Source organism: Leptospira congkakensis (assembly GCF_004770265.1).
Lineage (GTDB): Bacteria > Spirochaetota > Leptospiria > Leptospirales > Leptospiraceae > Leptospira_A > Leptospira_A congkakensis.
Map to the genome: position 1 here is coordinate 230,685 of NZ_RQGQ01000016.1, position 57,671 is coordinate 288,355.

The 57,671-nt window shown below is 38.8% G+C and carries 51 protein-coding genes (2 of these 51 cut by a window edge); 26 read left to right on the forward strand and 25 right to left on the reverse strand.

The window, feature by feature from the left end; translation table 11 throughout:
- The 6 genes from EHQ70_RS11465 to EHQ70_RS11490 all read left to right on the forward strand — a co-directional run.
- Positions 1-1,086: the 3' portion of a toprim domain-containing protein gene (locus tag EHQ70_RS11465; RefSeq protein ID WP_135586513.1), read on the forward strand. Its footprint begins 1,041 nt before the window's first position; only the last 1,086 of its 2,127 coding nucleotides appear in the window; its start codon lies beyond the left edge, outside the window; the stop codon is at positions 1,084-1,086.
- 398 nt (positions 1,087-1,484) lie between these two features.
- Positions 1,485-3,134, forward strand: coding sequence for a serine hydrolase domain-containing protein (locus EHQ70_RS11470; protein WP_244288316.1), 1,650 nt, complete (start codon positions 1,485-1,487; stop codon positions 3,132-3,134).
- A 228-nt stretch (positions 3,135-3,362) separates the two neighbouring features.
- Positions 3,363-3,866: a DUF3015 domain-containing protein gene (locus tag EHQ70_RS11475; RefSeq protein ID WP_135586517.1), complete on the forward strand. Its 504-nt coding sequence runs from the start codon at positions 3,363-3,365 to the stop codon at positions 3,864-3,866.
- A gap of 16 nt (positions 3,867-3,882) precedes the next feature.
- Positions 3,883-4,368 carry a DUF3015 family protein gene (locus tag EHQ70_RS11480; RefSeq protein ID WP_135586519.1) on the forward strand — a complete coding sequence of 162 codons (486 nt, stop codon included), beginning with the start codon at positions 3,883-3,885 and terminating at the stop codon, positions 4,366-4,368.
- 42 nt (positions 4,369-4,410) lie between these two features.
- The gene (locus EHQ70_RS11485) at positions 4,411-6,396 is read left to right on the forward strand and encodes an Lnb N-terminal periplasmic domain-containing protein (RefSeq protein WP_135586521.1); all 1,986 of its coding nucleotides are present in this window, start codon (positions 4,411-4,413) and stop codon (positions 6,394-6,396) included.
- Complete coding sequence (locus EHQ70_RS11490; RefSeq protein WP_135586523.1) at positions 6,359-7,201, forward strand: alpha/beta hydrolase; 843 nt, start codon at positions 6,359-6,361, stop codon at positions 7,199-7,201. Before EHQ70_RS11485 ends, EHQ70_RS11490 begins: the two co-directional genes overlap by 38 nt.
- Here the strand turns inward: EHQ70_RS11490 and EHQ70_RS11495 are convergent.
- The 4 genes from EHQ70_RS11495 to EHQ70_RS11510 are packed head-to-tail and all read right to left on the reverse strand — an operon-like array spanning position 7,178 to position 10,234.
- Positions 7,178-7,696 (reverse strand): hypothetical protein, encoded by a 519-nt coding sequence (locus tag EHQ70_RS11495; RefSeq protein ID WP_135586525.1) that lies wholly within the window; start codon positions 7,694-7,696, stop codon positions 7,178-7,180. The two genes, EHQ70_RS11490 and EHQ70_RS11495, sit on opposite strands and share 24 nt — an antisense overlap.
- 6 nt (positions 7,697-7,702) lie before the next feature.
- A complete protein-coding gene (locus EHQ70_RS11500; protein WP_135586527.1) occupies positions 7,703-9,034 on the reverse strand; it encodes a DUF445 family protein in 1,332 nt (443 codons plus the stop codon).
- Position 9,035: 1 nt separating this feature from the next.
- The gene (locus tag EHQ70_RS11505; protein WP_135586529.1) at positions 9,036-9,809 is read right to left on the reverse strand and encodes an SDR family NAD(P)-dependent oxidoreductase; all 774 of its coding nucleotides are present in this window, start codon (positions 9,807-9,809) and stop codon (positions 9,036-9,038) included.
- Positions 9,806-10,234 (reverse strand): GNAT family N-acetyltransferase, encoded by a 429-nt coding sequence (locus EHQ70_RS11510; RefSeq protein WP_135586530.1) that lies wholly within the window; start codon positions 10,232-10,234, stop codon positions 9,806-9,808. The genes EHQ70_RS11505 and EHQ70_RS11510 overlap by 4 nt, the downstream gene beginning before the upstream one ends.
- 50 nt (positions 10,235-10,284) lie before the next feature.
- Between EHQ70_RS11510 and EHQ70_RS11515 the strand changes: the two genes are divergently transcribed.
- Complete coding sequence (locus EHQ70_RS11515) at positions 10,285-11,202, forward strand: tetratricopeptide repeat protein (RefSeq protein WP_135586532.1); 918 nt, start codon at positions 10,285-10,287, stop codon at positions 11,200-11,202.
- Positions 11,203-11,213: 11 nt separating this feature from the next.
- On the forward strand, positions 11,214-12,140 hold the full coding sequence (gene dprA, locus EHQ70_RS11520) for a DNA-processing protein DprA (RefSeq protein WP_135586534.1): 927 nt from the start codon (positions 11,214-11,216) through the stop codon (positions 12,138-12,140).
- Here dprA and EHQ70_RS11525 read toward each other — a convergent pair.
- Positions 12,130-13,164, reverse strand: a complete 1,035-nt coding sequence (locus EHQ70_RS11525; protein WP_135586536.1) for a sodium:calcium antiporter — start codon at positions 13,162-13,164, stop codon at positions 12,130-12,132. The two genes, dprA and EHQ70_RS11525, sit on opposite strands and share 11 nt — an antisense overlap.
- On the opposite strand from EHQ70_RS11525, the gene EHQ70_RS11530 reads away from it, so the two are divergent.
- On the forward strand, positions 13,163-13,804 hold the full coding sequence (locus EHQ70_RS11530) for a hypothetical protein (protein WP_135586538.1): 642 nt from the start codon (positions 13,163-13,165) through the stop codon (positions 13,802-13,804). The genes EHQ70_RS11525 and EHQ70_RS11530 overlap by 2 nt on opposite strands.
- Before the next feature lie 63 nt (positions 13,805-13,867).
- On the opposite strand, the gene EHQ70_RS11535 is transcribed toward EHQ70_RS11530, so the two are convergent.
- Genes EHQ70_RS11535 through EHQ70_RS11545 form a run of 3 tightly spaced genes read right to left on the reverse strand, consistent with a single transcriptional unit; the run spans position 13,868 to position 19,770 of the window.
- Positions 13,868-16,132: an arginine/lysine/ornithine decarboxylase gene (locus tag EHQ70_RS11535; RefSeq protein WP_135586540.1), complete on the reverse strand. Its 2,265-nt coding sequence runs from the start codon at positions 16,130-16,132 to the stop codon at positions 13,868-13,870.
- Positions 16,133-16,180: 48 nt separating this feature from the next.
- Entirely contained in the window at positions 16,181-18,499 is a 2,319-nt protein-coding gene (locus tag EHQ70_RS11540; RefSeq protein ID WP_135586542.1) for a hypothetical protein, read from the reverse strand.
- On the reverse strand, positions 18,496-19,770 hold the full coding sequence (locus tag EHQ70_RS11545; protein ID WP_135587195.1) for a valine--pyruvate transaminase: 1,275 nt from the start codon (positions 19,768-19,770) through the stop codon (positions 18,496-18,498). The genes EHQ70_RS11540 and EHQ70_RS11545 overlap by 4 nt, the downstream gene beginning before the upstream one ends.
- Positions 19,771-19,903: 133 nt before the next feature.
- Here EHQ70_RS11545 and EHQ70_RS11550 point away from each other — a divergent pair, with 133 nt between their 5' ends.
- Together EHQ70_RS11550 and EHQ70_RS11555 are read left to right on the forward strand one after the other, a co-directional pair.
- Entirely contained in the window at positions 19,904-20,998 is a 1,095-nt protein-coding gene (locus EHQ70_RS11550) for a DegT/DnrJ/EryC1/StrS family aminotransferase (protein WP_135586544.1), read from the forward strand.
- A 108-nt stretch (positions 20,999-21,106) separates the two neighbouring features.
- Positions 21,107-22,150, forward strand: a complete 1,044-nt coding sequence (locus tag EHQ70_RS11555) for a hypothetical protein (RefSeq protein WP_135586547.1) — start codon at positions 21,107-21,109, stop codon at positions 22,148-22,150.
- Between the two features lie 22 nt (positions 22,151-22,172).
- On the opposite strand, the gene EHQ70_RS11560 is transcribed toward EHQ70_RS11555, so the two are convergent.
- Positions 22,173-22,961 (reverse strand): NADase-type glycan-binding domain-containing protein, encoded by a 789-nt coding sequence (locus EHQ70_RS11560; RefSeq protein ID WP_135586549.1) that lies wholly within the window; start codon positions 22,959-22,961, stop codon positions 22,173-22,175.
- A gap of 50 nt (positions 22,962-23,011) precedes the next feature.
- Between EHQ70_RS11560 and cutA the strand changes: the two genes are divergently transcribed.
- The gene (cutA, locus tag EHQ70_RS11565; RefSeq protein ID WP_135586551.1) at positions 23,012-23,332 is read left to right on the forward strand and encodes a divalent-cation tolerance protein CutA; all 321 of its coding nucleotides are present in this window, start codon (positions 23,012-23,014) and stop codon (positions 23,330-23,332) included.
- Here cutA and EHQ70_RS11570 read toward each other — a convergent pair.
- Complete coding sequence (locus EHQ70_RS11570; protein ID WP_135586553.1) at positions 23,305-24,042, reverse strand: glutathione S-transferase N-terminal domain-containing protein; 738 nt, start codon at positions 24,040-24,042, stop codon at positions 23,305-23,307. The genes cutA and EHQ70_RS11570 overlap by 28 nt on opposite strands.
- 101 nt (positions 24,043-24,143) lie before the next feature.
- Here EHQ70_RS11570 and EHQ70_RS11575 point away from each other — a divergent pair, with 101 nt between their 5' ends.
- The 3 genes from EHQ70_RS11575 to EHQ70_RS11585 all read left to right on the forward strand — a co-directional run bounded on the left by EHQ70_RS11575 (position 24,144) and on the right by EHQ70_RS11585 (position 27,087).
- Positions 24,144-25,349 (forward strand): M23 family metallopeptidase, encoded by a 1,206-nt coding sequence (locus EHQ70_RS11575; RefSeq protein ID WP_135586555.1) that lies wholly within the window; start codon positions 24,144-24,146, stop codon positions 25,347-25,349.
- Positions 25,346-26,551 carry a M23 family metallopeptidase gene (locus EHQ70_RS11580; RefSeq protein WP_244288317.1) on the forward strand — a complete coding sequence of 402 codons (1,206 nt, stop codon included), beginning with the start codon at positions 25,346-25,348 and terminating at the stop codon, positions 26,549-26,551. The genes EHQ70_RS11575 and EHQ70_RS11580 overlap by 4 nt, the downstream gene beginning before the upstream one ends.
- Positions 26,552-26,706: 155 nt before the next feature.
- Positions 26,707-27,087 carry a DUF2237 family protein gene (locus tag EHQ70_RS11585; RefSeq protein ID WP_135586557.1) on the forward strand — a complete coding sequence of 127 codons (381 nt, stop codon included), beginning with the start codon at positions 26,707-26,709 and terminating at the stop codon, positions 27,085-27,087.
- On the opposite strand, the gene EHQ70_RS11590 is transcribed toward EHQ70_RS11585, so the two are convergent.
- Both EHQ70_RS11590 and EHQ70_RS11595 read right to left on the reverse strand, forming a co-directional pair.
- A complete protein-coding gene (locus EHQ70_RS11590) occupies positions 27,084-28,337 on the reverse strand; it encodes a phospholipase C/P1 nuclease family protein (RefSeq protein ID WP_135586558.1) in 1,254 nt (417 codons plus the stop codon). The genes EHQ70_RS11585 and EHQ70_RS11590 overlap by 4 nt on opposite strands.
- 5 nt (positions 28,338-28,342) lie before the next feature.
- The gene (locus tag EHQ70_RS11595) at positions 28,343-29,185 is read right to left on the reverse strand and encodes an SH3 domain-containing protein (protein ID WP_135586559.1); all 843 of its coding nucleotides are present in this window, start codon (positions 29,183-29,185) and stop codon (positions 28,343-28,345) included.
- A 119-nt stretch (positions 29,186-29,304) separates the two neighbouring features.
- On the opposite strand from EHQ70_RS11595, the gene EHQ70_RS11600 reads away from it, so the two are divergent.
- On the forward strand, positions 29,305-30,171 hold the full coding sequence (locus EHQ70_RS11600; protein ID WP_135586560.1) for a hypothetical protein: 867 nt from the start codon (positions 29,305-29,307) through the stop codon (positions 30,169-30,171).
- A 114-nt stretch (positions 30,172-30,285) separates the two neighbouring features.
- Here EHQ70_RS11600 and EHQ70_RS11605 read toward each other — a convergent pair whose 3' ends face one another.
- The 3 genes from EHQ70_RS11605 to ilvC all read right to left on the reverse strand — a co-directional run bounded on the left by EHQ70_RS11605 (position 30,286) and on the right by ilvC (position 33,602).
- Positions 30,286-30,942 carry an HD domain-containing protein gene (locus tag EHQ70_RS11605; protein WP_135586562.1) on the reverse strand — a complete coding sequence of 219 codons (657 nt, stop codon included), beginning with the start codon at positions 30,940-30,942 and terminating at the stop codon, positions 30,286-30,288.
- Positions 30,943-31,229: 287 nt separating this feature from the next.
- Positions 31,230-32,549 carry a thiolase family protein gene (locus EHQ70_RS11610; RefSeq protein WP_135586564.1) on the reverse strand — a complete coding sequence of 440 codons (1,320 nt, stop codon included), beginning with the start codon at positions 32,547-32,549 and terminating at the stop codon, positions 31,230-31,232.
- 51 nt (positions 32,550-32,600) lie between these two features.
- Complete coding sequence (gene ilvC / locus EHQ70_RS11615) at positions 32,601-33,602, reverse strand: ketol-acid reductoisomerase (protein WP_015682044.1); 1,002 nt, start codon at positions 33,600-33,602, stop codon at positions 32,601-32,603.
- Positions 33,603-33,842: 240 nt separating this feature from the next.
- Here ilvC and EHQ70_RS11620 point away from each other — a divergent pair, with 240 nt between their 5' ends.
- The 4 genes from EHQ70_RS11620 (at position 33,843) to EHQ70_RS11635 (ending at position 36,034) form a co-directional block, all read left to right on the forward strand.
- Positions 33,843-34,250: a hypothetical protein gene (locus tag EHQ70_RS11620; RefSeq protein WP_135586566.1), complete on the forward strand. Its 408-nt coding sequence runs from the start codon at positions 33,843-33,845 to the stop codon at positions 34,248-34,250.
- A gap of 3 nt (positions 34,251-34,253) precedes the next feature.
- Positions 34,254-34,802, forward strand: coding sequence for a hypothetical protein (locus EHQ70_RS11625; protein WP_135586568.1), 549 nt, complete (start codon positions 34,254-34,256; stop codon positions 34,800-34,802).
- Positions 34,803-34,809: 7 nt separating this feature from the next.
- Positions 34,810-35,484, forward strand: a complete 675-nt coding sequence (locus EHQ70_RS11630) for a hypothetical protein (RefSeq protein WP_135586570.1) — start codon at positions 34,810-34,812, stop codon at positions 35,482-35,484.
- A 70-nt stretch (positions 35,485-35,554) separates the two neighbouring features.
- The gene (locus tag EHQ70_RS11635) at positions 35,555-36,034 is read left to right on the forward strand and encodes a hypothetical protein (RefSeq protein WP_244288319.1); all 480 of its coding nucleotides are present in this window, start codon (positions 35,555-35,557) and stop codon (positions 36,032-36,034) included.
- Positions 36,035-36,052: 18 nt separating this feature from the next.
- On the opposite strand, the gene EHQ70_RS11640 is transcribed toward EHQ70_RS11635, so the two are convergent.
- A complete protein-coding gene (locus EHQ70_RS11640) occupies positions 36,053-37,813 on the reverse strand; it encodes a PP2C family protein-serine/threonine phosphatase (protein ID WP_135586572.1) in 1,761 nt (586 codons plus the stop codon).
- Complete coding sequence (locus EHQ70_RS11645) at positions 37,810-39,687, reverse strand: ABC-F family ATP-binding cassette domain-containing protein (RefSeq protein WP_135586574.1); 1,878 nt, start codon at positions 39,685-39,687, stop codon at positions 37,810-37,812. The genes EHQ70_RS11640 and EHQ70_RS11645 overlap by 4 nt, the downstream gene beginning before the upstream one ends.
- 143 nt (positions 39,688-39,830) lie before the next feature.
- Between EHQ70_RS11645 and epsC the strand changes: the two genes are divergently transcribed.
- Positions 39,831-40,697, forward strand: coding sequence for a serine O-acetyltransferase EpsC (gene epsC, locus EHQ70_RS11650; protein WP_135586575.1), 867 nt, complete (start codon positions 39,831-39,833; stop codon positions 40,695-40,697).
- Between the two features lie 7 nt (positions 40,698-40,704).
- Here epsC and EHQ70_RS11655 read toward each other — a convergent pair whose 3' ends face one another.
- From EHQ70_RS11655 to EHQ70_RS11665, 3 genes are all read right to left on the reverse strand, one after another.
- A complete protein-coding gene (locus EHQ70_RS11655; RefSeq protein ID WP_135586577.1) occupies positions 40,705-42,228 on the reverse strand; it encodes a family 2A encapsulin nanocompartment cargo protein cysteine desulfurase in 1,524 nt (507 codons plus the stop codon).
- Positions 42,215-43,150, reverse strand: coding sequence for a family 2A encapsulin nanocompartment shell protein (locus EHQ70_RS11660; RefSeq protein WP_135586579.1), 936 nt, complete (start codon positions 43,148-43,150; stop codon positions 42,215-42,217). Before EHQ70_RS11660 ends, EHQ70_RS11655 begins: the two co-directional genes overlap by 14 nt.
- Positions 43,151-43,288: 138 nt before the next feature.
- Entirely contained in the window at positions 43,289-46,783 is a 3,495-nt protein-coding gene (locus tag EHQ70_RS11665) for a PAS domain-containing protein (protein WP_135586581.1), read from the reverse strand.
- A gap of 56 nt (positions 46,784-46,839) precedes the next feature.
- Between EHQ70_RS11665 and EHQ70_RS11670 the strand changes: the two genes are divergently transcribed.
- From EHQ70_RS11670 to EHQ70_RS11685, 4 genes are all read left to right on the forward strand, one after another.
- Positions 46,840-49,449, forward strand: a complete 2,610-nt coding sequence (locus EHQ70_RS11670; RefSeq protein WP_135586583.1) for a hypothetical protein — start codon at positions 46,840-46,842, stop codon at positions 49,447-49,449.
- A gap of 172 nt (positions 49,450-49,621) precedes the next feature.
- Positions 49,622-50,992, forward strand: a complete 1,371-nt coding sequence (locus tag EHQ70_RS11675; RefSeq protein ID WP_135586585.1) for a hemolysin family protein — start codon at positions 49,622-49,624, stop codon at positions 50,990-50,992.
- Complete coding sequence (locus tag EHQ70_RS11680; protein ID WP_135586587.1) at positions 50,993-51,523, forward strand: phosphopantothenoylcysteine decarboxylase; 531 nt, start codon at positions 50,993-50,995, stop codon at positions 51,521-51,523.
- A complete protein-coding gene (locus tag EHQ70_RS11685) occupies positions 51,520-52,197 on the forward strand; it encodes a phosphopantothenoylcysteine decarboxylase domain-containing protein (RefSeq protein WP_135586589.1) in 678 nt (225 codons plus the stop codon). Before EHQ70_RS11680 ends, EHQ70_RS11685 begins: the two co-directional genes overlap by 4 nt.
- Here EHQ70_RS11685 and EHQ70_RS11690 read toward each other — a convergent pair.
- The gene (locus tag EHQ70_RS11690) at positions 52,183-52,539 is read right to left on the reverse strand and encodes a DMT family protein (RefSeq protein WP_135586591.1); all 357 of its coding nucleotides are present in this window, start codon (positions 52,537-52,539) and stop codon (positions 52,183-52,185) included. The genes EHQ70_RS11685 and EHQ70_RS11690 overlap by 15 nt on opposite strands.
- Before the next feature lie 98 nt (positions 52,540-52,637).
- The gene (locus EHQ70_RS11695) at positions 52,638-53,393 is read right to left on the reverse strand and encodes an SIR2 family NAD-dependent protein deacylase (protein ID WP_135586593.1); all 756 of its coding nucleotides are present in this window, start codon (positions 53,391-53,393) and stop codon (positions 52,638-52,640) included.
- Between the two features lie 74 nt (positions 53,394-53,467).
- Here EHQ70_RS11695 and EHQ70_RS11700 point away from each other — a divergent pair, with 74 nt between their 5' ends.
- The gene (locus tag EHQ70_RS11700) at positions 53,468-54,625 is read left to right on the forward strand and encodes an aminotransferase class I/II-fold pyridoxal phosphate-dependent enzyme (protein WP_135586595.1); all 1,158 of its coding nucleotides are present in this window, start codon (positions 53,468-53,470) and stop codon (positions 54,623-54,625) included.
- Positions 54,626-54,677: 52 nt separating this feature from the next.
- Here the strand turns inward: EHQ70_RS11700 and EHQ70_RS11705 are convergent, their stop codons facing one another.
- The 3 genes in view from EHQ70_RS11705 to EHQ70_RS11715 are tightly spaced (at most 1 nt apart) and all read right to left on the reverse strand, a layout consistent with a single transcriptional unit that may run on beyond the window.
- A complete protein-coding gene (locus EHQ70_RS11705) occupies positions 54,678-55,358 on the reverse strand; it encodes a cytochrome c-type biogenesis protein CcmH (protein WP_135586597.1) in 681 nt (226 codons plus the stop codon).
- 1 nt (position 55,359) lies between these two features.
- Positions 55,360-57,561 (reverse strand): heme lyase CcmF/NrfE family subunit, encoded by a 2,202-nt coding sequence (locus tag EHQ70_RS11710; protein ID WP_135586599.1) that lies wholly within the window; start codon positions 57,559-57,561, stop codon positions 55,360-55,362.
- A protein-coding gene (locus EHQ70_RS11715) for a cytochrome c maturation protein CcmE domain-containing protein (RefSeq protein ID WP_135586601.1) crosses the window boundary here: on the reverse strand, positions 57,558-57,671 show its 3' end. The gene runs 279 nt beyond the window's last position; only the last 114 of its 393 coding nucleotides appear in the window; its start codon lies off the right edge, out of view — the gene reads right to left on this strand; its stop codon occupies positions 57,558-57,560. The genes EHQ70_RS11710 and EHQ70_RS11715 overlap by 4 nt, the downstream gene beginning before the upstream one ends.

Genomic DNA, 57,671 nt, shown 5'->3' on the forward strand with positions numbered 1-57,671 from the left:
AACTCGATTTTTTGCCCACAGGGTGGATCTGCCATCGAGTATTTGGAAAACAGACTTTGTGACGAGGTTCGTAAAAAATCTCAAATTGTCAGTTTAGAAAAGAAACTAAACACACAATGTACACGTAACGATGTTAGAAGTTGTTTCCATATGTATGTGAACCTTCGCATCCTCAATCCACGTTTTAAATCCCAAGATAAGTCTTATCTCATCAATGATTTGAATGAGGACATCCGAAAGTCACTGGACAAACATTTGGACAAACTTTTAAAGAAAACAGGCCTCATCGAAGAAATTAAGATGGTGATGGAGCGTAGAACCCAGCTAAAACAGCTCGAGGACGCGCAGAAAGGCCTCCGTAAGGCGTCTCGGAACAATATCCCTAAGCTGATGCCTCCAACGGGCAAACCAAACGATCCAGGCCGAATTCTATTTGTGGCGGAAGGGGACTCGGCGATTGCAGGTTTACGTCCGGCAAGAAATCCAAAGTTACATGGGCTTTTCCCATTACGTGGTAAACCTCTTAACTGTAAAGGGATGTCACTCGCTAAGGCAATGCAAAACGAAGAGATGAAAAACATTGTCGCTATTGTGGGTCTACCTCTTGACCAAAAAGTTAAGTCCATTGATGAATTGCATTACGATCGAATCAGTATCATGACAGATGCGGATTTTGATGGATATGCAATCCGTTCACTCATGTTGTCCTTTTTCTATGAATATTGGCCTGAACTTTTTGATTTAGGTTTTATCAATATCTCCGCAGCACCACTTTATGAAGTGGATGTGAAGTGGAAAGATGCAAAAAAAGAAACTGCATTCTGTATCGATGATACCGACTATGATAAGTTAGTTGCCAAAGTAAATAAACAAGGTGGAGAGATCACTCGTAAAAAACGAAACAAGGGACTTGGAGAAACTGGTAAAGAGGCAATGAAATATGCCGTCGATCATTGTATGACCACCATCACTGTGGGAAACAAAAAAACTGCCAAAAATACCCAAGACCTTTGGTTCCACAAAGACTATGCAGAAAAACGCCGCGAAGCAATTTCTGAATACTCAATGAGTGTGATCGAAGACTAAAGTTTTTATTCAAAAATTCATTCGGAGTTAGATGCCGAATGTTATTGATTCTATTTTGAATAGCATTCACTCCTCATTCCGTAGGTTTGAGGAGTTTCTTATTTTATGGGGTTGCGGTAGATGTATGATTTTATTTTTTAAGGGGAATGAAATCTAGGTCTCCTAAAAATACAAAGCCTTCAAAAAAGCCACCGTCTAAGACCAAATCCAAGGTAAAGGAAGATCCTCTTCTTCCTATCCGAACGTTGCCAATCCTTTTGCCTCTCCCCCCTTTCTCGAATCGCAAACGAATTTCTTTTTTCCTTTTTTTAAACATTCTAGTTTTTCTCCAATGTTCTTCTATTCAAGAAAAACCAAAGGAGGTTTATCATAATGACTTAACCGTTACGGAGAAAGCGGTGTTGTCCAAAATAGAGGAAGTTGAAAACTCAGGAATCAAATCACTATCGTATATGTATTTATTAGGTGATGGTGTGGTGCATTCAGGTTCTCTTGGTGTAGACAAAAAAGGCCAGATACAAAGATTTAAAATAGGAAGTATCACAAAACTATTTACTGGAATTGCTCTTTTACAATTACAAGAGGAAGGCAAACTAAAGTTAGATGATCCTGTTTCCAAATACCTTCCCGAAGTAGTTGGGATGCCTTCTCGGGGACAAAAGTATCGTGAAATCACCATTCGAGACATTTTAACCCACCAATCAGGCTTACCTTCTGATAGGGCTTCTGGTTTTTTCCTATCTCCAATTACTAAGGATTCTGAGATTTTAGCTGCCTTTCGTTCTCTTCCCCAAACACTTTCGCAGATGGAAAGAAACGAACCAGGCAAAGCACATTCCTATTCCAATTTTGGGTTTGGGTTACTTGGAATCGTCATAGAACGAACCTCTGGCATTGGGATTGAAGAGTATTTCCAAAAGAATCTATTTTCCAAAGCCGGAATGAAACACTCCACCTTGTTAGAGCTAAATGAAGGTTCGGAATTAGTGACTGGATATTCTGGATTGTTTTGGAAAACAGAAACCCTTCGGCCGGTGATCCGTGATTTGACGGCTGGTTCTCTTTCGACCACCGGAGAAGATATGGGTCTTTTTATGAAGACATTCTTTCAAAGTAAAAGAGGGAATGGCCTTCTTTCCCCATCCAGTTTTTTCGAATTCCATCGCATACAAAAAGGACCCAGTTCGAATTTTCAAATGAAGTTAGGCCTTCCTGTTTTGATGGAAGAAAGGAAGAGTGGTGACAAAAGTATTTGGATTTCAGGGCATTCTGGATCACTGCCTCCCTTTTTTGCAGATTTGATTTATGATCCAGAATCAGAAACCGCTAGTTTTCTTGTGGGAAACACTCTGAGTTTTGCTACTGCTTCGATTCGACCAGCTAACAAAGATATTTTGGATATAACTTACGAATACAAAACAGGATTAAAATTGGAAGACCTACCTTTGCTTGAACGAAAAAAACAAAATAGGTTAGATGGTTTTTATGGCCTCTATGTTTCTCCTTTGGGAATTCATGAAGTAAAACCAGGAAATCCACCTAAAATAGAAATGATGGGTTTTGACTTTGATTTAGTTGAAAAAGATAACCGATTTGGAACCAACTTACGTTTGTTTTTTGGTTTGATTCCAATAAAAGAAAAAACCTTGGAATCCATGCGGATCGAATTTGAACCCTGGGAAGGGACTCCTATTTTTACCATGTATTCATTGAATGCATCCAAAGGAAGTTGGGGTTTTGGAGTTTTGGTAAAACCTGACTACCGATTGTCTGAAAAATCATTTTTGACAACGTATCAAACGAAAGACCCGTATTCACTGATCTCACGAGTGGAACTGAAAGAAGACAAACGTGGATTTTTGAACGCCACTGTTTATTATTCGTTAGGTGGAATGGAAAATTCTAACCAATTCCCTTGCCAATGGGAACAAGAATCTACCCTTCGAATTTTGGGATACGGACGGAACTTAGGGGAAAGGATCGAACTAAAAACGGTCGATGGCAAACCTAGGTTAGTGTATTCAGGAATCGAATTTTTAGAAAAGTAAGGAAATTTTTACCCCAAATTCTTGAGGGATTTTCCTTTTCCATTGGATAAAACAGCAAAAGTTATACGACACATAATTCCCCATTTACCCTGATTCTAATTCTTTTTTGTCATTTGTATTTTTTAGGAAAGAAATTCCAAATCGAGTCAAAAAAGTTTTTGACGAATCAAAAAAATCGATTAGAGTTCGTCGGAATTTGATTCGAAAGTTTCAAAAGGAGAATTCGAAATGGGAAAAAGAATTACCACAATCCTATTTTTGTCTGCTGCGTTTGTAGCTGTCACTATGACATCTACATCTGTGGAAGCAAAAAAATATGGTATGGCTGGCTGCGGTTTAGGTTCACTGATTATCACAACCAATGATATCACTCAAATTTTTGCAGCGACATCAAATGGGATTTACGGAAACCAAACGTTTGGTATTACATCTGGAACTTCCAATTGTACTGCTGACGGTGTTGTCAAACAAGACAAAGTACAAGAATTGTTCATCACTATGAACTATGATTCTCTAGGCCAAGAAATGGCTTCTGGGAAAGGGGAAAAATTAGAGTCTCTTGGAAACCTTCTTGGTTGCTCTAGCGATTCTTTATCAAGATTTGGCCAAGTGACGAAAGAAAACTACGCTAAACTCATTACTGAAGATTCAACTCCTGCAAGTGTACTTTCAGCAGTTAAGTCAGAAGTTAAAAGCGATAAAATCCTCGCTAAGTCTTGTTCACAAATCTAAGGAGATATGAAATAAAATGAAAAAGTTAACACTCATCTCCACAATCGGAGTCTCCATGGTTCTCCTTGCTTCACAAATGTCTGCTGCACCGAAATACGGTATGGCTGGATGTGGTCTTGGAACTCTTGTCATGCCAGGTGGTAACCAAGTTCTTGCCGCAACTACTAACGGAACTTCAGGAAGCCAAACTTTTGGTATCACCTCTGGAACATCTAACTGTAAAGCAGACGGTGTTGCAAAAAAAGAACATGCACGTGAAATTTATGTTCACATGAACTTTGATAGTTTAGAACAAGAAATGGCAGCTGGTAAAGGTGAAAAACTTTCTAACCTAGCTACACTTTTTGAATGCAAATCTGGTGTTCGTTTTAATGAAGTAGTTAGAGAAAACTACTCTAGAATCTTCACTGAAGAATCGAAAGCAAACCCAAGTTTGATGTTGTCTAACCTTCATGAAACTTTGGAAAAAGACCAAACAGTAAAAAATTACTGCAAAATCTAATCCTTTGTAAAAAATCAGAGTATTCCATATTTGGATGCTCTGGTGTTTCCTCTGTACCTACTTACCTTTTTATTCATACTCTTCACTACTTCTCTTGGAGCCATCGAACCTCCTAGCAGTACAAGTATTCTCGAACTAGATTTTATTACTTCAAGGAAACAAGGGGAAAACCTTCCTAAATCTCCAAAGGCCAAACAATATCTACAAGAACTCATAAACGAAGCAAAAGAAAAACATCTATCAGAAGAAACACATTGGTATCGATTGTTAAGATTCAAAAAAACTAGATGGGGTTACCTGGAGAGTGAAGTAGATAACAAACGTTATTTCCTTTCCCCAGACGGGAAATACAATCCAGAAAAAGAACTAATTGCCACACTTCATAGTTTTTTTACAGAAGAAGCCATTCAAGAGGAATTGTTACATCCTCAATGTTATTTTCCAGAGAGATACCATTGGCTAAAAGAAAAATTGAAGTTTGATCAAAGTCGATTACCGGAAGTTTCTTGTGAACGATTTAAAGTTTGGAAAGATTCCCTAAATCCTGATTCCTTGTCTGTAGTTTTTTCCTCTTATTATATGCAAGCTCCAGCTTCTATGTTTGGACATACTCTCATCAAACTCAATAACAAGATAAATGAAAATGCTGAGTTGTTAGATTATGGAGTGAACTATGCAGCCAACCCAGTGGACATGGATCCATTCTCCTATGCTTATCGTGGACTGACCGGTGGATATCCAGGTAGTTTTGCTATCTTCCCTTATTATTTGAAAGTTAACGAATACAATGATATGGAAAGTCGAGATCTTTGGGAGTATAAATTAAAGTTAAAACCAGAAGAACGAGATAGGTTTATGCGACATCTTTGGGAGATGGGTCGGGCTGACTTTGATTATTTTTTTATCAACGAAAACTGTTCCTATCATTTGATGGAAATTTTGGAAGTTGCGATGCCGGAATTAAATATTAGTAACAAACCTGGATGGATTGTTGCTCCTGGAGATACCATTAAACTTTACTTAGCTGAAGATGGACTTGTTATTTCTAAAAAATATCGTCCTTCTTTATATTCCAAAATTAAATATAAAATATATGATATGACAGACGAAGAACGAACAACATACTTTGAAATGATTCGTTTTGAAAAAGCTTTCCTTCCTGAACCCAAAGATAATTTTCGTATGTCACTTGTGACTGATGCCGTTTTGGATACATATAGATATCGTTATACTTCAAAGCAAGAAATACCTAAACAACATAAAGAATATTACGATAAGTTACTCGTTTTTAGAAGTAAACAAACCGACGAATATACTTCCAAAGAAGAAGTTCCTTTGTCGACACCCCCAGAGGCTTCTCATCCACTGAGCCGAGTGGCCACATCATTTGGTGCCTCTTCTTTGGGGAATTTTGCAGAGTTTCAATACAGAATCGCTTATCATGATTTGTTGAATGTGAGTAAAGGACACGCCCCCAATTCTGAGTTAGCATTTTTTGATACAACTGTAAGGACTTATGAAAATAAAAAACCCGAACTAACTTCGATGAGTGCGGTAAAGGTGACATCAATCAATCCATATAATTCTATATCAAAAGATATTACTTATATGTTAGATACTGGAATACAAACTGCTGTTTACCGAAATAATGATGAAACTCTCCGGAAACAAGTTGGTAATTTTGATTTTCGTTTTGGATATTCTTTTTCAAATGAATTTGGAAAAACACCAATGAGTTTGGGAGTTCTTAGTGTTCTTGCTGGGGTTAAAGCCCAAAACGGAAGGATGTTTGAAAATAATGTTCGGTATGGTGTCAATGTCAGTTTGTTGTATCAAAAGGAGTGGGGGAATTGGAAGGTTTTTACAGGTGCTACGGCTCAAAATTACCAACTCAGTCAAAACTTTAATACATATTATGCAACATTTAAAATTCGATATGCATTTTCAAATACACATGAGTTACGAGTGGAAGTTAATGGAGAAAGGTTTTATGAAGAAGCTCTTGTTTCTTATCATTATTTATTTTAATTTTTTATTTATTAGTTGTTCTTCTTTGTATTACCATCCTACGAAAGAAATATATCTTACTCCTAAACAAATGGGTTTTGTTTATACACCATCATTTATCACTGCCAAGGATGGTGTGAAGTTGAGTGTATGGAAAATTCATTCACAAGCAGTAGAAAAACCTAAAGCAGTCATATTACAATTCCATGGAAATGGACAAAATATGAGCACTCATTTTTTATCTCTTGTCTGGCTTGTGAACCATGGATATGAACTGATAATTTTTGATTATCGAGGTTACGGTGAATCGGAAGGTGAACCTGATCCAGATGATATATTAGAAGATAGTAATTTAGTTTTGGATTTTGCGTTAGAGGAAAGCAGGCAAAAAGAATCCAAACTTATCGTTTATGGTCAGAGTCTTGGTGGAGCAATTGCAATGCGTTCTGTAGCTGACTGGAAAGAAAAAAAAGAAGTTGTTTTGCTTTGTATCGACGGTTCCTTTTCGTCTTATCGGGATGTTGCCAAACAGACTATGAATCATGTATTATTCCCTCCAATTGGGAACCTATTTGCCTGGTTATTCCATGACAACACAAGCCCTCGTGATTTTATTGCCAGCCTTTCTCCAATTCCAATCCTCATCATTCATGGGACAGAAGATACTATTGTTTTTTTTGAGAATGGAAAACAGATTTTTGGTCTGGCTGGTGAGCCCAAGGTATTTTGGGAAATTCGAGGAGGAGGGCATGTGGACTGGATGAACCTTGGTAGGTCAAAGTTTGCAAAAGATTTTTTGGTTCTACTCAATCGGCATTTGTACTGATACAAATGAACGTTCTGTGAACAATGGAACGGAGAGGATTTCCTCTAAAGAATATTCTTTGTTAATTTCACGAAATGTAATTTCACTTCTACTGAATTTTGTTTCACTAAAGATTTTGAATTCGATATATTTTTCTTCACCTTTTTTAATTTGAAACACTTTGGTTGCATCGGGTTTGCCTACCACATCTAATTGATAAGTTCCTTCTTGTAATCGCAAATAACCTAGAGAGCCATTTTCTAGTTCTATTGTGTAGATCGGCGTTGGTTTGACCGAAGAAGAAAATTTCCCTGGGTATCGGGATAAAATACAATCATAATCCCAAAGTGCCAGAGAAGCGTGTTCAGGTCGGATTAAATACAAAAGTCCTGTATCTGTTTCAGACGTAACCAGTTTCACAAAAACATTTTTTTTGGCACATCCAAAAACAAGTCCGAATAGAATCATAAAAAAAACAATGATTGTTGATTTTAAACGAATGTTATTCGAGATCATTATTGTTTATCCCTCAGAGGGAATCCGTTTTTGGTTTCTGTAATGTGCAATGTAGGTGATTAAAACGAGTGCTCCCACAGGTACAGCAAAATAAATATGAACTTGGATGAGTCCGGCAATCATTCCCAAAACACCACCTAAGAATTGTATTACGACTAGATTTCCACCCGTGTTATCCAAAATCATTTTTTCTAAATCATCGGTGTCAAGAGCCATCACTCGTTCTTCGACAAGGGCGGTTACATTGATATTGTGAACAAATTTTTCAATATTAGTTTTGAGATAAATTTTTCCCTCTTCGCTATTCATAAATTCAAGAAGGCGTTTTTTGACCCAATCTACAGCACGAAAGAAGTTTTTTTCAATTTCTTCCCAGTTGTTCGGATCATCTAAATAAGCTTGTAGTCTTTCGATTCCCGATGGCAATAGATTTTGTCTTGCATAGTCGCCACTGGCTTCCAACCAATTGGAAATTTTTCCTGTGATGAATTCTTGTGTTTCTTTTGAATTCAATCGTTCTTGGAGACCAGCCATCATCTCATCCATCATCTTCATAAACTGGTCGGAGGTTTCTGGATCTTTAACAAATCGTTCTAAAAGTTCACGAATGGCTTCTTCGTTAAAAGAAAAAATCTTTTTTACGCCGATTCCAATTTTACCAAGTGTACTTCTTGTTTTTAAATACTCTTCTAAACCTTCGTTGAGTAAATTCGCAAGTTTTGGCATCTCTTCTAGAAGTACCACGCGAAGTTGTTTTCCTAGCTCCTCACGATTGGTTTCTTCTGTTAGATAATATGTTAGGCGTTCTTTTGTATAATCCCAGAGTTTTTGAACTTCTTCTGGACGTTCCGCCATCTTTTTCATGGTTTCTTCTGAAAAATCAAAGATAACTTCTAAAATTTCTGGCCCTCTTTCCTTTAACATAGAAATGATTTTGGTCACAAGCATGGTTCTGATTTCTACGTTGTGGATGGCCTCATCAATTTCTTTGACAATTTTTTGGATCCCAGTTTCTACTAGGTTTCGTTCATAGATATATGTTAAAATAATATCGGGATGAAGTAAATTGCTTTGGATACTTTCCCCTAAAGACTTGGCAATTTTAGATTTGTTTTTAGGAACAAGACCTGACCATCCAAGCACCTTACCATGTTTAGGTTGAAATAACATTTTGATTGCAAGGAAATTTGTGAAGTATCCCACCATTCCGGCCATAAGAATCACAAAGACAGCATTGACCCAAACATTACCTTCGTAGTAGAGTTGAAAACCCCCACCAATGATGGAGAAAATTACAAGTAGTCTACGATACCAGGCGTCTAATTTAGCAACGTCCATCCTAATCCTCTTCTAGTTTTAAATATTTACCGCTTAACTTTCGTAAGAAACCGCGCGGGATGAGTTCTGAAATTGTAACGGCACCTTGGTTGAAGGAACCGGTGATACATACTGCTTGGTTGTAACGAAGTGCATCCAAAGATTCTTCCACTACAACACTTGCATCTTGCCACATAAAAGATGGGTATTTTGATTTGTTGATACCTGCTCTTTGGTGGAAGTCGGAATGAGTGAGTCCGGGACAAAGTGCTTGTACATAAACTCCATGTGGTTTGGCTTCTTCGTGGATGGATTCTGTAAACGATTTAACAAATGCTTTGGTGGCGGCATAAATGGCACTACCTGGTGCTGGCAAATAACCAGCAATAGATGCTACATTAATCAAATAACCTTTTTTGTTTTTTTTGAATCTACCCAGTGCTACGTGGCTTAAATGCACTAAAGTTTTTACATTCAAATTCACTTCATCTAGTTCTTTATCGAGTGGTAATGTTGCAAACTCACCCACAGTTCCAAACCCGGCATTGTTTACAACGAGTTCTGCATCTTTATCTTTAGCGATGATCTCTGCTAGTTCTTCTACATCTTTTTTTTTGGTAAGATCCAATGCGAAATATTTTAAGATCCCTCTGGATTTTGGTTCTAGTTCTAAAATTACTTTTTTTAAATCGGATTCTGTGCGAGAAATTAAAAAGACGTTATAGTCTTTCGAGAGGGCTCGAACAAATTCTTTACCAATTCCTTGGGATGCGCCGGTGACATATGCATTTTTCATTCAGTTGGATTCCTCTTCATCAAGACGGCAGTGGATCCGTCCGGATAGTATTTTTTACGTCTCTCTAATTCTATAAAACCAACAGACTGGTAAAGTGTAATCGCAGCCGTGTTGGATTCTTTAACTTCTAAAAAAAACTCTTTTTTAGGAAATTCTTGGAATAGAGCCATCACTAGTTGCTTTGCCAAACCTAACTTCCGATAGTTGGGAAGTGTAGCGATCCGAAAGATTTCGATCTCCCAAGGTGTTTCACAAACGAGAGCATAACACTGTGGTTCTGGATTCCCCAAACCAAAAGCCACATGGAATTCTAGATGGGTTTGGATCATTTTTTCTGTCCACTCCTCTCCCGGAAAACAAAGGGATTCCCAGTGGAGGAGGAGGGCAAGATCTGATTCACCCAACCTGCGAAAACTATGAGACATAATCACATTTTTTTCTTTTCATCCAAAAGAAAGAAACTAAAATCGAACTGATGGGCACAAAAAACAGCAGGTTTTCTTTGGTTTCATTGCCACTGGGCTTTCTATTCTTCCTGCTTGGCTTTAGTTTGATCGGCTGTGACTATCTCAAGTCACTTACCGAATCCAAATACCGCAAACGAATTGGCGGGGAACTGCCTTCCGAAAAAGACATCGTCAATTGGAAAGAAAAGTTGGCTTTGGAAGAGGCTGAAATTGAAGAGATGGAAAAACGGATTCGTAAAATGGTCCAAAAGTCCAACCAATCAGCAGCCCTTTCTTGGAAAATTGCACGTGCTTATATGCGTGCTGGTTCTTCTGATTTGGGTGTCCGTTATTATGAAGAGTCCATTGCAGAAAATCTTCCCAATTCCAAACAAGGTGGATTTGAAATCCATTCCTATGAATCGGCTTTACCATTTTTTGAAAAAGCCATCCAGTCCGGTAAGTTAGATAAGCAGTTGTTATATGAAACTGCTGTTGCTTATGCCAATGCCTCGAAAGATATGGGTTGGGAACCGGTCAGACGAAATCGCGCAATTGGGTTATTCAAACAATTATCAAAATTGGACAAAGAAGATTCTCGGTTTCCATTTCAGTTGGCTCTCATTTATTTCGATTCTTCTTTGAAGGATGAGGCATGGAATGGAAAACTTTCTAACGGTTATGATGAAGTAGAAAATGCATTTTCACTTTTAGATCAAATCCTTCGCAAAGAACCGTATAATGTTCCAACTAGGTTTGCTAAGGCTAATTTTTTATACCAAGTGGGAAAATCAAATTTGGCCTATGATGAATATACTCGAATCAAATCGATTTTAGAAGAGATGAAAGAAAAAGGGACCATCCGCGAATCTTTGGAAGAAAATTCTTCTTATCGAAATGTCATTAAAAATTTAAACCAATTGGCGGCCCAAAACAAATCAAATTGACCTCATAAATTGTGGTAGTTTCGATTTTGGGTCACCCGCGGATTTCGTCCTTTCTTCGTAGAACAAAGATTTGGCGTAATTTCACTCAGTTTTCGGAACTATATACAGCTCTCCCCAATTATTTTGAAGAGAACTTTTGGAACCAATGTTTGGATGAATGTATCCAATGGGAAAAAACAAAAGATCCAAATTGGAAACTGATTAGTTTTTTTGATCCAGGTTACCCGAAGAATTTAAAAGAAATTTATGATCCTCCTTTTGTTTTTGCCTGTTTGGGAAATCTCCAGTTATTACAGTTTCATTTGGTCGCGATTGTAGGAACAAGAAAATCCTCACCAGTTTCTGTTTCTGCCACGGACCAATTAGTCAAACAACTATCGGTAAACAAGAATTTGGCGATTGTGTCCGGTATGGCACTTGGAATTGACCGTAAGGCTTTTCTTTCTGCTTTGGACAACGGAGTTCCCGTGATTGGAGTCCTCGGAACCACTTTAGGAATGGAATACCCACCAGGAAACCGAGACCTTTATAAACGAATCAAAGAAGATCCAAACCAACTTTTACTGACTGAATTTTTATTAAAAACGGAACCTGCCAAATGGACTTTTCCTAAACGAAATCGAGTTATTTCTGGTCTTGCAGAAAGGATCTACATTATGGAGTCCGGGCGAAAGTCAGGAACCATTTCGACTGCTTACAGTGCTATGGAACAAAACCGTGAGATTTTTGTTTTTGATCATCCTAAACAATTTGATAACGAAGGCGGAAAGTTACTCATCCGACAGGGTGCACAAAAGTTATTCGGCGAAATGGAAATCAAAAAAGAAGAATTGGAATTGCTGGGTATCGAAATGAGTTATGAAGAATGGAACGAAAAACGAACCATCCCTTCTGGAATTCGAAGAGATGGTGGTTGGGATTTAGATTTTACCCTTTAAAAACAAATCCAGCGAGTGTTGCTATGATATAAATGAAGAGTAAAAAAACACCAAATGGTCGTTTGATTTTATCTTTAGAAAAAACAATTCCTAAACGAAAAAGCACGAGAACGATGAGCATCGAAGGGAAGTAGAATGTAAAAAAACTAACGGGAGCTTCAAGGCCATTTCTTGTAACGGCCGCGGCAGCACCCGAAACAAAAAGAACATTCAAAATATCGGCTCCAATGATGTTACCAACAGCAAGTTCGGAATGTCCGCGACGAGAAGCTTGGATGGCAGTCACTAGTTCAGGAAGAGAAGTTCCAAAAGCAACGAGTGTCGCCCCAATGATAGAGTCTGGAATCGATAGACGAACGGCTGTTTCTTGGACAGAAGGGATTAAAACTTTCGAAGATAGGATCACCAAACTAATGGCAGCTAAAAGTTTTAAGAAAATAATCCAAAAAGGGGATTCGTCATATTCTGTTGTAGCGTCAATTCCTGCTTCCACTTCCCCTGGTTTCGAACGAGACCAACGAATGCTTAAATAAATATAAACAGCAAGAAGTAGTAAAAATACAAATCCAGTTCCTTGATCAATTCGGCCACCAGTTGAAAAAACAGAAGTTAGGTTGGACCAAGGAAGGGCTGCAAACACAAGTAAAAATCCAGAAAGGACTTGGATCCAACCTTGGCGATTCACGAGTCGTTTGTCAATGTCAGGTGGAGAAATTAAGATAGCAATTCCCAGAATCAGTCCTGTATCACAGATGATGGAACCAACGGCATTTCCGAGCGCAATTCCAGGATTTCCATCCAAAGCAGAAAGGACAGAAACCGAAACTTCGGGAAGGGTTGTACCTAAACTCACAATGGTGGCCCCAATGATCATCTTGGGAACTCCCCACCTTGCGGAAAGGGAAACTGCCTCATCGACTAGTACATCAGCGGCTTTGCCCAAAACGAGGATGGAACCAACGATGATGAGTAAAAGAACTGGTAAGGGAAGGGTTTGAAAAGTTGCAGTAAGAAATGCATCCATGGATAAAGGTCAGAATATGGAAAACTTCATCCGACTGCGACTCTTTCTTTGGGTAGGGACCCTCGGATTTTTTTCTCCGGTACTCGGAGAACCACGATTGCCCAAGGAACCAAACCTTCCTTCCATTCCCTTAGAAGAATCCAAAGAACCAAGAAATGCCCGTGGAGACAAAGATACATCTGAATCGAAAGTCCTGAATCTCACCCTTTGCGATGGAAGAACCGTTCGCGGCGAGTCATCTAGCGGAAGTCAGTCGATGGCCTTCGAACATTCTAAAGACGGAATTTTATACAAAAAAAAGCTGAATGTGAACGAACTGGATTCGGTGCGGATTGATTCTTGGGAACTAAAACAAAAACGAGAAGAAAAAAAAGGAATCACCTATGAAGTAGTTCCCAAAAAAATTCGGATTCGCACTCGGAATGGGGAAGTGTTTTATAAAGAAACGGGTGTTTCCGATTTAAAACTACTAAACATAGAGATTAAAAACAACAATGGTGAGACCACACTTTTTTCCTATTGGGTGGATTTGAAATACCCGGATGGAAAATGGTATTCTGGATTGCCGGCTTTAAAACATGACCAAGGAATGAGGGAAGACTGTTTGAAAGATGTTGTGAAGATGATTGAATGGGAGTGAAGATCTGAGTACCAATACCAAGTGGTTTTTGCCTTCCTGGTATTGGTTCATTTAGAATTTTTTTTATTCGGATACACAATCTATATAATAAGTCACGTGTCCTGATTCTGATTTTTCTTCCACGAGACCGTGGATATCTGTTTCAAAACCTGGGAACTTCGAGTTGAACTCACGTGCAAATTGTAAGTAACGAATGATGGTCATGTTGAACTTTTCCCCCGGAATCAGAAGTGGAATTCCTGGAGGATAGGGTGTTAATAACACAGAAGTAATCCTTCCTTCTAATTCATCAATCGGAACACGTTCAATGTCACGGTGTGCCATTTTAGAAAATGCTTCCGAAGGTTTCATTGCAGGAATCATCGGACTAAGATACATCTCTGTTGTTAGGTGAGAAATGTTGTTTGCCCGATACACTTCATGCATGGATTGGCAAAGATCTCTAAGTCCAATTCGATCATACTTTGGATACGTAGTAGCAAATTTTGGCATCACACGCCAAAGTGGTTGGTTCGAATCATAATCATCTTTGAACTGTTGTAATTCGGTTACCATTGTGTTCCATCTACCTTTGGTGATTCCAATGGTGAACATGATAAAGAAACTATAAAGTCCTGTTTTTTCGACGATGATTCCGTGTTCTGCTAAGTATTTGGTGAGAATGAGAGCTGGGATTCCCCAATCAGCAAATTCTCCTTCCACACTCATACCAGGAGTGATAACCGTTGCTTTGATCGGATCCAACATATTGAATCCTTCTGCAATGTCACCAAACCCGTGCCAACGGTCATTGGCTTTCAGAATCCATTCGTCCCTTTCACCAGCACCTTCTTCAATAAGAGCTTCCGGTCCCCAAACACTAAACCACCAATCTTCTTCGAGTTCTAAATCCACTTTCCGCATGGCGCGCCGGAAATCGAGGGCCTCTTCAATGGATTCTTCCACAAGGGCATTTCCACCAGGAGCTTCCATCATAGCCGCTGCCACATCACAAGAAGCAATGATCGCGTATTGTGGACTTGTACTTGTATGCATTAAAAAGGCTTCGTTGAATAGGTTTCTATCCAAAGTTTCTTTTTCACTGTTTTGCACAAGGATCTGGCTTGCTTGGGAAAGACCGGCAAGAAGTTTGTGTGTGGACTGAGTGGCAAAGATCATACTTTCTTTCGGACGAGGTCTGTCTGATCCAATGGCATGCATTCCTGCATAGAATCTATGAAAGGATGCATGTGGAAGCCAAGCTTCATCAAAGTGGAGAGTCGAAATTTTACCATCTAACTCAGATTTGATGTCTTCCACATTGTATAAAATTCCATCATAAGTACTTTGTGTGATGGTGAGGATTCGTGGATTTCCTTTCACGTGTTTGGCAAATGGATGTTCTGCGATTTTTTTCTGAATGTTTTCCCATTTGAATTCGGATTTAGGAATGGGTCCAATGATTCCAAAGTGATTTCTCGTTGGCATAAGAAATACCGGAATGGCTCCCGTCATTGTAATGGCATGAAGGATACTTTTATGGCAGTTTCGATCAACAATCACAACGTCACCTGGTGCTACTGTACTATGCCAAACAATTTTATTGGAAGTAGATGTTCCGTTCGTCACAAAATACAAACTATCACATTGAAAAATCCGTGCTGCGTTTCTTTCGCTGGCAGAAATGGGGCCAGTATGGTCGAGAAGTTGTCCGAGTTCATCTACCGCATTACAAACGTCAGCTCGAAGCATGTTCTCACCAAAAAATTGGTGAAACATTTGGCCTACAGGACTTTTTAAAAAGGCAACTCCACCCGAGTGACCAGGGCAGTGCCAACTATAACTTCCATCATGTGCGTATTGAGTTAAGGCACGAAAAAAAGGAGGAGGTAAACTATCTAAGTAAGATTTTACTTCTCTATGAATCGCTCGAGCCATAAACTCAGGTGTGTCTTCAAACATATGAATGAAGCCATGTAATTCTTTTAAAATACTGTTGGGGATATGGCGACTAGTTCTTGTTTCCCCATAAAGAAACAACGGTATGTCGGCGTTTCGATGACGCACTTGCGTAACAAAATCTTTGAGTTGGCGGAGAGCATCCGGAACTTCACCCTCTGTTTCTGGAGTGAACTCTTCATCGTCGATGGAGAGGATGAATCCACAAGCCCGACTCTGTTGTTGCACAAAACTTGTTAAATCTCCGTAACTGGTAACTCCCAGCACCTCAATCCCTTCACCTTCTAGGGCCTTTGCAATAGCTCGAATGCCAAGACCACTGGCATTTTCGGAACGAAAATCTTCATCGATGATGATGATAGGAAATTGTACGATACCGTTTTGATACATCAACTCCATAGGAGGAGTGACCCGTAGGGAATCAAATGATTTTAGTTTCTAGACTCGTTTTTTCGGAAGGTATTTATAATACTCCATCTCAACTGTGTTGATGAGATAGGTGTAGTATTTTACTAATTTTTTATCGAACTTCTTTTTGTTCATTTCTTCTCTGTAGTGGTCAGCAAGTTGGCCACGAAAGAGTGCGGATTTCATATCATTGCGGTTGATGAGAATTGTGTTCGGAAGATCCCGAATGGCAACATCGTCTGGAATGAGGATTGTGGAAACTGACTGCAAAACGGCGTATTCTACGGTGGAAGCCACTTTGTCGTCATCCTTTTCTTTTCCAAGAGTCATGTTGTTGCGTTTGATATTGTCCAAGTTTTCGTAGATCCGTGAACGTAAGGACTTAGGATCCAAAACTTTGTCGGTGATTTTGTTGAATCGTTTGGGAAATACGAAGTTATCTGCGGCTTTGTAGATATGAGAAAGTTTTTCTTCTTTTTTGTTTGTTTCTGCTTCATCTTCATAGGAAGAAGTGGAACCTGAATTGTAAGTTGGTTTTCCCCAATCGCCGACTCCAGAAAACTTTCCAGAATTTTTGATATCTTCTCTGATCTCTTCTGTAGATTTTTCTCGGAAGTAGATGGCGGCCATAAATCCAATCACTACAGAAAAGGGCACACCAAAAAAAATAGGCATCGCCGAACGAAGGTAATATGCTCCCGTGATAAAGATCATTGTACTAACAATAAATGCTAAAATTCCGGGAACTACATTGAATCTAGAACGAATTTCATTGGAACGTTCGCGCTCCAATTCTTCCACTTCCATGTTTTTGACATCGGCATTCAGTTTGGCGATTAACTCGGGTTTTAGTTTGTTATTGAGTTCTGGATGTTTGGGATTGGATAGTTTATGATTGATGATTTTTGCATATCCCAATTGTTTTTTATACTCGGGATTGGTTCTACCTTCAAATGCTAGTTTGTGGATGACCGCAGCCATATAACCATGATCCACTACATAATAAACTGACCTTCCATCGGGAAGTTTTTCTTCATGATAGGAATGATCAGAAAATACATCGTCTTTCAAACGTTTGATGTATTCGTTTGCTTTCTCTTCCGAAGTAATTCCTGCCTTTGCTACTTCTTCTTCAAAATCAATTCGGAGTAATGTGTTATGGTTTTTTGTATGTTCTGGGATTCGAGAGATAACAGCATTTTTAACAGTGCCATAAATATTATCATCCTTACGCGTAAGAACAGATCCTTTTTCTTCCGAAAGCCGTTTTAAAATTTTGACACTTAGATCGATGGTTTCTTTGATCGAAAGTGATTTGTTTCCTTTTTCTGTGGGATAAGGAAAGTTTTCGATGATCGATAAAAACTTTTTCACTTCTTCTTCTGGATTCATTTTAGAATCAGCGGAAGAAAATTTTGGTTTGGATATATAATCGCTAAAAGTTGCCAGGAAAGATTCATACTTCGCATCTTTTGCAAGTTTTGTGAGTTGGTCTTTTGTAAAATGTTCCAATCCATTCATGTGAGCAAGAATTTGGTTCACAACTTCTGGCAATCGTTTGAAACTTCCATCGGGTAGGATGTTCAGTTCATCGATGACAATATGATAGTCAGTAAGAATCGAGAGTGCTAAATTTTGTTCTCTTGCAAAAGCAGTGAAGTCTTGGAGAAAATCTGGCATAGGGATGTAAGGTAAATTTCCAAATCCCTTTCGAACCAGTGATGAAATTTCTGCTTCGAGAGAACCAAGTTTTGGATACAACCAAGTGTTCCCTTCTTTGTTTTTTTGTAAGAGGAGAGTGCCTGGATTTTCATCGTCCCAGTTCCTTCCTTTTTTGCCACGGTTCTCGAGTAACACTTTGATGAGTTCTTGTGAAAAACGAAAACATGCCTGTCTATAAGGTTGAGTGTCCGTTTTGTTTTCGTTTTGCGGAGCCACGAGAGCAATTTTAGAAGAGATTTTGCTACCAGTACGAATGAGATAAGGATAGGCATAGGCTGCTCTATTTTGGCCACGATGGTCTATGTCTAAAATTTGACGGAGTGCATGGTAGATAGAATTTTCGGAACGACCTTGGGCACCAAGGTTTGTATACTTACCGAGTGCTTCCGGAAGTTTGTCCACGGTCATTAAGTAAGATGCGTGTTTTTCTTTACTGCCGTGTTTTTCTACACGTTTGTGCCAGTCTTTGAGTTCATCTAAGATACAACGTGCTGTGGGTGTGAGGCTACCAACAGAGTCAGATAAAAAAATGTAAGACTGTGCGGATGGTCTATCAAAAGAACTTTCCTCTTTGGACGAGGGGTTCTCGACGACTGTGTCTGATAGATCAATGCTGTCTTCGCTCATTTGGATTTCGCCTGGTGAGAAGCCACAATTTCTGAAAGGATATGGGCTCCCCTGGCTAATTCTTCTTCTGGACGACAATATGTCAAACGTATGCAATCTTGTGTATGCGAAAAATCAGTGTTTAATCCCGGAAAGAAATAATGTCCTGAAACAATGAAGAGCCGTTTATCTTTACAAAGGTGATAAAGTTTGTGGTTGGATACAGAAAGATTAGGAAAACGAATCCAAAGAAAAAATCCACCCATTGGATCATGGATTTCATATTCGATTCCCTGTTTTTGGAATTCCGATTCAAAAATGGCAATCGCTAGTTCTCTTTTTTTATCATAAAACGGACGTAAGATGTTTTTTGCGAGGTTGGGAAGGATGTCCTTACGAAAGAGAATGTCCATCATATAAACACCTAGGTTTCCTACGGCAAGATTCCCTACAGCAGCATAAGAAGATAGCGTTTCGATAGTTTCTGGATTCGATACGATGATCCCCAAACGCACACCCGGTAGTCCAATTTTGGAGAAACTGAGTGAAAGAGTCCTGCCTTCCTTGTAATGGATCGGTTCTTCCGAACCAATCAAATTGGGAAAAGGATTTCCATAAGCCAAATCAACGAGGAGTGGAAGATTTTGTTTTTTCGTTTTTTCTTCCATCCATTCGATGTCAGCATTTGCCAAAATATTTCCTGTGGGATTTGTGGGACGAGACACGGCCACACAACCAACTTGAGATAAATCAAAATCATTTTTATTCAATCCATATCGAAAGCGATGTTTCCCTGTGTAAATCACCTCTGGTTTTGTTGCCAGAAAAGCATTTGGTTCGATGGATTGGTCCGCATAACCAATGTATTCTGGAACTATCGGCAAAAGGATTTTTTTAAAACTCCCGTCAGTCATTTTTCCAGAATGAATATTGAGTAAATATGAATACGCATTTTGGCTGCCATTAAAAAAAGCGATGTTATCTTTTGTCAGATGAGCACCTAAGTGAGGAGATAGATACTCTGCAGCTAGGGAACGAAAGCGATCATTCCCAATGGGAGCCTGGTAATCTCCAAGGAGGGATCCGAGTTTTGGATCCCTAGCGAGTTCGCGAAAACACTCGGCAAAAATTTCTTCTGCTTCTGGAATGTGGGCTGGATTTCCTCCTCCAAGGAGAATTTCGTCTGGGTGGCCTGTCACTTGGCCCAAATCTTCCATCAGGGAACGGATTCCTTGGTTTTGGCGAAGGCGGTTGGCCCAAAGGGAAGAGGGAGAATCCATCATGGGGGTCATATTCACGAGACCCACTCCCGCCTGAACCATTTTTCCAATGAATTCCTAAAATTATGTTCGCATTTCGAAAAATGAAGTGACATAATACGGAAATCGGCTATTTAAGTGACATAATATATAGGAGTGCTGTTGGATGAGCACCGAAACAATACAAAGACCAGTTCGAAAAGAAAAAGATATCGAATTTTTTAAGCCAACCCTTTCTCGGGAAGATTTGAAAGGTGTTTTAGAATGCCTTGTGGACGAACACCTTTCAAACGGTGAAATCGTAGAAAGATTTGAAAAAACGTTTTGCCACACCTTCAAAATCAAACATGCCATTTCTTCTAATTCCCTCACATCGGCATATCACTTAGCATTACTTGCATTAGGTGTGAAAGCGGGAGATACCGTTTTACTTTCTAGTTACGCTCCGATTTCTGCCTTGGATGCTATTTTTCTTTTACAAGCAAAGCCAGTGCTTGTGGATCTAAAAAGAAATTCCTTCCATCCATGCCCTGAAGAATTCCTTCGTAAAAAAAATGAGTCAGGTGCGAGATTCGCTCTTTTCGATCATAGTTTTGGGTCTCTGATTCGACTCAGTGATTATTCCATCGAAGGATTGGAAGTGGTGGAAGACTTTACCGAAGCCATTGGTGCCACTTCCGAAACAATCTCCGTTGGCAAACAATCCAAAATTGCGATCTGTGGACTCAGTGCAGAAAACATCATCACCACTGGTAACGGTGCGATGATCATCACTTCTGAAGTTTCCTTATCAAACTCGATCAAATCATACAAAACTGGATCATCCGCCAAACGTAACTTTGGTGAACCAAAGTATGATTACAATTTGGTTGATTACCAAGCGGCTCTTGGAATTGAACAACTTTCAAAACTGGGTGTGATTTTAGAACGTAAGAAAAAAATTGCATCTGCCTATTTACAAGCGGTTCAAAATTCTAGATTAGAAACCTATTTCCAAAATTCCACGGAAGATACATTTCAAAGATTTCCGATTGTTGTTTCGGGACAAAACTACGAAGAGATCCAAAGGTATTTTAAATCCATCCATATCGGAACACAAAAAACTGTAGAGGAACCTCTGCACCGTGTTTTGGAAGAAAATCATTTGGAATTTCCAAACGCGGAACGCCTATACCAAAGAGGGCATTGTATTCCTATTTACCCTAACCTAACAAAAGACAACGTGCAACGGATTGCCACTGCCATCCGACGAATCTATTGATTGGCTCCATCGCTTTATTATCTAGACTCATTATTTGAGTATAGATTGTATCCAACACCTCCGAATTTAGATTCCTCCCTCAAACGGAGGAATCGTTGTTTGGAGAAGATGTTTTTTCCCATCTCAAGACCCGAAGATTTCGTTTTAGTAGAAGAGCTTCCTAGTGACGAAATTTATACTCACTGGAAAAACTCAAGGTTAACCCCGGGAACACCCATCCAAGAAGGGGATTTACTTGGTGAAGTCTCTCTTGTAGAATGGGGATGCCGAAACGAATGGTATGAAGGTAGGCTTCAAGAAGATCCAATTCGAATCGAAACTTCACGGTATCTCAATTCAAAAATCACTCAACTTGATTTTCGAAAACACCACTCTCCATTAGCGGCCAAAGTAATTACGTCCGAAGAACACTTGTTTGCTGAACTTGAAGAGGCTAAACTCCCTTTGGTTCTTAAAAGTGAATTTGGACTTGCTGGTAGAAATCATATCATCTTTAAATCGGCTTCTGATTCTTGGAAGATGGCTCAGGTAAACAAAAAACTTTTTGGTTTTCCGATCCTTGCAGAATCTTGGGTGGGTGAAGAAAGATTTTTTGATTTCTCAACACTCTGGGATGTACGTGATGGAGAGTTTTTTTATTTAACATCCACGGCTATGCTCATTGATAAAGAAGGGGTGTTTCGGGGAATTCGTATTGGTGGAACAGAGCTCCCACATTCCGCTCACTTTTTACCTCCGGTGATGGACTTGGTAAAAGATACAAAAGGACTAATTCCCAAAGAGTATTCGGGACCTTGTGCTATCGATGGTTTTTTATACAGAGAAGAAGGAAGGGTTCAGGTCCAACCTGTATCAGAGTTTAATTTCCGTTATTCGATTGGTCGAATTCTCTGGGAGGTGCGAAAAAAAAGAAATCCAAAACCAGAAGTGGTGAGTGGAATTTTAATTTTGCCTTATCCTAAACAAGGTTCGCTTGATGAATGGTCTACCATCCAACGTTTGGAAAAAGAATTGGATATTCATTTAGTTTTATTAACACCCGTTAGGGACCTTTCAGGAAAACCATACCAAAATACAGTTTTGTATTTTGAGACCACGGAAGAAAAAGAACCTTCCGTGGTGGAATCCATTTGGGAATCCTGGATGGATTGAGCTTGGTCAAGAATTTCCTATCTTAAACTCCATCCCTGTTGGAGATAAACTCATGTTTTCCATTGATCTCGAGTGTTGGATCAGATGGATTGCCTCGGCGTTTGATTTCTAAAATATCTGTGTTTGTGAGGGGGAGGGTTGCTTCTAAACTAACAATGACCTTGTCCCCTTTTTCAGTCCAAGTACAAAGCATCTTTGCTGTTTCATATCCCATTTCACAGGTTCCATCATTATGCAGTTGGATCCTTGCAATATTAGATTTTGTTTTCCATTTTCCAATGGCCCAAGTATTTTTAGGAGGAACAAGAGCTGAGCCTGCTTGGTCAGAATTGAATACTAATTCTGCAATGGCAGTGTTTTCCGTGTTGGTTCCTTTATAAACTTCTTGGATGGTGAGAGAAATTTCTTTGGTCCGAAATTCTGATTTGAACTCGATCCTTTGGAGTGACAAACTATCTTTTAACGTCACAACTTCTTCATTCCCATCTTCCGCGGAAATTTTCAATTTTTTGATTCGATTGTTGGCAGCCCAAAGTTTAGGATCACCAAACCCATTGTAGATGGAGAGGGAACGGAAACTGATGGGTGATTTGTATTTGATGAGTAAGGATTCACCAATCCCTTCTCCAAGAGCACCTTCCACCCAACTCGTTTTGAGTTTTCCGTCCATGGCAAAGATAGGTGTGTATTTTTTAGATTGTGGTTGCAGTTGACTAGAAGACGTAACACTCGGAGGATTGAGTGGTTCTGCAAAAAGGGGCAGACAGATGGCGGTTATGAATAAAAAAGTTTTGGGACTTGGAAAAGACATACACAGAATCATAAGCATATAAAATTTAGAGCAAGTAGGAAATAAATTTAATGAATGAGTCATGGGAATATTATACTGTCTATTCTACTTTTTCCTCGGAGGAAGAGGCGAAACAAATTGCCAAACAAGTTGTAACCGAGCGCTTAGCTGCCTGTGCCAACATCATCAAAGGAATGGATTCTGTTTATATTTGGAATGGTGAAATGGAGGAATCTTCTGAAATTGTTTGTTTGTTGAAAACCACAAAGGACAAGTCTGAACTTTTAATGCAGAGAATCAAAGAATTACATTCTTATGATGTTCCCTGCATTGTTCTTTGGCCAATTGTTTCTGGAAATCCTTACTATTTGGATTGGTTGCGAAATTCTTGATAGAATTCTCTAATTCTATCAAATAACAATTCAAATCCTAGTTCCTTTCTCCAGGTGAGAAAAGACTCCGGCATCTGAATCGATGTAAACCAAGGATAAGCAGGGGATTCCTTTGGTTCTGCAAGCATTCCCATAAGACTGGCTAATGTTAGATCTACTCTTCCAAAAGAGTTCCCGTTAAAAAACTTTTTATCTTTGTATATAGAAATTAGTTCTTTTGCACCTTCATCTAGTGCTTGTTTCACGACTTCTAAATTTTTAGGAGTGATTTTATACCTTCTTTTGAGAGAAAGAGCAATCAAATCAAAATGTTCTGGTGGCGCTACTGTATCCGATAACTTAGCTGGCTCTAGTAAAAACAATTTACCTACAATTTCAGGGTAATCTAGAATATGAAAGTAGAGCAACGTTTGTAAACTTTTTCCGATTTGGATGTCTATTTTTTCTTCCATTTGTTTTTCTTCGAGGGTGGCCTTTTGACCAAACGCTTTTTCTTCGATGATATCTAAAATATTTCCAGATCCTTGAATGACACCAGAATCAGTTTCTAAAACTGGCACATACAAATCGTTCACAATTGGTTTTAGGGTTTGGATGTGTGCACCAGGAACTAAGGGTTTTAGTTCAAAAGGATAGTTGGCAAGTTCCAATCCCCATCTAGCTTTTTCAGAAAAATGCGAAATGGAGAAAGTGTATAAGGTTGAAGTCATGTGTCGAAGTTTACGGATCAGAAATCATTCTGCAATCAAGTTTTTATGATGGAAAATGGATTGTCATCCACCTTTCCTTTCAGTAACATGATTCCTGTTTTATGAGATTTGGCATTTTTATTCTTTTTTTGTTTTGTCCTATCGGATTCTTATTTGCCAAAGAACGTTCCGAATTCTGTTCTATGGACAGGCTTTGTGTTATTTATATTCAGGATAAAACAGGGGTAGATGTTTATTTCCAAAACAAAATTGCTATAGAAGATACTTATACCACTTTATCAGTAAATGCTACTTCTAAGAACATGAAAAGTTCGGTCAAACTCCCTTTGGTGACTGTATTAAAGGGGCCAAAATCAAAAAAACTTTTCCGCCTCTCTGTCAATAAACCTAACAAACGTTGGGTATACCAAATTAAATACAAATGGATTTTGGGAAATTTTTCAGTAAAACACGATTCTAAAGTAATTTACGAACTGCCTTTTGAAAAGGGATTGAAGGTTCGAGTGTACCAAGGATATAAAGGAACTAAGAGCCATCAGGGTGACAACCGTTATTCGATCGATTTTGGATTGAAGGAAGAAGATTTGATTACTGCAGCGAGAGATGGTGTTGTGGTCGATACTGAGGAAAAAAATAATGAGGGTGGGTTTGAAATTAAATACATTCATTCTGCTAATTATGTAAAAATTCTACATGATGATGGAACCATCGGTCAATATGCGCACCTTCGTTATATGGGAGTTCTTGTAAAACGTGGACAAAAGGTAAGTGCGGGAACTCCTATCGGATATACGGGGAGCACTGGATTTAGTGATGGTCCACACTTACATTTTGAAGTGTATAAACCAACTTCTAGTCTTCGAAAAAAAACAATTCCCACTTTGTTTCGGACGGAATCATCTGAATCAGAAATTGTTTCAGAAGGACAACTCCATTGGCGGCGGGAACCGAATGATCCTTTGGTCAAAACTGCTTCAGACGTAGAGGGGATCCAAATTTGTGAATCAGTTCAAAACTTGGAGCGGTTAGGGTGTAATGTTACTTCGTTCGCAAAAACAGCACCGATGTATTTTTATATTCCTCTTTTAAAGCCTTCTCGATACAAGATTCAAATTTCAGTTCGTAAAAATGGGACCTCTATTGTAAAATTGTATAATTGGGAGACGAGTCCGGAATGGTGGGACACCTATCTGGATGTCCAATTTGAGGATATTTCTGAACCTCTTGAGGGTGATTGGACGGCGACTGTTGCCATTGATGGTGTGGTTCAGAAAGAAATGTTTTTTCAATTAACGAGTGTAAAGTGACTAGATTTTTATTATTCATATTTTTTAGTTTTATTGTTTCGGCCAGTGTCTATGCAGAATCGAACATTACAGAAGAATGTAACCAAGAGTGGATATGTTTGATTCAAACAAAAGACGAGGATGGGATTGAACTTTCTATTCGTAACTACAATCCAAATCCCAAAATCACAAACTCAGTTTTACTCAACGCAACATTGGTGAATTTTAAAACGGATGTTACGTTTCCCTATTATGCGGTTCTGAAAGGTCCGACTCCGGTTTATATTACAAAATTTTTGTTAGATGATAAAACTAAAAATGCATTCCATTCCTTTGCTTTTCGAGTCAGGCCTGGCGATTGGGATAGTGTACATGATGATTCGGTAAGTTACTTGTTACCATTTGCTCGTGGTATCCGAGCCAAAGTTGTGCAAGGGTATAATGGTTCTGTCACTCATTTTGGTAGTTTTGCAAATGCTATTGATTTTGGAATTCCAGTTGGGACTCCCGTACATGCTGCGAGAAAAGGCTATGTGATGGCAACTGAATCCAAATACTCGGAAGGTGGATTTCGTAAAGACCTGTTATCCAAAGCAAATTTTATCATCATACAACATGATGATGGAACCTTAGGAAATTATGCTCACTTAATGAAAAATGGTGTTGTTGTAAAAGTTGGTGATATGGTGGAAGCAGGTCAGTTAATCGGATATTCGGGTAATACTGGTTATACGCAAGGACCACACCTTCATTTTGAAGTTCATAAACCTAATCGACAATTGGAAGTCACTACCATTCCCACATTGTTTAAAACTCAGTATTCGGAAAGAGATACTTTAAACGAATTTTTTATGTATTGGTATCCACGACCAGGAATTGATCCGGTAAAAACAGATATCTTAGAAGAAGACATTCAAATCTGTAAATTAACTTCAAAAAGGGAACGAGTGCATTGTGGCGAAACCTCTTTTCAGTTAGGTGATAATTTTTTAGTATCTCTTGAATTTGCAAAACCAGGCAACCAAAAGATCGAATTGGATATATCCATCGAAGGGAAGGGATTTGAACCGATGAAATTGGACTGGATTGCGGAGAAAAATTTGGCCTTCGAGGCCAGATATGTTTCGATTGCCAATAATCCAAAATTCACTGGGCGTTGGAAGGTTCGGGTAAGGGTCAATGGAGACGAAAAAAAGATTCTTTTTTTTGATGTCAGGCCATAATCATTTGACAAGTAAATGTATGTATAGTATATTGACTATAGGCTTTCCAAGACCTTTTGGTCGTTCTATTGGGGGTGCAAACCCCCATCTTTTTTTCTCACTTAAATTCAGAAACATCTTCCCAGATTCGATTCTTTTCCTAGTTTGAGATTCTTATGGAAATGGATGAATCTTTAAATGTATTTGGCGGACCTTTGGTTCCTTGTTCCACAAAGCCACTCACGGGTTTTTTTCGGGATGGCTGTTGTAATACATCTGACGATGACTTGGGATCTCATACAGTTTGTGTACAAGCAACGGAGGAGTTTTTAGAATCCCAAAAACAAAGTGGGAATGATCTCATCACACCTTGGCCTCAATATGCCTTTCCTGGCGTAAAACCTGGAGAACGTTGGTGTCTTTGTGCATCTAGATGGTTGGAAGCTTACCGCAATGGGGTAGCTCCAAAAGTATTTTTGGAATCTACCCACAAACGTGCGTTAGAAATCATTCCATTGGAGTTATTGGAAAGATTTGCTGTTGAGGAAATTGATTAATTAGTTTTTAACGCATCCAAATAGGCTCTTGTATGTTTGGATGTGTTGTGAAGTAGGGATCCAAGGATTGTATGGATAGGGTGGTTGGGTTCGTATAGAGTTTCGTATTTTGGAATTTCTAAATACTCCAACTGTTCATCAATTGGTTCACCGGCTTTATAGGCCTCTTTACAAACATTTTCTCTTAGAGAGTCCATTCCCTGCCATTTGGTTTGATCCACAGAAGAAAATCCAGTGATGGAACTTGCAACAGAATGGTTCCAATTTTTGGTTTCGATCAAATTGCGAATCAGATAATACTGATACTCTTCAATTAATGTATGTCTCCCTGAAATAAAGTTGATCATATCATTTTTGGGTGATTGATAACCAAGGATAGATACAAGTTGTACGCCAATTTGTTTTGCTGCACTGACTCTTGGCAATACAGAAGAATGGTATGGCTGTGTTAAGTCTTGGATGTAATGTAACGCCCAACCTGCAAAACGATACCCCCAATACGGATGTCCTGTGCGGAAAGCCAAATTGGATAGCTCTGTAAATTGATGGATTCTATATTCTGGATAAGTTTGTTTGAGAAAACCAGCAAGTGCAAAAATAATACCTGGTTCATAATAAAATCCCATATGGAATGGTGCTTGGGATGAAAATTCGATTGCTGGGTTTCCAAATGGTTGGCTTCCAAATCCATAAATTTTTCCCACTTCACTTCCATTATCTTCAAACAGATACAAATCTAAGTCGTAATCCGGTTCATCCGTAGCAGACACTAATACTTCGTCGGCTCCAATCATTTGGCCTTCTTGTAGAGCCAAAAAGGTTTCATTTACAAGTTTGCCTTTTTCTTTAAGGGTTGTAAGGTTATCTAACGGAAGTTTGGTTCCACTTCTTTTGGGAACTGATTGGATATACAATGCTGCTTTATGGTTTGGATTTACTCGAAGGGCTTTGTAAAAACTAACTACAAGTTCCGCTTCCTTTGTTGTTTTTGAAAATTTCAAACTTTCTATTGTTGGTGTTAAGTGAGGTAACTTTTTTAAGGCCCATTCCTCGGATATAGAAAGAGTCTCTTGGATGGATGACTTTTCTTTGGATAAAAAGGATTTTAAAGATTCTACTTTGACTTTTGGCGTTGGTTGGCCTTTCCAATGATCCTTTAAAATCAAATAGGTGATTCCTGCATGGTTGTTCCAGGAGAAAATAGGTAAGGCAAAAGTTAAAATAACAAAGCTAACGATGAATTGTTTCATAAAGTTTATTGGGTTTCCTTTTTTTGGAAGGTAGTTCCATTCCAAATGTATTCTGATTTGTAGTATTCGTGGAAATTAGAGTCTTCAATGTCAAAACTATGAGTCAACTCTTGGATGGTATTCTTTATGCCTTTGGTGAGTTTTCTTTGGGTTTTTTTATCTTCGCTAAGTGTTTCGTTTGGAAATACTAACCAAGATTCTGCACAAGAAGGTGGATCACATGATCCAGGGATCCATGAAAATTGAGAAATTAGTTTATTGTCTGGAGAGATACTAATCAGTAGTTCATTTGTATAACCATATTCAATTTCGGAAAAAACAAAATAGGTTAGTCCAAATAAAAATTTTGGACTTGGTGAAAACTGAGATTCGGAGTAAATGTTATGTTTCCAAATTTCATTACTAACTGGTCCCACATCCAATTTGGTTTGTGTTAGGATTTTATCTCCTTGGATTAGTTTTAATTCAATTTTGCGAAGTTTGACTCCTAAGTTTCTGCATAAGATTGTATTTTCTTCTATTGGGAAGGAATAATCGGCGATGAGGCCTCCCCAAATAAATCCCGTATCCTTCTCTGATTTTACCTCATACCAATATTCTTTTACTGAATCCTGTTCCAAAATTTGGTTCGTTTTTGAGAGAATGGTCACGACAGATCCAATAGAAAGTTTCTTTTTTATTTTTGCATTGAGGTTGTTTGATTCTCTTATATTTACATTGTCACCAAATATTTGATAGGTGGAACCAACTGTTTTTTCTTGTATGTAGTTATCCCAGTGATCTTCTGGAAAGATTGGTAAAACACATGATAAAATTAGAATGTAGAGTAAAATCTTATAACCCGACATAGTGTAGAAAATAGGGAACTAAGTGTTAAGAGTCGATCTCTTTTCCGAAGCGGAGGTTTTTTTCTCGGGATGATAGGTCGACAATGATAGTGTAGGCTTTTCATCGGAAAGGATTTTAAATGATACTCGCAGAAGTAATGAAACCATATTCAGTGGAACAGATACGAATGTTGGAAGAAAGGATGAATGCCTATGAAACTTGGGTATTTGTGCTTGTGTTGCTGGTTGCCGTACTTGTCCTAATTGTTGTCATGCAAAGGCTGACGATTTCGAAATTAAAATCTTTGGAATTATTCAAATCAAAGTTAAATTCGAAAGATGCGAATCTTTCATCAAATCAAAATTTATCGAACAACCGAGAGATTTCAATTCCTGATATTCATACCATCACACAAACACCAATTCATTCTGCTATGACTGTGCAAGGAAAAGATTTACCAGATCCTGGAATGGTTTTTAAATATACAGTTCCTTTAAATAAAAACAAAATGATTGCGATTGGCCAACGAGAGGGAAGTGTGGTCACTCGTTCTACGGATGTTTTAGATCATCATTTAACAATAGATATTAATGCAGTGGATGTATCTAATTTAGATATTTTATCATATAGTTTGGAATTTCGACGTGAAGGAAAAGTGTTAATCCAACTTCCCGGCTCTAGAGATTTCCGTGAGATGGGTGTAAAAGAAAAATTTTATATTTCTAAAACCTTAACTTTCGAAGGAGAAACTTGTTTAGAAACTTTAGGTACAAACAATCCTTTACGATTCCGAATAGGCAGTCGGATTGGTGTAGATGGAAAATTCAAAGCCGGGTATTTTGAGTTTCACTTGTTTACGAAAGATGTGTTTGAAAAAACAATTAATGGAAACAAACGAGTTGAAAAACATTTTTATCTGAAGTTGTTTAAGATTTTCCCTGGATATGATACGGCAGGGCAAACGAAAGAGGGTTTAGTTCCGATGCTTGCGCGGTTTGGATTGTGAATCTTATATCCCCTCCCTGATTAGGGTGGGGAACTAGACCCGCCGCCCAATGCACTCCTCTTATCATATCCTTATAAAGGATGCAAACCCCTTTCTCAATACCAAAAATTCTTTTTAAAAGAGTTCACCTTTCTGCAAACTATGGATCTCCGTTTTCAGATTATGCCGGCTTCGCATTTCATATTGATCAAAGAAATCATCTGTTTGGAAGAGCCGGGTTGTTTCGATAAAATGATATAAAACTTGGATTCGTCCCTTACGGTAATCGTCATCAGAGTAAATAGCGTATTCCTTTCTGATGTTTTTGGTGTATTCTAAATACAGTTTTTCGTCACTTCCCAAAATCGAAAGGTCCATATCTAAAAAATATTTTGTATCAGGGTTGTAACTTTCACCTAATCTATGTGATTTGGTCGCAAGGATATGGCGTAAACAGATCCCTATTCGTTCCTTGACGATTCCTAATTGGGAGAGTCTTTCTTCTGCAATTTTGGCACTGCCTTCTTCGTTCGATTTGGAATTTGGGTTATAAATCAAATCATGATAGTAAAGGGCAAAGAGAACCATTTCTGAATCTTCAAGTCGGGTTTTTACTTTTTCAAATTCACCTAACATTTGGTAAAGATGGTTTAAGTTGTGGTAGGCGCGGTGTGGTTCGGAATATCTGGTTTCTATTTCTTTCCAGAGGGATTGACTTACGATATGTCCTGCGTCAATGAAGTTTGAAATTAAGGATTCAAATCTAGTTTTACATTCTTCACGAATTGTCATGGTTTAAATCCTCTCTCGATAAATGCATTGTGGATTGTGAATCTATATATCCCCGCCCTGATTGGGTGGGGAACTAGACCCGCCTCCCAATACTTACCTCTTACCACATCTTTCCCCTTCTTACAAACCCCTTTCTCAAAACCAAAAATTCTTTTCCAATAAGTTCGTCTTTTCCAACGTTCACCTCTGAAAAAAGATCCTACCCAAAAAACAAAAAAGCCAAGGTTTCCCTTGGCTTTTCCATCGATCTTTCGAACGAAACTTAATCCGAATTTTAAATTCGATATTTAAGCTCTTTCTACGATCATTGATCCTGCGATCCCACCGTGTGCACATGCAGTCACTAGCACTTTTTTCACGTCTTTGTTTTCTTCAAAGTCCATGATAGCGTTGTGAAGGAGTCTTACACCAGTAGCACCAAACGGGTGTCCAATGGAGATAGATCCACCGTTAGGGTTGATTTTTTTCTCATCAAATTTCTTTTCCCAGTCAAGACCAGTTCTAGATTTGATTTCCTCAAGAGCTGCTACTGCTGTTGCAGCAAATGCTTCGTGGATTTCGATGATGTCGATGTTTTCGATTTTATCACCAGTTTCACCAAGAAGAGCAATCGTTGCTTCTGCTTGGCCAAGACCCATAAGGTTTGGATCTACACCACGCATGTTAAAACCATTCACATAAGCTTTTGCAGTAAGACCTAATTTTTTAGCCGCATCTTCTGATGCTACAATGATACCAGCCGCTCCATCAGAACGTGGGCTTGCATTGAAGATAGAAAGAGTTGGTCCATGAGATTTCTTTAAGTATTTGCTGTATTTTTCTTTGAACTGGTCAAATTTCATTTGAGGATTGTCAAAGAGTAACATCGCACGACCCATACGAGTAGGGTTTTTCACAAGACCTTCACGAAGAAGAACTGCTTCGTCAGCTTGTAACATGTTCCCTTCATCATCTTTCACTTCCATAATATATGGTTTGTAACGACCTTCTTGAGTGGCATCAAAGGCACGTTTGAAAGATTCGTAAGCTACTTTGTCTTGTGTTTCACGAGCAAGTGCATAGTTTTGTGCGAGAATTTCTGCCGTTACTTGCATACCGAAAGAAGTTTCACCATCACCAAGTCCGTCTTCTAGTGTATCACGAATTTCCACACCTTCAGGAAGGTCATTTGGAAGAAGTTTTACAAGTGAATCTAAGCTGTTTGTTTTTTTGTTAAGACGCGCATTTTTAACAACAAATGGCATAGAAGTTTGTGATTCTTCACCGATGACTAGGAAAACTTTTCCTTCACCAAGGGAAATACGACGAGTTGCTTCCGCAACAGCTTCCAAACCAGATACACAGTTGTTTGCTACTGTAAGGCATGGAATTTCCATAGGAAGTCCAAGCAAGTTTGCAATCACACGTGCCGAGTTAGGTGCGTTAGAAAAACCTTCTCCAACGATCACACCGTCAATATCAGTAGGTTTCAAACCACTGCGTTTCATAACTTCTTCACCAACGAGTTTTCCAAGGTGGTGACCAGCGTAATGTGAGAGCGCCTTTCCAATTTGAGCAAAAGGAGTTCGTGCAGGTGCTGCGAGTACTATCTTTTGTGTTACTTTCATATAAAATCCCTTCTTCCTTTCTTTAGACTAAAACTTTAGTTACCTTAAAAATTACTTCGCAAGCCATTTCATCATCGAACGTAGTTTAGTTCCTACTGCTTCGATAGGGTGGGCTGCATTTTTTTCTTTGAGTTTTTTGTATTCTGGGTATCCAGCTTTTGTATCCGCCATCCAACGTTTAGCGAACGCTGCACCTTTATCTTTTTGGATATCAGTGAGAACGTCTTTCATACGAGCTTTTACACCAGCATCAATGATACGTGGTCCGCTGATATAATCTCCATACTCTGCAGTATCAGAGATGGAATAACGCATACGAGCAAGTCCACCTTCGTAAATTAAATCAGTGATGAGTTTCACTTCATGTAAACATTCGAAGTAAGCGATTTCTGGATCGTAACCTGCTTCTGTTAATGTTTCAAATCCACTCATAATGAGGTTCGCAACACCACCACAAAGAACTACTTGTTCTCCGAAAAGGTCAGTTTCTGTTTCTTCACGGAAAGATGTTTCTAAAATTCCCGCTCTTCCTCCGCCTACTCCACTTGCGTGAGCAAGGGCACGAGCTTTTGCTTGGCCAGTCGCATCTTGATAAATAGCGATTAAACAAGGAACTCCACCACCTTCTGTGTAAACACGGCGAACGAGGTGTCCTGGACCTTTCGGAGCTACCATATAAACGTCTACGTTTTTAGGAGGAGTGATGAGATCGTAATGGATGTTAAATCCATGAGAGAATACAAGAGCCTTTCCTTCAGTAAGGTTTGGTTCAATATCCGCCTTATACATGTCAGCTTGGATTGTGTCTGGAGCAAGGATTTGGATGATGTCTGCTTTTTTAGCAGCTTCCGCAACACTGAACACTTCAAAGCCAGCTTCTTTGGCTTCTTTTACTGATTTAGATCCGTCGCGAAGTCCAATAATGACTTTCAAACCAGAATCTTTCATGTTTTGAGCTTGGGCGTGACCTTGGCTTCCGTAGCCAATCACTGCAATGGTTTTACCTTTAAGGAGATTTAGATCGCAACTGTCGTCGTAATAGATATTTGCCATGGATGGGCACACTTCCTGCGGAAAATTTAACTTATTTTTCCATCATTTTTAACTATAAGGAGGGAAACAAGAACGAATTAGGGCGCCTTTCCTTGCTGTCTCCGGACTCCGCGTTCGCTTCGGTCCTTCGGACGGCTAACGCCTCCTTCGCATCAAGGGCGCTTAGTGACATAATATTTTATCCCCTTGGCCAAAAATTCTCTAACCAGACCAAATGATGGGCATAGGTGATTTCCGCAAATGCGGAAATCCTCCATTGGCGCATGGGAATTTTCACCTTATACTGGATTCATGATGAACAGAATCAATTTAGAATCCATTGAAAAACTAAACCGTCAAAGGCTCGTTAGGTTTGTTTGTTCCTTGTTTTTGGTGAGTGGTTTGGCAGTTCTTGCTGGAGGATGTATCTCTCCAGATTTGTCTCATGACTCCTATTACGTAAGGCATCCCAGCAATGGAGGTCACAATTACCGCGATTACCCTTATCCATACCAAGGGTCTCGGGGAAGTTATGGAGTCCCTTACCCGTATCATGGCGGAGGGAATCAGATTCAAGTACCAAGGTCTCACGGAGGAGGTCATAACCCATTCCATGTTCCCGCAGGAAGATACCATAATGCCGGAAGTCCAGGGAAATGGAGGTTATAGAGTTTGGGATATTTAAACTTTGATACGATCTCTTCGGATCGAATGGGATATAACCGTTACCTATATCCGAAGAGAACTAATTCATCTTTTCGAATCGTTTCTTTACTTGGCCTTTTCTTTTTCATTTCAGTATTTCTTTCCTTGGGTTGTGCGAGTTTACTGCCAGAAGAAAGACGAGTTTATCCGAAGAATCCAATACCTCTCCCTAAGGGAATGGACATCCACGACTGGATGAATTCAAAACAGAAACAATTCCCGAATCATCTCCAAAGCTATACACCTTATTCGTCGGTATATAAAATCGTATATTACCGGAAAAAAAATACATCTATCGGATCATATATTTCTTGTGGTGCCTACCTTCGTCAAAACGACACGTATGCTATTGAAATTTTTCAAATGATCTCTATGATCAATTATTCTGATTATACGAAATCTTTAGGTAGGTATAATAAAGGCGGTGACCTAGGTCCCATGAGTGAGAAGGAAAGAACAGAAATCCTTCTTCCTTGTATGGAAGAATTTTTAGAACCACCACAAACAAAGGAATGATTGATTTGTGAAATATTTTTATTTAAGTTCTCTCATTTTCTATTTTCATTGTTCTTTTGCAAATTTAGACAGAAACCTAAAACCATTCTCTAAAGAATCTACAAAAGCAAAAATCAGCGATACAGTCACAATTTTGAATCAAAACAGAATGTATTTCCAACCAAGTTACCGCGGTTTGGTGGAGTATAGCCCTCCATTTGGAGATTCGCCCACAATATACTTTTCTAAAAAACAAGAAGAGATCGGCAGAAATCGTTACCAATGGAAAGAGATTTCCATACACAATATCGATGAAAAAGAATTCCAACTGACAAATGTAAAAACAGATTATGTATTCTTTGTTACGGCAACCAGACCCCGAAGTGATTGGGACCAAGGTTCATTCAAACAAGTATTACAGTTGGTTACATTTTGTATCATCCCTTGCAAACAAAAAATAACGTTAGATGTTACCGTTAAGTTATACCATAAAAATAGTTTGGTTTCAGAAAAGGTAAGTTCCCATTCTGGAACTCGTTATTTGAGCCCTTGGTATATGCCTTTTCCTTTTCTTTTTGAAATGCGAGATTATGGAAACTTATCCAACGAACCAAGTATTTTTTCCACTTTATATTTGAATGGGTTTCAAGATGCAATTGATGAAATTTATCTTAAACTTCCAAAAGAAGTGGCAGAAGAATGAAACATGGTGCCTTAAGTGAAAGCGAACGAGTCGATTTTTTATATATCAAGGTGAAGAAGAGATGATCGGTATGAAAACACTGGTTCGGAAGATTCTGTTTATTGTTTTTGCTCAAACTTATATTGTTGGAATTCTAATATTGTTTCTAGGCTGTGCAAGTCTCCTTCCTCCCGAAAGACGAGTGTATCCAAACAATCCAGTCCTTTTACCAAAGGACATCGACATTCATCAATGGATGGAAACAAAGCTAAAGCAACACCCGAAAAGGCTGGGATCCAGACAAATGAATCAAGGTGAATATAAATTCACTTACTTTCGTAAAGAGTTTACGTCTCTAGGTTCTTATCGCGCATGCACCGGACTAATTCGTAGCGTGAATCCAGAGCAGATAGAACTCTACAATCTTATTTCGATGATCAATCATGGTAATTATACAACAAATAAGAGATCGAAAGGCGGGGACTTAGGTCCCATGAATGAAAAAGAAAGAACCGAAATCCTCCTTCCTTGTATCGAAGAATTTTTGGAACCACCTGGGAGCAAAGAATGACTTACCAAAAGAATAAAACTATGATCCAACCTTAACCTTTTCGTCGGCATTGCCAGTATAACGAATCAGACCAAAAGTCAAATCATCTTGGATGGCGGTGATTCCTCCGGAAATTTGAATGACCGATTGGAAAACTTGGTCTCGAATTTCTTTTAATGGTAATCCCCGTATATCACGAATTAAGTGGAGTAACCTTTCTTCTCCAAACATTTGTAAGGATTCCGGTTCTCTTGCTTCGGTCAAACCATCGGTCAACATCACAATTAAATCCCCTGTTTCGAGTTGGAATCTTTCTTCTTCTGCTAAGATGGCAAAAATAGGAGTGATGATCCTTCCCATGGGTTTCAAACTTACCAGTGCTCCCGATTTACGAATGATAAAAAGGGGAAAGTGGCCGGCTCTGGCAAAAGTTAGTGATCCAGAGTCTGTGTGAAGATGGAGTAAACTCGCAGTTACAAAATGTTCCCTAAGGTTAGGAATGATTTGAGTCCGAATGGATTCTAAATTTTCTTTTAGGTCAGAAGGATCTTCTTTCCATTTGTCGAGAGATGTTTTGACAAGAGCACTTAGAAGAGCAGCAGGAATCCCGTGACCCGAAACGTCACAAATAAAAACACCTAATTCTTGTTTTTCGGGTCTCCAAACAATATCATACAAATCCCCGCCAACTTTCATCATGGGAATGTTTTTAAAAAGAATTTCCACACCTTCTGGAAAAATTTCTTTTTGAGGAAAAAGAGATTCTTGGATGCGTTTGGCCATATCCAATTGTTTTTCGATTTCCACTCGTTGTTCTTCAATGACGGCAGTTCTTTCTAAAACTTTTTTTTCCAACTCTTCATTGGCTTTTTCTTTTAGTTCATTTAGAACTTGCAAAGAGTTCAAAGAGGCTTGTTGTGCCCTTTCTCTTTCTCTAGTGGCTGTCACCAAAAAGTAGGCAATCCCGCTGATACAAAACAAAAAGGCATCCAAAAAAATAAGAGAGTCGTTGATGGAGAGACCTGTTTCGTCCCTTCTTGCAAAAACACCTTTCCCATCTATGGTGAGTGTAACAGCTGTAAAGGCGAGTACAACGGTGGCAAGTGTAGCACCGAATTGTCTGAACCGAATGCTTGTGACGATAACAAAAGGAATGGGTAAAAAGAGAAGAGGCCATTCATCACTAAAAGCAATGGTTCCCGAAATATAAACCAGTATGATCCAAAGTAGAAGTTCGATTTGTTTATGAAGTTCTAATTTTAGTTTTGCCTTTGGGTGGAACCAAACATAGAGTAGGGGGGCTACAATGAGAAAACCCAACATCTCTCCCGAAAACCAAGTAAAGAACACATTGAAATAAAGTTCAGTGGTTAAAAAGTCCCAATACCATAAACTTGTTACACCGAGCACGGTGCTAATAAACGATCCAGGGATGGTTCCGATACTTAAGAAATAAATTAAGTTTCTGGTAGAGTAGATGGGGTCTGCTTTTTCTGAGACCCTCTTGATGATTCTGTAGTTTACATAACTACTGAGTGTGTTACCAATCCCTATAATAATTGCTGTTTGAATGTGCGGGTTATTAAAAAAATTAGCTAAGGTAGCACCAATATAAATTCCAGGAAGGGCAATGGGACCAAGAAGAAGGAGGGAAGCTAAACCCACACCTTCCGGTGGCCAAACAGGAGATACTTGGCTATTTAAGAAGGCAATTTTAAAACCAATTTGAGCAGAGATGAAATACCCAATAAAGATGATGGGTGTCCAAATCAAAATTCTTGTATATAGGACAGTCTTCATCCGGATTGAAGCATTTCCCATTCCTCCATTTTGTAAAGAATTTCCGCTTCTATCTTTTGGATTTCTTCAGATATTTTTTGAAGTTCCGTATGATCATTTGCGAATGTACTCAATTTCTTTTCTAGTTCTTGTTTGGAGGATTCGAGTTTGGCAATCTCTGACTCTAGTTTGGAGAGTTTCTTTTGGTCTTGTTTTGATTTTTGTGGTTTGTCCGAAACTACTGTCGCTTGCGGAGCTTCTTTTGGTTTTGGGGAACTTTGTTCGTTTTCTAATTCTAAAGAATCGGTTTCCAAAAACGAAGAGAAGGTTCCAATGTAATGATCCAGTTTTCCTTCTTTTCTAAAAATGAGCAGGCTTTCTGCTGTACGGTCGAGGAAATAACGGTCGTGAGAAACAATCACAACAGTACCTGGAAATTCATCTAAAAAGGATTCTAAAACAGAAAGTGTTTGGATGTCCAAATCATTGGTTGGTTCATCTAAGATGAGAAAGTTTGGACCCGTCATTAAGATCTGAACAAGGAAAAGGCGACGCCTTTCACCTCCAGATAGTTTGGCGATGGGTGTGTATTGTAATTTTCCGTCAAAGAGAAACCTCTCCAACATTTTTGAGGCAGAAATTTTTTCACCGGATTCGGTTTCTATCATTTCCCCAGCAACATCTTTGATATAATCTAATACATTTCTTTCTAGAGGAAGTTCGGAACTGGTTTGGTCAAAATATCCTACCTTCGTATTCATTCCTGGTTTGATGAATCCACTATCAGGCGTAATGCGACCTGCCATCAAATTCAAAAGTGTTGATTTTCCAATTCCGTTTGGTCCAATGATACCGAGTCTTTCTTTTGCTTTGAAAGTATATGTGAAATCATTGATGAGCAATCGATCGGCAATTCCTTTTTTCAAATTATGAATTTCTAAAATGGTTTTCCCTTGGCGTTTAGCAGCAACACTCAGTTCTAAATCCTTTTGTATTTCTCGTTTTTCTCTATTTTGGAGGTCGCTTGCACGATCAATCCTAGCTTTTTGTTTTGTGGATCGTGCTTTGGGTTGTCGTTTCAACCATTTCACTTCTTGTTTTAGAAATTGTTTGATTTTATCTTCTTGTTTTTGAAGGGTTTCTTCTCTTTCCACTTTTCGTTCTAAATAAATGGAATAGTTTCCTTCATAAACAAAGTGACTCCCGCGGTCGAGTTCCAAAATTTTAGTTACAATTCGATCTAAAAAATAACGATCGTGGGTGATGAGGAGGATGGCTTTGTCTAGTCCTGCTAAATAATCTTCTAACCATAAGATGGATTTTACATCCAAGTGGTTTGTTGGTTCATCTAAAATGAGTAAATTACTTTCATCAATCAGTGATTTTGCGAGTTCTACTTTTTTAAGCATCCCTCCAGACAACTCGGACATTTTTCTTTCTAACTTCTCAACACCTAACTCTTTTAATATGGATTTTACTTGTTGTTCGTAGTCCCATGCGGACAGTCTGTCCATCTCTTGGGAAATTTCTGTAAACTCATCATCTAGTCCTTCTTCACCTTCACTCATTCGTTCGCAAATGTCTTCGTAACGGCGAATGGTTTTGACAAGTTTGTTATCACCCTTATAAATATGATCCAGAATGGTTTCGTTTTGGTCAAAGACCGGATTTTGATCGAGGATAGAAATTTTAAGATTATTGTTTTTGATGATTTGTCCGGAATCCGTTTCTTCTTTTCCAAGAAGGGCTCGGAGTAGGGTGGATTTTCCAGATCCATTGATACCAACAATGGCAAGTTTTTCTCCTTCGCTGATAGAGAAATCAAGGTTTGAAAAAAGTTTTTTTTCGCCGATGGTTTTGGAAAGTTTGGAAACGGAGACTAGCACAATGTCCATGAGATGGAAATGGGGTCATTCGGACAATCTCATTCAATATTTTGTTATGAATGTACATCTGATTTATCGACTTTGTATTGGTTTTTAAGATTTTCGGTTTTTTCGCATTCTCTCCGTTTCACATAACTTCCTTACTGGGTTATATGTTATCGAACGGACAAGATGAATTATACAATTCTATACTCAGTCGGCAATCCATCCCCGAATCAGTGGTGGGTGGCAAACAAGTGGCCAACCGTTTTTTGGAGGAATTGTTCTCCATCCTGTTTTCAGGATATCATTCTGAACGTAACTTCACTTCCAAAGATCAAATTTCTGACCAGTTGGAACTCTTTCGAATTCGTTGGAAAAACTTACTCGAACCTTATGCTACCTATGCGGACAAAGAACTTGGCCGTGTGGTTGCGTTAGATGATATTTTACATAACTTTGTTGCCAAACTTCCTGGATTGTATGAATGGATGTGGGAAGATGCAGAAGCTGCCTTTTTAGGAGATCCTGCTGCAGAAAGTATCCATGAAGTCATTCTCGCCTATTCAGGGTTTTACGCCGGTGCTGTCCACCGAGTGGCTAATTATTTTTTTAAGTCTTCATTGCCTATTTTTCCAAAACTTTTGTCTGGTGTGGCTCAAGAGGCAACAGGAATTGATATCCATCCCGGTGCGGAAATTGGAAGAGCCTTTTTTATGGATCATGGAACAGGGATTGTGATCGGCGAAACCACTCATATCGCAGACAATGTAAAAATTTACCAAGGTGTTACACTCGGCGCATTGTCGGTAAACAAGTCTTTGGCGAAGCAAAAACGCCATCCCACAATTGAAGAGGGTGTTGTGATTTATGCAGGAGCTACAATTCTCGGTGGAGAAACGGTGATTGGGAAACAATCCATCATCGGAGGGAATGCTTGGATTACCCAAAGCATTCCTCCTTATTCCGTTGTGTATCAGAAATCAGAAGTGCGAGTCAGAAGTTCGAATGAAATCCAAGGTTTGGATTTCACCATTTGAACTAGAACTAAATCCCAATCCGATTCTGGCTTCCTAACCCGTACAACACTCGGATGAGTGCATCAATGTCTTCACAAGAATTGTAAAAAGCAAGGGAAGGTCTCACTGTTGATTCCAATCCAAATCTTCTTAAGATTGGTTGGGCACAGTGGTGTCCTGCTCTTACAGCAATCCCTTCTTCTGCTAGCTTTTTTCCAATCGCTTCAGTTTTGAAACCATCAATGACAAAGGACAACACACCCGCTTTGTCTTTAGCTGTTCCGATCAAACGTAGGCCTGGAACCTTTAACAATTCTTTGGTGCCATATTCCAATAGATCGTGTTCGAAGGCTGAAATTTGTTTCATTCCAAATCGGTTCAGATATTCGATTGCAGCGCCAAGCCCAACAGCATCAGCGATGTTTCCGGTTCCTGCTTCAAATCGAAACGGTGCTTCTTGGAAGGTAGTGTGATCAAAGTTGACATCTTTAATCATATTCCCTCCGCCTTGCCAAGGAGGCAAACTGTCGAGAATGGATTTTTTTCCATAAACCACACCAATACCCGTTGGAGCAAAAAGTTTGTGACCACTAAACACAAAGAAGTCGCAATCAATCTCCTGAACATTCACTGGCATATGTGATACGGACTGAGCTCCATCCACAATCACAAGGGCTCCCACTTTATGAGCTGACTTTGTCATCTCCTCTACCGGGACCACTGTTCCTAAAGCATTCGAAACTTGTGTGATGGATACAATCTTTGTTTTGGAGTTTAGCAAACGTTCGTATTCGCTTAGAATGATTTGTCCTGAATCATCTACGGGAGCGACTCGTAACTTTGCACCTTTTTTAGCACAGACCATTTGCCAAGGAACAATGTTTGCGTGGTGTTCCAAATGAGTGATTAGAATTTCATCACCCGATTGGATGTGTTTGTCAGATAAAATATTGGAAAGGAGATTGATTCCTTCTGTGGTTCCTCTGACAAAAACAATTTCTTCAACACTCCCGGCTCCAATAAACCCTTGGACAAGTGACCTAGCTTTTTCATAAGCATCGGTGGATCTTGCTGCTAGAGTATGGGCTGCACGATGGATATTGGAATTCTCATGTAGATAAAAATGAGATAATCTTTCTATCACCGAAGTTGGTTTTTGCGTGGTAGCCGCATTGTCGAGCCAAACCAAAGGTTTCCCATTGACTGTTTCGGTTAGGATAGGAAAATCTCTTCTTGCGGACGCGAGATTCCCACCACCTGACTGCGGTATGTTGATATTTGGAAAAGACTGAAAATCAGAATAGGAAAAACCTGTGTCTGTTAATTTTAAGTCTTCTAAATAAGGTAAGGACTCTTTTGGTAAATTTTGCGATAGCGAGTCATTTGATGGAAAACCTGTCGTGGAAACGTTACTTCCACCAAACGATTGCAAAACTCCAAACATTTCCTTCGCCATTTTTTCTAATGTTTTTTCATCAGGAAACTGCGACGGGGAACCATTGATGAACAAGTCCGGTTTTAATTTTAAAAAACTCGGATCATTTGTATTCATAATAATTTCCCACATCTACATTGTCGAGTGCAGCAATCGCATCGTCAGTGAGTATGGCTGCTGAGCAGTAGAGAGAAATCAAATAGGATCCAATTGCTGATCGGTTAATTCCCATAAAACGAACAGAAAGTCCCGGAGTTTGTTCTCCTGGTAGGTTGGATTGATATAAACCTACAACCCCTTGTTTTTTTTCACCCACTCTCAAAAGTAAAATACTAGAAGTTCCTGCAGCAGACTTTGGATTGGTTTCGCCGTTCACAAGAAGTTTATCCGTAGGAATGAGTGGAAGTCCTCTCCAAGTTAAAAATTGTGCACCAAACAGAGTTACTGTGGCCGGTGGAACACCTCTTCTTGTACATTCACGACCAAAAGCAGCAATTGCAAGTGGGTGTGCTAAAAAGAAAGATGGTTCTTTCCAAACTTTAGTGATTAAATCATCTAAATCATCAGGAGTAGGAGGTCCTTTTCTTGTGTTAATTCTTTGGTGAGCCGGAACATTTTTTAATAATCCATAATCTTCATTATTGATGAGTTCCAATTCTTGTTTTTCTTTTACACTTTCAATGGCTAGTCTTAGTTGTTCATTGATTTGTTCATGTGGAGAACTGTATAAATCAGAAACTCTGGTTTGTACATCAAGGATTGTGGAAATTAAACTAAGAGTGTATTCACGAGGTTTTTCTTCGTAGTTAACAAAAGTTTCTGGAAGTTCTTGTTCTCCCTTTTGTCCGCAAAGTACATCCACTTGCGTATTGGATTTAACACGGTTGACTCGGAGAACCCCTGCCTCTAAAGGTTTCCAATCAAGTAACCTAACTAAAAAACGTGGAGTGATTGCACCGTATTGTGCATTTGTTTTTACCGTATTTGCCAGTTGGCGTGCGGCTAAGTCTCCCAAAGCGTGTTGGGTTTGTTCTGCCATAAATGACCTCTTTTTCGGAAATGGATCTTTAATGGTTGAATCATCGCTACAGACCGAATACGAGAATCAATGGCTGTTATGAAAATAGGATTAAGTTTTGTGTGATATATTGTACAAATCGTCCAGAAGGTTAGCGGATTACTCGATTTGTAGCCAATGTTTCATCTTTTCTGCGATGGTTTTTAAGACCACGGGTTTGGAAATATAGTCGTTCATTCCACAATCTAGGCAACGTTCTTCCTCACCTGACAGAGTTCCGGCGGTAAGTGCAATGATAGGAACCAATTTCCCATTTTCCAATTTGCGAATGGCTTTTGTGGCGTCGTATCCATTCATCTCTGGCATTTGTACATCCATAAAAACAAGTTGCGGTTCTGTTTGGATAAAATTCTCAACAGCCAGAGCTCCATTTTCTGCTTCGATGATGATGGTTCCTGGTAAAGATTTTTGAACAATGGCTTTGGTTAACATCATATTGACTGGATTGTCTTCCACAATCATCACTTTGATTTTTTCAGTAGTTTGGATGGGTTTTACTGGTTCATAATTTGGCGTTACCACTTCCGAACTTTTACCAGAAATCATTTTTTCTAAACTATCATATAAAATATTTGTTTGGATGGGTTTGAGTAAGATGGATTGGATTCCAAGTTCCCTTCCTTTTTTGTATATGGTTTCATCATTGGTTGATGTATGGAGAGAGAAAAATGGTTTTTTTAGTTTTTTTGTTTCGATGAATTTTTGAATTTTTTCTATAAATTCTAATCCATTGATTTCTGGCATATTAAAATCTGTGATGATTACATCGTATATGGTTCCAGAGGAAATCATCTCAAAGGCATCCGTAGGTGAACGAAAACAATCTACTTGGATTCCTTTATATGTTAACATTTCTTGGATTACAAATAAATTGGTTTCGTTGTCATCAATCACCATTACCTTTTTGATTTGATTCAGTTCTGGTTCTGTATTTCTTTCGTTATCGGCAAGAGTGATGATTTTGAAAAAGAATCTGGAACCTTTGTCGCGTTCCGACTCCAATTCCATTTTGGAATCAAAAAGATGTAATAGTTTGCTGGAAATCGATAACCCTAAACCAGTCCCACCAAACTGACGTGTGGTGGATGTATCGGCCTGCGAAAACACCTCGAAGATTTTGTCTCGATTTTCGGGATTGATACCAATCCCGGTATCAATCACTTCAAATAGAAACTCATATTCATTGTTTTCTTTGGGTTCACTTGAGATTTTAATTTGAATTTCACCCTTTAAGGTGAACTTCAATGCGTTGCCAATTAGGTTTAATAGAATTTGGCGCAATCGCAAAGAATCGGCAAAAATATTTCTAGGAACTTTTGGTGAAATGTTGAGGATGAGTTCTAAGCCTTTTTCGTATGCTTTGTGTTTGACGATCTCTGCAATTTGATGGAGCAAATCATAAATATTGATTCTTTCCTTATAAAGTTCCATTTTCCCAGATTCAATTTTAGAAAAGTCTAATATATCGTTGATAAGGTCGAGGAGTGAACTTGCAGAAAGATATACGGTTTCCATATATTTTTTTTGCACTTCATTTAGGTCTGTCCGCATCAGTAAATCAGAGAACCCAATCACACCATTGAGTGGAGTTCTGATTTCATGGCTCATATTAGCAAGGAAGTCTGATTTTGCTTGTGACGCTTTTTCCGCATTTTCGCGTGCGACGATAAGTGCTTTTTCGAGTAGTTTTCGATCAGTGATATCGGTATGGGTTCCGATCATTCGAAGGGGTTTGCCGTCTTCAGTCCATTCGATGACTTTTCCTCGGTCCAAAATCCATTTGTAGGATCCATTTTTGCATAACATTCGATGTTCGTTTACATAAACGGAAGTTTTCCCTTCAAAATGTTTGTCTAAGTCTGCAAAATAATTAGGTTTGTCTTCAGGATGGACTCTCGATTCCCATTCCGAAATATCGGATCCTATTTCTTCTTCTGTATAACCTAACATGTTTTTCCATTGGTTGGAAAAAAATACTTTGTTGGTTTGAGAATTCCAATCCCAAATTCCATCTCCAGAACCTTCAAGGGCAAATTGCCAACGGCTTTCGCTAGCGCGTAACGCTTCTTCGGTGGCCTTGTGTGCGGAAATATCAATTCCAATTCCTAAGTATCCAGTAATTTCCCCTTTTTTGTTTTTACTCGCAGTGACAACAAGTTGAACCGGAAATTCTGTTTTGTCTTTTCGAACATAAGTCCATTCATGCGAATCATATTCGCTTAACTTTGCTCTATGTACAAAAGTGTCGAATCCTGAAATGGGAACTCCAAACTCGCGAGACAAAGCTACCGCCCTTTTTTGGATTTCTTCGGGTCTATGGAAAATTTCTGGAGATGTTTTTCCAACGACTTCATCTGCATCATATTGCAAATGGTATTCGGCACCTTTGTTGAAGTGGGTGATGATCCCATTTGTATCCGCACCAATAATTGTTACGTGGGTTGTAGCATCTAAGATTGTTTCTAATTTGGCGAGAGCATCTTCTCTTTGTTTGTCGGAATTAACATTCTTTGTAATGTCTTGAAAACTTCCAAAAACTCGGATACATTTCCCATCTTTAAATACAGAGTGTCCGATGGTTCGTGCCCATTTGAGATTTCCTAATTTTGTTTTGACTTGAAGGACTAAGTCATAGGAAGAACCATTGTTTACTGCATCGTTAAATGCTTCTAATAAAAGTTCTCGTTGTGATTCCACTGGATAAAATTCAAAAGCAGAATGAAGTAGAGGAACGTAATCATCCGGAACTTCGTGAATTCTTTTTGTTTCTTTTGCCCAATACAATGTGTTGTTGATTAAATCAACATCCCAGGCACCAACATTGGCTGCGGCATTGGTTTCTTCAAAAAGAAGTTTGATTCTTGTCAATTCATCTCTTTGTTTGATAATTTCTAATTCTTTGTCTTTTCGTTCCGTGATATCAATCAGATAAGAAATTTTTTCAGTAGGAAGAGAACTGAAATAACTAACCACACTATAATCAGAAACATGAATATAGGTTCCGTCTTGTTTTTTGAATCGATACTCTCTTTGGTAAGTGCGAGATTTGTTTTTGATATGAAGTTTTTCTTCTTCGTGGACTTTTTCTTTGTCATCAGGGTGGAGGAGATCATCTGGATTTAACATCCCTTTTTTGAAATCACCTGTCTGATAACCTAAATTTAAAGATACATTCGGAGAAACATAGGTTGTTAAAAATTCTGTATCATATTTAAAACGAAAGATCACATAAGGGCCGCTGTCCAAAATCACATTTTCAATACTGAAGTTAGGTTCCCCGCGTAAGATCACTCCGGGTGCATTTTTGGATTCCAAATACCTGCCGGAAATTCGAAAGGGGTTACCTAGTAAACTTGTTGTGAATTGGAATGGAGTTCTTCTGGCTAATGTTTCTTGGCAAAGATTGGTGAGGATGAGGGCGTCCCTAGGAATGATATGAAGGTCATTGATATGTTTTCCCGTTGAAATTGAATCAGGTGGCAGATATAGATTTGGAGAAGTGCGAGAAAACTGAATTTCCAGGAAAGGATCGAGGTAGATGAGAAACTCATCGAAGCTTTCCACAATGGATTGGTAGTTGAAACTTTCTGCCATGAATCGTTATGTCACTTGACCAAATCGATTGGTCTTAAAGAGTAATGGATACGATGATGAATCGCCTGTCACTTTCTATTTTTCTCTGCTGTATTTCTCTGTTCCCAACAGCAAATTTAATGAGTCAATCCCAGCGAAACCATGGTTGGGTGGTATCAGGATCTTCCTCCAAACTCCTCATCCAAGGAAAAGAGATTCTAAGTGCCAGGGATGAATTTCGTTTCAAAACACCGGAAGGGATGTCCCAAATCCAAGAGATCGACTACTATCTGATGTTAGGAGAATATTACCTTCGTAAAAAAGATAAAGTAGGAATTGCCAATATTCTATATGACCTTCGAACCAAAAAAGGAGAATATAGTTTTGCTGATTTTTTACTGACATCGCTCTGGAAACAGTCGCAAGGTGAAGAAGTCCAAGCAATCAAAACCTTAGATTCGTACATTCAAAAAGAACCCAATACCTATTTTCGCAACCTAGCAAAAAACATGCGAACCAATCTTTTCCAAACTGGGGAAGATGAAAAAAAAACAATGGTGCGAATGGACTGCCAAAAAACCAAACCATACTATTCTTTATGTAGAGTTTTTCGTTTGCAATACTATATCGATCTTCCTTCCGGAAAGGAAAAAGATATGCATAAACATTTTGTAAACATTATGCGTGTCAGTTCTCCATTTTTTGAAGATCCAAATTTGGAGTGGATTCCACTTTTGGATCGGATCGATGAAGACCTTCCTGCCAAACTTACCTTCCTTGGTTTTGTAAGAGAAGGTATCCATTTACAAAAGATGATTATGGATTTGGAAAAAATCGCAGATGGTTCCATCGGTGAAAATTCCAATGAAAGAATGGCCTTTCTCCAAATTTTAGGAGGAGACTATTCAGGGGCCGAAGAATCGCTTTTAAACTTCCTAAGGTCTGCCAAAGGAAAAAAAGCATCCATTCTGAATCGTATTTATGTAAAGTTAGGTGCTCTCGCTTATTTTCAAAAAGATTATAAAAAATCTTTAGAATATTATTTGAAGTTAGATTTGAACAATTGGTCAGCGGACATCCACCATCCTTTTTTGAATGAACCAATGTCCATTTCCGAAGTTAAGGATTTAATTTCTGTTTCTTTATATAAAGTGAGTGGGGCAGAGGCAGCACTCAAAGCCCTACAAAAAATCAAAGACCCTGAAAAATTAACCGAAGCCGACATCTGGCCCAAACTTAGAATTTCGCAGATGCTTATGGACCAAAATCCTGAATTGTCTTCTCGGATGACAGATGAAATCATCTATATGGCTCAGGAAAAAAAATGGAGAAGGCTTGAGTATGCCGCCACCATCTTACAAGGTTATAACCAAATTTATCGAAAAGAATTTCGTAAATCTACAATTGAGCTAACAAAGAGTAGGGGGATTCTGGACGAGGAAAACGCCTTTTACGCAGCAGAGTTTCTTCGAAACTTCGGGTTTGTATTTGCCCATACTGCTTCGGGCAAAAAAGGCCCAGTGAATGGAAACATTCGGGACGGTGTTGCCGATTATTTACAAAACAATCTCTACGAAGATCTGTATTATATTCGTAATTATCGACCACTTGCTTTTTCAACAGATTTGTTTTTTGAATATGCACTAAGTCATTTGCGAGATGACAATGATGTTTGGGGACTTCTTGATTCTATTTACAAATACAATTCTGTGAAGTGGGCACGCAGTATAAAAGGTAGTCCTCATTCCCTTTTCCAAATTCAATTTGTTGATAAACAATTCCAATATTTGTCTGGTTTTTCTACGGCAAGGGAATCCAAGTTTTTTGATTCTACTTATGCAGATAGTAGGGAAACAGAAAGCCAAGTCCAGCGCAAAAACGAAGAGGAATCGGTTCGTAATCTAGAATCAGCAAAACTGCCAACAGTGCTTTTGTTACCTTATAAAGAAGAGTTTTATCTTTTTACCTTCAATCCTAAAGAATCCAAAAGAAACCAACTCAGTTGGAAAGTGATCCATTCCCAAAGACCGGACACAACAGAGGTTATCGAATCTGTAAAAGATTTGGTGAGTGCCAACAAAGATAGCGATTCTGTACAAATTTATTTGAATGAATCTGGTACAAGCCTTATGCGTTCTCTTAAAAAAGAAATGAGAGAAACCCAAATAGTTTTTTTCTTTTCTCTTCACCCTGGGTCAGATACTCACAAACCTTTGGGAGTGTTTTCTTGGAAATGTCCAACAAACATACGTTCTCTGGAAGGAAAAGGGATGAACTTGGTCGATACAGCTTACTTTGAAGGTTCTCGAATTTTAAAAGAAAAAGAAAGGTTACATCTTTGGGATTTTCCAGTAAACACAGGTTCGGTGGCACAGGTGACAAATCTCTCTTGGTCTTGTAAGTCTGAATCAGGAAACTTAGAAGAAATTCCATTTTTAAAATTATTCCGCAGGATCGACTATCGTACTGTTCCTCGTATGGTAGTTTATACGGAACGAGTTCTTGGTAAGTCTTGGTCGGATTACTCTTGGCACTACCAATGGTTGCATTTTTGGTTTCGATCGGGCACTAAAAAGATTGGATACCTTCCGACTCTCCCTGTTTTGGATTCGGGATCCGTATCTGGGCTCGCAGATCCATCTAAATACCGTGAAGACGGAGTTTGGATCCAGGCGACCCCCTTATAAAAGTGACATAATGTTAGTATCATTCTTTGGACGAAAGGAACGCTTCCTTTGGATTTCCGACAAAAATAGGCCAAATTATAGGCGACACTGGAAGATCACTCCAAAATACTTAATTCTGTTCCTCATACGCAATGGACCCTGATCATAATACTTTAGTGATGTTCGAGTTTCTATGGAAATAATCGGCATCTTTCTCATCTTCCTTCTTGTCTTTGTTAATGGTTTCTTCGTCGCAGCCGAATTTGCCATGGTTTCCATCCGGCCTTCTCGCCTGGAAGAACTTGTCAAAGAAAATCGGGCCATGTCCCATATCACCAAAAAGGCCGTCTCCAAAATCGATGATATGTTATCGGTATGCCAAGTGGGAATCACTGTGGCAAGCCTACTCCTTGGATGGATTGGTGAGGCTCTGTTTGCTAGTGTTGTCTCTGGATTCCTTCACATGTTCCATATTGAATTGGATCTTGTGACCATTCATAGTATATCGATTGGAGTTTCTTTCACTCTCATCACTCTACTACATGTGATTTTGGGGGAACTGGTTCCCAAAACTCTTGCCATCCAAAACACAGAAGCAATCGCTCTTGGGGTTTCGGCTCCTATGTGGTTGTTCTATTATTTATTTTTTCCTGTCACTTTCATTATGAATCGTTTGGCGGGCGGAATCCTTACACTTTTCCGTTTGCAACGAACTGGTGATAAGTATGTTCATTCTGCTGAAGAGCTCATGATCATCATTGAAGAACAAAGGAAACAAGGTCGGATTGATAATGCAGAGATGCAACTCATCCAAAAGACTTTTGATTTTTCAGAACATACTGCCAAAGATGTAATGACACATCGCCTTTCTATTATTGGAATTTCGCAAGAGTCCACGATCGATAAATTACTCCCTCTCATCGCCGAACATAGTTTTTCAAGATATCCTGTTTATAACCAAACCTTGGATCGAATTGTTGGGATTGTTCATGTTCAAAAGTTTTTAAAATGGCAAGCGGCTCATCTTTCAGCAAAAGGCAAAAAAGAAAAAATCACTGTCATTATGGAAAAGGACTTTGTGAAAGTTCCAGAATCTATGTCCATCGAACGAGTGATGACAAAACTCCGTGAGAAAAAACAACATATGGCAATTGTCATTGATGAATACGGTGGAGTTTCCGGCTTACTTACGTTAGAAGATATTATTGAAGAATTTTTTGGTGAAATTCGTGATGAAACAGACACTGATGAAGTGGATGTAACTTCCAAAAATAAAAAAACAAAAACCATTTCTTTAGATGGAGAAACTGAACTTTCTAGTTTGTCAGATATTTTGGAAGGGGAAGAACCTTCTGATATGGAAGAAGTCAGAACCATCGCTGGTTATTTTATGGAAAAGAACGAAGATATGCCAAAAGAAGGTAGCATCGTTCAAATCAAAAAAGGAAGTCTTAAAGTAAAAAAAATGGAAGGAAACAAAATCATCTCCATTTTATTCACTCCAAAATTAGAAGAGGATAACGATTCTGAAATGGAAAGAGAACTTTCTTACGAGGACAGGTAGATGAAAGAAATTGTAATCGCAGTCTCAGGATCCATTGCTTCTTATAAGGCTTGTGATTTGGTAAGAGGGCTTACCAAACAAGGATATCCTGTTCGCGTGATTATGACTTCCAATGCTACTAGATTTGTTGGAAAAATTACTTTTGAGGCCTTAACAGGAAAACCAGTAAGGGTGGATGAATTTGATACAGGTATGGCTCATATCGAAATTAAAAACATTGCCTCGGTTCTTGCTGTGGTTCCGGCCTCTGCCAACATCATCGGTAAAATGGCCAATGGAATCGCCGATGATTTAGTGACCTCCACATATCTTGCATGCACCTCTCCTGTGTTAGTGGCTCCATCGATGAATCCTGGAATGTATTTACATCCTGCCGTACAAAGAAATTTAAAAACTTTAGAATCAGATGGAGTTACTATTGTATCTCCCGATAAAGGGATTGTGGTTTGTGGAGATGAGGGATACGGTAAACTTGCTACCGTTGAATCCATCATGGAACAAATCATTAAACTTCATACAACCAATTCATGAATTTAAAATTCAAACGAGTCATAGTTACTTCTGGGCCCACTAGGGAATGGATCGATCCTGTACGTTATATATCCAATGCTTCTTCTGGAAAGATGGGTTATGAAATTGCTACTGCCTTTTTAAAATACCCCGTTGAAGTAGTTTATATCCACGGAAATACGTTGGAACGTTATGCTAATGTTAAAGGCGCCAAACGAAATATTGAAGTGGAAACCACCATCCAATTGCGTGATGCTGTTTTGTCCGAAATGACTAATGATAGTTTGCTTGTGATGGCAGCAGCTCCGGCTGATTTTCGCCCCATCATGACAGCAGAACATAAAATCAAAAAAGAAAAAACTTCTGAAGGAACCAAAGGTCTTCTCCTCGAGTTAGAAGAAAATCCTGATGTTTTACAACAAGTAACAGAGTATGTTACAGAACATAAAGTTTTAAACTCTCTTCGTGTTGGATTTGCCGCCGAAACAAAAGAGTTGGAACGATATGCCAAAGACAAACTGGTTCGAAAAGGTCTTAACTATATTGTTGGAAATTATGTTGGCTCTGGCAAAGGTTTTGGTGAAGTTGATTCTACTGTTCGCATATTTAGCGTTAGTGGACTAGAGAAAGAAATTGGACCATTTCCCAAAGAAAAAATCGCAGAGGAACTGGTTTCCTTTTTAGTGTCCGTTTGATTTGGTTCCAAAACCAAATGCAAAATAACCAGCAAGAAGTATCAGACCAAAACTAACGATATAATTCCATTTGATCTTTTCGCCTAGGAAAAGTGTCGCAAAGAGAATGAATACAAAGATGGTAATCACTTCTTGGATGATTTTCAATTGAAACCCTTCAAACTTATAAACTGTGAATCCAATCCGGTTGGCAGGAACCATCAAAACATATTCGAAGAATGCGATTCCCCAAGAAAACAAAATGATATAAAACATGTTGGTGGACTTTGCAAATTTCAAATGCCCATACCAAGCAAAGGTCATAAAAATATTGGATAATACTAATAGAATGATGGTTAACATAAAATTCTCTGAATTCGTTAGTTTTAATTTACTGTATAAAAATGAATCACAATTTGAAATATATTCAATTTTGATACCTTCTGGTATCAAACCAAATATTATTCTAAAACTACATCCCAAAACACTTCCTTAAAAATTTCAGGAAGGATTTCTCCCGATTTGCCACCAAAATGAAGTTGCATGGAAGGAGTGAGGGAAGTGGTTTCGGGATTGATTTCGATTCCAAGGGCACCGTTGCGAATGGAGGTCATAGCTAAGTTGGCAGGAACCGATACGTTTGCACTTGTTCCCACAACAAAAACAACATGAGCTTCTTTACTTTGTTCCCAGGCTTTTGTGAGAAGTTTATTGTCATAACCTTCCCCAAACCAAACAATATCTGGTCGTAAAAGGGATTCACAAGACGGACAAAATTTGAGCCCATGTTGGTTGATTCCATCTTCACCCAAATTGTATTTTTCGCGACAAACCGTACACTTTGCACGAAAGATATTACCATGGATTTCTAGGAGGTTCTTACTTCCAGCACGAGGGTGAAGTCCATCCACGTTTTGTGTGATGAGATTTACTGTTTTTGAAACTGCTTGCCAATTTGCAATTGTTAGGTGTCCATTGTTTGGTTCTGCTTCGGAACAAATATTACGCCGAAAGTCATACCATTCCCAAACCACTTCTGGATGATTGGCAAAGGCTTCTGGTGTGGCGAGTTCTTCTGCTTTAAATGTTTTCCAATATCCACCTTCTCCTCGGAATGTAGGAATTCCACTTTCGCTAGAAATACCTGCTCCCGTAAGAAACAAAATATTCCGAGCCGTGCGGATTCGTTGGATGAGATCGGGAGTGAGAAAACTCATTTATGGGTTCATTCTAACAAAAATGGTAAAAATTTAAATCGGAAAAAAATCTAGAAAAAGAAAACTGGTAGTCAATGGCTAATCATTGGGAAGAAATCCAAAAAAAACTAAATTCCATTCACGAAAAACAATTATTTCGGGAAACTAAGATCTACCAAGGAATTGATTTTTGTTCCAACGACTATATGGGAATGGCAACTAATCCCAGTATGTTGGAGTTTTTCCAAACAAAAAAGGATATTTATCCCTTTGGATCCACTGCTTCTCGTTTGGTTAGAGGAAATTTTAAATCCATGGATCAGTTTGAATCAGAGTTTGCTCGATTTGTCGAAGGAGAAGCGGCACTTTTAGTATCTTCTGGATTTACAGCAAACTTTGGTCTTTTGGATTCGATTGCTGCTCCCGACTGTTACCTGTTTACCGATCGTTTGAACCATGCATCCATTTTAGATGGAATTCGCATTTCGGGAGCTCAGAAAAAATACTACCATCATTTGGATATGGATCACCTTCGTAGTTTATTGGAAAAAGCAGATATAGAAGATCCTGAACGTAAAAAAAAGCGAATCGTGGTCACGGAAACTTTATTTAGTATGGATGGCGATTCTCCCGATTTAAAAACCTTACTTTCTTTAAAAAGAGAATTTGGATTTGTTCTTGTTTTGGATGAAGCCCATGCCTTTGGAATTTATGGCCTTAGTGGGAAGGGACTTGTCTTTCGGGACTTAACTCTATCAGAAATCCAATCCATTGATTACAGAGTGTACACTTTAGGAAAGTCGCTTGGCTTGGAAGGTGGGATCATTGTCACAAAAAAAATAGGTCGTGACCACTTAGTGAATGTAATGCGGTCTTTTATTTTTTCTACAGCACCACTTCCAATGATTTCAGAACTTGCTTTCTATTCCTTAGAACTCCTTCGTTCGATGGACAAAGAAAGAGATGAATTGTTAAAAATTGCTGATACACTAAAGAATTTGTTGAAAACCAATGGATTTATCATCACTGCCTCTACCTCACATATCGTTCCTCTGCTTCTGGAAACAGAAAAAGAGGCTTTGTTTTATGCTGCCAATTTACAAGAAAAAGGTTTGGATGTACGTGCCATTCGTCCACCGACGGTCCCAAGCCCTAGGTTAAGAATTAGTTTGAACGCTAAATTAAAGTTAAGTGATATTCAGGTTTTGGTAGAGGGACTTTCCCAAGTTAGAGAAAAGTGGAATTCTCTCTAAGTTTTCTAGTATCTACCGACATACCTGCCTATCGAAACAGATAAGCAGCTCGTTAAGATTCTTCTTCGAATTTACGGATTTTGTTTTTGATCTCGTCTGTTGTGGATTTGATATTTTCTACTTTGGATTCTGCATTCGCTGTGGAAGTTTCTCTCTTTTTTTGGGTTCCATACTTGTAGATTCCAAAAAGTCCAAGAACTCCAATGGCAAACAAAGTGAAATTGATCCAGGTTCCGTCAGGTTGGGCTAGAATTTTTGGTCCAAATCCGTACACAATGGAATCCACCATTCCTTGGTTTCCGTTTTCCTGAAACATCACTACGATTGGGTCTTGTAATACAGAATTCCCAAATCCATTTTCCATTTTCGAAATGATTTCTTCTTCTTTCATTCCGTCTTTGATTCGGTTTTCAATAAAAGTTTTGAGGTAACTAGACGCCGCACACATGTTAAACGAACAAGACTGGATGGGAAGGCTTGGCAAACAAATACAACGAATTTGTTCCGTTACTTTTAAGAAGGTTTGGATTTGCTCATCTTCTTTTAAGTTTGTAGTTGTTTTTTGCGCAAAGAGTAAAACCGGAAACAAAAAACAAAATCCAACTAATAAAAGTTTAGATCCAGATCGTTTTAAAAATCGCAATTTGGATTCCTTTGACCATGGTTCTGTCTGTACGGAAGATAAGGAACCAAACGAACTTGGTTGGTCTTTTTTTTGAATTGCAAAATCCATGTTAACCAACCACCTTCTTCTTTTTGTTTTCACCGACCGGCAATAGTAAAAAGATTCCTGTTAGGAAATAAAGTAAAGACCCTACCCAAATGAGTTTTACCAGTGGGTTCACCCATACTTCTAAGTTCGCAACAATCTGTCTTGGAAAGTTGAGAAAGAATTTGAGTTTGTCCATCTCACTCCCTGGTGTGAAGTAATACTGCATAAACATCAAAGGAAGATCTGGATTCTCAGATTTTAGATCCGAGGTTTCAATGGCACCAAGTTGGATGTAAAAATCTTCTTTGGCCATAGAAAGAATGGCAGGTTCACTCGTTGGGATATGTGTTTCAAAATCACCTGTTAGGTGAGAAATTTGTGGGTAAAATCTGCGTTCTGTCACAAGATCAGAAAGTTTATCCGTCCCTCGAAAGATAGAATAAGTTCCTTCCTGGGATACAATCACGTTTTGGATGTTTGGTTCCCCACCAAGTCCTGAAATTAATACTGGTTTTAGTTTTAGAGTGGAGGCTTCAATTTGATAACCACCAATCATTGCTTTGTCTATGGATTGGTAGACTATCTCTTCCGAAGTTGGTGGTTGGAGTTCATAGAAAAAACGAACCGAAGTATTGATTTTGAATGCATTCCCTGCATAACCAATAAAAATAAGAACCAGCGAAAAGTGTACTAAATACCCACCATACCGCCGTTTGTTTTTGAGTAACATTCGGTATCCGGCAATCACGATATTTTCGTTTGGAAACTCTTCTTTTCGTGCTCGGATTCCTCGATAGTATTCTTGGATGATTCCCGAAATGGTAAACACACCAATCGTAACCGTTAGAACCGAATAGATCTCTGCTAATACATCACCATACTTACTGTCTGGTTTTGTAAAGTTTTGGGAATAAAAAAGGATATAAAGTCCACCACCCACAAGTCCTGCAAGAAAGGGTTTGAGAAGTGTGGAAAAAAATACAGCTCCAGCTCCCTTTCTCCAAGCGAGGAGTGGGGCTGCTCCCATCAAAAGCAAAAGAAAAATCCCTGCAGGAACTCCCCAAGAATTAAACCATGGCGCTTTGAATTCTTTTCCATACAAGAGAGGAGAAAAGACACCGAGCAATATGGCTGCGGTCGAAAGAACCAGTAAAAAGTTATTCAAAAGAAAACTTCCTTCTTTGGAAGTAATGGCTTCTAAGTTCCTTTCTGGCGTTAGGTGTTTTCTTCTATAAATCACAAATCCTGTGAAAAATAGAAAACTAGCAATGATATAGATGATAAAAGGAGTTCCAATGGTTGATTTGGAAAAACTATGAGGCCCTTCCAAAACTCCTGAACGAGTGATCCAAGTTCCAAGCAAACTAAAGTGGAAAGCAAGGATGACAAGTAACATATTCCAGAATTTTAACATCCCTCTACGTTCTTGGATCACAACAGAATGAACAAAAGCACTGGTGAGAAGCCAAGGCATAAGGGAAGCGTTTTCTACCGGATCCCAAGCCCAATACCCACCCCAACCTAACTCTTCATAGGCCCATTTAGATCCGAGTAAAATCCCTGTTCCGAGAAAGAACCAAGAAAACAAAGTCCATTTACGGATGAACTTCATCCAATCTTCAGAGAGTTGTCCCGACACAAGAGCAGACATGGCAATGGCAAAAGGAATGGAGATACTCACATAACCAATGTAAAGAATGGGTGGATGGATGATCATCGCCCAATGTTGGAGGAGGGGATTGAGCCCCCGACCCGCAGCAGCTTCCGGAACAAATTCACGGAATGGTTGTGCATCTCCATAAAAAACAGCTAGGAAAGAAAAAAATCCAGAGAGAACTGCGAGGATTAGATTCATCATCGGAATTCTGTCTTCGATGGACTTACGAGTTTGCCATAAAACAATAAAAGTAAAAACGTTTAGAATCAAATTCCAAAATAACAAACTTCCAGAAGATCCCGACCAAATGGATGTCATTTTATAAAACAACGGGAGGTGTTCGCTTGAATGCATGACCACATAATAGTTGCTATAGTCTGATCTTACAAGTTGAGTGAGTAGAACTGTAAAGGTGAGGACAATGACAAAAGGATTTGTCATGAGAGCCAGGCGGCCTAGTTCAATGGATTTTCTTTCTTGTTTGTAGATTCCGTAGATGGTTTGTAATGCGGAAAAAATTAGAATGGCGAGAGAGGCTGAGAGAAGGATGGTTCCTAAATTGTTCATTGTTCCTCAGCGTATCCCGCTTCATATTTGGAGGCACATTTTGCCTCTACGTGACTCGCAACAAGAACTCCGCGATCTAATTTTCCATCCACGCGCGCCCTTGCTCCTTC

Excerpts from the sequence above, each read along its gene's own strand:
- EHQ70_RS11705 (WP_135586597.1), bottom strand. The coding sequence starts at position 55,358 with ATGGATTTTGCAATTCAAAAAAAAGACCAACCAAGTTCGTTTGGTTCC.
- EHQ70_RS11635 (WP_244288319.1), top strand. The coding sequence starts at position 35,555 with ATGAAAACACTGGTTCGGAAGATTCTGTTTATTGTTTTTGCTCAAACT.
- EHQ70_RS11595 (WP_135586559.1), bottom strand. The coding sequence starts at position 29,185 with ATGTCGGGTTATAAGATTTTACTCTACATTCTAATTTTATCATGTGTT.
- EHQ70_RS11515 (WP_135586532.1), top strand. The coding sequence starts at position 10,285 with ATGGGCACAAAAAACAGCAGGTTTTCTTTGGTTTCATTGCCACTGGGC.
- EHQ70_RS11620 (WP_135586566.1), top strand. The coding sequence starts at position 33,843 with ATGCGGAAATCCTCCATTGGCGCATGGGAATTTTCACCTTATACTGGA.
- EHQ70_RS11555 (WP_135586547.1), top strand. The coding sequence starts at position 21,107 with ATGTTTTTTCCCATCTCAAGACCCGAAGATTTCGTTTTAGTAGAAGAG.
- EHQ70_RS11550 (WP_135586544.1), top strand. The coding sequence starts at position 19,904 with ATGAGCACCGAAACAATACAAAGACCAGTTCGAAAAGAAAAAGATATC.
- EHQ70_RS11530 (WP_135586538.1), top strand. The coding sequence starts at position 13,163 with ATGGATAAAGGTCAGAATATGGAAAACTTCATCCGACTGCGACTCTTT.
- EHQ70_RS11490 (WP_135586523.1), top strand. The coding sequence starts at position 6,359 with ATGAAGAAGCTCTTGTTTCTTATCATTATTTATTTTAATTTTTTATTT.
- EHQ70_RS11670 (WP_135586583.1), top strand. The coding sequence starts at position 46,840 with ATGAATCGCCTGTCACTTTCTATTTTTCTCTGCTGTATTTCTCTGTTC.
- EHQ70_RS11600 (WP_135586560.1), top strand. The coding sequence starts at position 29,305 with ATGATACTCGCAGAAGTAATGAAACCATATTCAGTGGAACAGATACGA.
- EHQ70_RS11585 (WP_135586557.1), top strand. The coding sequence starts at position 26,707 with ATGGAAATGGATGAATCTTTAAATGTATTTGGCGGACCTTTGGTTCCT.
- EHQ70_RS11640 (WP_135586572.1), bottom strand. The coding sequence starts at position 37,813 with ATGAAGACTGTCCTATATACAAGAATTTTGATTTGGACACCCATCATC.
- EHQ70_RS11500 (WP_135586527.1), bottom strand. The coding sequence starts at position 9,034 with ATGGACGTTGCTAAATTAGACGCCTGGTATCGTAGACTACTTGTAATT.
- EHQ70_RS11590 (WP_135586558.1), bottom strand. The coding sequence starts at position 28,337 with ATGAAACAATTCATCGTTAGCTTTGTTATTTTAACTTTTGCCTTACCT.
- EHQ70_RS11680 (WP_135586587.1), top strand. The coding sequence starts at position 50,993 with ATGAAAGAAATTGTAATCGCAGTCTCAGGATCCATTGCTTCTTATAAG.
- EHQ70_RS11665 (WP_135586581.1), bottom strand. The coding sequence starts at position 46,783 with ATGGCAGAAAGTTTCAACTACCAATCCATTGTGGAAAGCTTCGATGAG.
- EHQ70_RS11685 (WP_135586589.1), top strand. The coding sequence starts at position 51,520 with ATGAATTTAAAATTCAAACGAGTCATAGTTACTTCTGGGCCCACTAGG.
- cutA (WP_135586551.1), top strand. The coding sequence starts at position 23,012 with ATGAATGAGTCATGGGAATATTATACTGTCTATTCTACTTTTTCCTCG.
- EHQ70_RS11540 (WP_135586542.1), bottom strand. The coding sequence starts at position 18,499 with ATGAGCGAAGACAGCATTGATCTATCAGACACAGTCGTCGAGAACCCC.
- EHQ70_RS11570 (WP_135586553.1), bottom strand. The coding sequence starts at position 24,042 with ATGACTTCAACCTTATACACTTTCTCCATTTCGCATTTTTCTGAAAAA.
- EHQ70_RS11560 (WP_135586549.1), bottom strand. The coding sequence starts at position 22,961 with ATGTCTTTTCCAAGTCCCAAAACTTTTTTATTCATAACCGCCATCTGT.
- EHQ70_RS11535 (WP_135586540.1), bottom strand. The coding sequence starts at position 16,132 with ATGTATCAAAACGGTATCGTACAATTTCCTATCATCATCATCGATGAA.
- EHQ70_RS11505 (WP_135586529.1), bottom strand. The coding sequence starts at position 9,809 with ATGAAAAATGCATATGTCACCGGCGCATCCCAAGGAATTGGTAAAGAA.
- EHQ70_RS11525 (WP_135586536.1), bottom strand. The coding sequence starts at position 13,164 with ATGGATGCATTTCTTACTGCAACTTTTCAAACCCTTCCCTTACCAGTT.
- EHQ70_RS11690 (WP_135586591.1), bottom strand. The coding sequence starts at position 52,539 with ATGTTAACCATCATTCTATTAGTATTATCCAATATTTTTATGACCTTT.
- epsC (WP_135586575.1), top strand. The coding sequence starts at position 39,831 with ATGTTATCGAACGGACAAGATGAATTATACAATTCTATACTCAGTCGG.
- EHQ70_RS11655 (WP_135586577.1), bottom strand. The coding sequence starts at position 42,228 with ATGAATACAAATGATCCGAGTTTTTTAAAATTAAAACCGGACTTGTTC.
- EHQ70_RS11575 (WP_135586555.1), top strand. The coding sequence starts at position 24,144 with ATGAGATTTGGCATTTTTATTCTTTTTTTGTTTTGTCCTATCGGATTC.
- EHQ70_RS11710 (WP_135586599.1), bottom strand. The coding sequence starts at position 57,561 with ATGAACAATTTAGGAACCATCCTTCTCTCAGCCTCTCTCGCCATTCTA.
- EHQ70_RS11645 (WP_135586574.1), bottom strand. The coding sequence starts at position 39,687 with ATGGACATTGTGCTAGTCTCCGTTTCCAAACTTTCCAAAACCATCGGC.
- EHQ70_RS11475 (WP_135586517.1), top strand. The coding sequence starts at position 3,363 with ATGGGAAAAAGAATTACCACAATCCTATTTTTGTCTGCTGCGTTTGTA.
- EHQ70_RS11675 (WP_135586585.1), top strand. The coding sequence starts at position 49,622 with ATGGAAATAATCGGCATCTTTCTCATCTTCCTTCTTGTCTTTGTTAAT.
- EHQ70_RS11495 (WP_135586525.1), bottom strand. The coding sequence starts at position 7,696 with ATGATCTCGAATAACATTCGTTTAAAATCAACAATCATTGTTTTTTTT.
- EHQ70_RS11545 (WP_135587195.1), bottom strand. The coding sequence starts at position 19,770 with ATGACCCCCATGATGGATTCTCCCTCTTCCCTTTGGGCCAACCGCCTT.
- EHQ70_RS11605 (WP_135586562.1), bottom strand. The coding sequence starts at position 30,942 with ATGACAATTCGTGAAGAATGTAAAACTAGATTTGAATCCTTAATTTCA.
- EHQ70_RS11480 (WP_135586519.1), top strand. The coding sequence starts at position 3,883 with ATGAAAAAGTTAACACTCATCTCCACAATCGGAGTCTCCATGGTTCTC.
- EHQ70_RS11700 (WP_135586595.1), top strand. The coding sequence starts at position 53,468 with ATGGCTAATCATTGGGAAGAAATCCAAAAAAAACTAAATTCCATTCAC.
- EHQ70_RS11660 (WP_135586579.1), bottom strand. The coding sequence starts at position 43,150 with ATGGCAGAACAAACCCAACACGCTTTGGGAGACTTAGCCGCACGCCAA.
- EHQ70_RS11695 (WP_135586593.1), bottom strand. The coding sequence starts at position 53,393 with ATGAGTTTTCTCACTCCCGATCTCATCCAACGAATCCGCACGGCTCGG.
- EHQ70_RS11510 (WP_135586530.1), bottom strand. The coding sequence starts at position 10,234 with ATGTCTCATAGTTTTCGCAGGTTGGGTGAATCAGATCTTGCCCTCCTC.
- EHQ70_RS11610 (WP_135586564.1), bottom strand. The coding sequence starts at position 32,549 with ATGAAAGTAACACAAAAGATAGTACTCGCAGCACCTGCACGAACTCCT.
- ilvC (WP_015682044.1), bottom strand. The coding sequence starts at position 33,602 with ATGGCAAATATCTATTACGACGACAGTTGCGATCTAAATCTCCTTAAA.